The sequence below is a fragment of the Cupriavidus sp. HY129 genome (assembly GCF_059492215.1).
Map to the genome: position 1 here is coordinate 2008820 of NZ_CP083255.1, position 56392 is coordinate 2065211.

Annotated in this window: 55 protein-coding genes (2 of these 55 cut by a window edge); 22 read left to right on the plus strand and 33 right to left on the minus strand. The window is 64.4% G+C overall.

Annotated features, from left to right (window positions below; translation table 11 throughout):
• The 7 genes from K6G35_RS25330 to K6G35_RS25360 form a co-directional block, all read right to left on the minus strand.
• Positions 1 to 487 carry the 5' portion of a helix-turn-helix transcriptional regulator gene (locus tag K6G35_RS25330; protein WP_035883708.1) on the minus strand. Its footprint begins 140 nt before the window's first position, so the window shows 487 of its 627 coding nt (coding positions 1–487); the start codon lies at positions 485 to 487; its stop codon lies off the left edge, out of view.
• Positions 488 to 619: 132 nt separating this feature from the next.
• Positions 620 to 3367, minus strand: coding sequence for a molybdopterin-dependent oxidoreductase (locus K6G35_RS25335; RefSeq protein ID WP_495676526.1), 2748 nt, complete (start codon positions 3365 to 3367; stop codon positions 620 to 622).
• Positions 3368 to 3385: 18 nt separating this feature from the next.
• Positions 3386 to 4627: an NAD(P)/FAD-dependent oxidoreductase gene (locus K6G35_RS25340; RefSeq protein ID WP_008651159.1), complete on the minus strand. Its 1242-nt coding sequence runs from the start codon at positions 4625 to 4627 to the stop codon at positions 3386 to 3388.
• A gap of 54 nt (positions 4628 to 4681) precedes the next feature.
• The gene (gene nirD, locus K6G35_RS25345) at positions 4682 to 5089 is read right to left on the minus strand and encodes a nitrite reductase small subunit NirD (RefSeq protein ID WP_008651162.1); all 408 of its coding nucleotides are present in this window, start codon (positions 5087 to 5089) and stop codon (positions 4682 to 4684) included.
• A 25-nt stretch (positions 5090 to 5114) separates the two neighbouring features.
• On the minus strand, positions 5115 to 7676 hold the full coding sequence (gene nirB / locus K6G35_RS25350; RefSeq protein ID WP_008651166.1) for a nitrite reductase large subunit NirB: 2562 nt from the start codon (positions 7674 to 7676) through the stop codon (positions 5115 to 5117).
• A gap of 37 nt (positions 7677 to 7713) precedes the next feature.
• The gene (locus K6G35_RS25355; RefSeq protein WP_495676527.1) at positions 7714 to 9027 is read right to left on the minus strand and encodes an MFS transporter; all 1314 of its coding nucleotides are present in this window, start codon (positions 9025 to 9027) and stop codon (positions 7714 to 7716) included.
• 312 nt (positions 9028 to 9339) lie between these two features.
• A complete protein-coding gene (locus K6G35_RS25360) occupies positions 9340 to 9816 on the minus strand; it encodes a winged helix-turn-helix transcriptional regulator (protein WP_495676528.1) in 477 nt (158 codons plus the stop codon).
• An 88-nt stretch (positions 9817 to 9904) separates the two neighbouring features.
• Here K6G35_RS25360 and K6G35_RS25365 point away from each other — a divergent pair, with 88 nt between their 5' ends.
• Positions 9905 to 10510, plus strand: a complete 606-nt coding sequence (locus K6G35_RS25365; RefSeq protein ID WP_495676529.1) for a GNAT family N-acetyltransferase — start codon at positions 9905 to 9907, stop codon at positions 10508 to 10510.
• Here K6G35_RS25365 and K6G35_RS25370 read toward each other — a convergent pair.
• Positions 10507 to 11373 carry an EamA family transporter gene (locus K6G35_RS25370; protein ID WP_008651174.1) on the minus strand — a complete coding sequence of 289 codons (867 nt, stop codon included), beginning with the start codon at positions 11371 to 11373 and terminating at the stop codon, positions 10507 to 10509. The two genes, K6G35_RS25365 and K6G35_RS25370, sit on opposite strands and share 4 nt — an antisense overlap.
• Positions 11374 to 11552: 179 nt before the next feature.
• Here K6G35_RS25370 and K6G35_RS25375 point away from each other — a divergent pair, with 179 nt between their 5' ends.
• The gene (locus K6G35_RS25375; RefSeq protein WP_008651175.1) at positions 11553 to 12272 is read left to right on the plus strand and encodes an SDR family NAD(P)-dependent oxidoreductase; all 720 of its coding nucleotides are present in this window, start codon (positions 11553 to 11555) and stop codon (positions 12270 to 12272) included.
• Positions 12273 to 12479: 207 nt separating this feature from the next.
• Here the strand turns inward: K6G35_RS25375 and K6G35_RS25380 are convergent, their stop codons facing one another.
• From K6G35_RS25380 to acpA, 4 genes are all read right to left on the minus strand, one after another.
• Complete coding sequence (locus tag K6G35_RS25380) at positions 12480 to 12881, minus strand: type II toxin-antitoxin system VapC family toxin (protein ID WP_035883700.1); 402 nt, start codon at positions 12879 to 12881, stop codon at positions 12480 to 12482.
• On the minus strand, positions 12878 to 13069 hold the full coding sequence (locus tag K6G35_RS25385; protein ID WP_008651177.1) for a hypothetical protein: 192 nt from the start codon (positions 13067 to 13069) through the stop codon (positions 12878 to 12880). Before K6G35_RS25385 ends, K6G35_RS25380 begins: the two co-directional genes overlap by 4 nt.
• A gap of 121 nt (positions 13070 to 13190) precedes the next feature.
• On the minus strand, positions 13191 to 14651 hold the full coding sequence (locus tag K6G35_RS25390; protein ID WP_411431800.1) for an MFS transporter: 1461 nt from the start codon (positions 14649 to 14651) through the stop codon (positions 13191 to 13193).
• A gap of 158 nt (positions 14652 to 14809) precedes the next feature.
• A complete protein-coding gene (gene acpA, locus K6G35_RS25395; protein WP_008651181.1) occupies positions 14810 to 16951 on the minus strand; it encodes an acid phosphatase in 2142 nt (713 codons plus the stop codon).
• A 240-nt stretch (positions 16952 to 17191) separates the two neighbouring features.
• Between acpA and K6G35_RS25400 the strand changes: the two genes are divergently transcribed.
• Complete coding sequence (locus K6G35_RS25400) at positions 17192 to 18559, plus strand: cytochrome-c peroxidase (protein ID WP_186425157.1); 1368 nt, start codon at positions 17192 to 17194, stop codon at positions 18557 to 18559.
• Between the two features lie 35 nt (positions 18560 to 18594).
• Here K6G35_RS25400 and K6G35_RS25405 read toward each other — a convergent pair whose 3' ends face one another.
• The gene (locus K6G35_RS25405; RefSeq protein WP_035883698.1) at positions 18595 to 18828 is read right to left on the minus strand and encodes a hypothetical protein; all 234 of its coding nucleotides are present in this window, start codon (positions 18826 to 18828) and stop codon (positions 18595 to 18597) included.
• A 336-nt stretch (positions 18829 to 19164) separates the two neighbouring features.
• Positions 19165 to 19770: a helix-turn-helix domain-containing protein gene (locus K6G35_RS25410; RefSeq protein ID WP_029306362.1), complete on the minus strand. Its 606-nt coding sequence runs from the start codon at positions 19768 to 19770 to the stop codon at positions 19165 to 19167.
• A 99-nt stretch (positions 19771 to 19869) separates the two neighbouring features.
• On the opposite strand from K6G35_RS25410, the gene kbl reads away from it, so the two are divergent.
• Together kbl and K6G35_RS25420 are read left to right on the plus strand one after the other, a co-directional pair.
• Complete coding sequence (gene kbl / locus K6G35_RS25415) at positions 19870 to 21072, plus strand: glycine C-acetyltransferase (protein ID WP_008651185.1); 1203 nt, start codon at positions 19870 to 19872, stop codon at positions 21070 to 21072.
• Positions 21069 to 22064 (plus strand): NAD-dependent epimerase/dehydratase family protein, encoded by a 996-nt coding sequence (locus K6G35_RS25420; protein WP_495676530.1) that lies wholly within the window; start codon positions 21069 to 21071, stop codon positions 22062 to 22064. The genes kbl and K6G35_RS25420 overlap by 4 nt, the downstream gene beginning before the upstream one ends.
• Before the next feature lie 17 nt (positions 22065 to 22081).
• Here the strand turns inward: K6G35_RS25420 and K6G35_RS25425 are convergent, their stop codons facing one another.
• Together K6G35_RS25425 and K6G35_RS25430 are read right to left on the minus strand one after the other, a co-directional pair.
• Positions 22082 to 22705, minus strand: a complete 624-nt coding sequence (locus K6G35_RS25425; protein WP_008651187.1) for a hypothetical protein — start codon at positions 22703 to 22705, stop codon at positions 22082 to 22084.
• Positions 22706 to 23201: 496 nt separating this feature from the next.
• On the minus strand, positions 23202 to 23633 hold the full coding sequence (locus K6G35_RS25430) for a type II secretion system protein G (RefSeq protein ID WP_495676531.1): 432 nt from the start codon (positions 23631 to 23633) through the stop codon (positions 23202 to 23204).
• Between the two features lie 271 nt (positions 23634 to 23904).
• Between K6G35_RS25430 and K6G35_RS25435 the strand changes: the two genes are divergently transcribed.
• From K6G35_RS25435 to msuE, 7 genes are all read left to right on the plus strand, one after another.
• Positions 23905 to 24363, plus strand: a complete 459-nt coding sequence (locus K6G35_RS25435; protein ID WP_008651197.1) for a MarR family winged helix-turn-helix transcriptional regulator — start codon at positions 23905 to 23907, stop codon at positions 24361 to 24363.
• A 5-nt stretch (positions 24364 to 24368) separates the two neighbouring features.
• Positions 24369 to 26348 carry an FUSC family protein gene (locus tag K6G35_RS25440; RefSeq protein ID WP_035883694.1) on the plus strand — a complete coding sequence of 660 codons (1980 nt, stop codon included), beginning with the start codon at positions 24369 to 24371 and terminating at the stop codon, positions 26346 to 26348.
• On the plus strand, positions 26348 to 26557 hold the full coding sequence (locus K6G35_RS25445; RefSeq protein ID WP_008651199.1) for a DUF1656 domain-containing protein: 210 nt from the start codon (positions 26348 to 26350) through the stop codon (positions 26555 to 26557). Before K6G35_RS25440 ends, K6G35_RS25445 begins: the two co-directional genes overlap by 1 nt.
• The gene (locus K6G35_RS25450) at positions 26554 to 27540 is read left to right on the plus strand and encodes an efflux RND transporter periplasmic adaptor subunit (RefSeq protein WP_024569413.1); all 987 of its coding nucleotides are present in this window, start codon (positions 26554 to 26556) and stop codon (positions 27538 to 27540) included. Before K6G35_RS25445 ends, K6G35_RS25450 begins: the two co-directional genes overlap by 4 nt.
• Complete coding sequence (locus K6G35_RS25455) at positions 27537 to 29027, plus strand: efflux transporter outer membrane subunit (RefSeq protein WP_008651201.1); 1491 nt, start codon at positions 27537 to 27539, stop codon at positions 29025 to 29027. The genes K6G35_RS25450 and K6G35_RS25455 overlap by 4 nt, the downstream gene beginning before the upstream one ends.
• A 231-nt stretch (positions 29028 to 29258) precedes the next feature.
• On the plus strand, positions 29259 to 30071 hold the full coding sequence (locus K6G35_RS25460) for a MetQ/NlpA family ABC transporter substrate-binding protein (protein ID WP_008651202.1): 813 nt from the start codon (positions 29259 to 29261) through the stop codon (positions 30069 to 30071).
• Between the two features lie 339 nt (positions 30072 to 30410).
• Positions 30411 to 30974: an FMN reductase gene (gene msuE / locus K6G35_RS25465; protein ID WP_008651203.1), complete on the plus strand. Its 564-nt coding sequence runs from the start codon at positions 30411 to 30413 to the stop codon at positions 30972 to 30974.
• Positions 30975 to 31028: 54 nt separating this feature from the next.
• Here the strand turns inward: msuE and K6G35_RS25470 are convergent, their stop codons facing one another.
• The 5 genes from K6G35_RS25470 to K6G35_RS25490 form a co-directional block, all read right to left on the minus strand.
• On the minus strand, positions 31029 to 32504 hold the full coding sequence (locus tag K6G35_RS25470) for an amidase (RefSeq protein WP_495676532.1): 1476 nt from the start codon (positions 32502 to 32504) through the stop codon (positions 31029 to 31031).
• A 16-nt stretch (positions 32505 to 32520) separates the two neighbouring features.
• Entirely contained in the window at positions 32521 to 33369 is an 849-nt protein-coding gene (fghA, locus tag K6G35_RS25475; RefSeq protein WP_495676533.1) for an S-formylglutathione hydrolase, read from the minus strand.
• An 11-nt stretch (positions 33370 to 33380) separates the two neighbouring features.
• Entirely contained in the window at positions 33381 to 34487 is a 1107-nt protein-coding gene (locus K6G35_RS25480; protein WP_495676534.1) for an S-(hydroxymethyl)glutathione dehydrogenase/class III alcohol dehydrogenase, read from the minus strand.
• Between the two features lie 110 nt (positions 34488 to 34597).
• Positions 34598 to 35959: an NTP/NDP exchange transporter gene (locus K6G35_RS25485; protein WP_186425169.1), complete on the minus strand. Its 1362-nt coding sequence runs from the start codon at positions 35957 to 35959 to the stop codon at positions 34598 to 34600.
• 39 nt (positions 35960 to 35998) lie between these two features.
• Positions 35999 to 36922, minus strand: coding sequence for an aldo/keto reductase (locus tag K6G35_RS25490; protein ID WP_495676535.1), 924 nt, complete (start codon positions 36920 to 36922; stop codon positions 35999 to 36001).
• A 171-nt stretch (positions 36923 to 37093) separates the two neighbouring features.
• On the opposite strand from K6G35_RS25490, the gene K6G35_RS25495 reads away from it, so the two are divergent.
• The 6 genes from K6G35_RS25495 (at position 37094) to K6G35_RS25520 (ending at position 41464) form a co-directional block, all read left to right on the plus strand.
• Entirely contained in the window at positions 37094 to 37957 is an 864-nt protein-coding gene (locus K6G35_RS25495) for a branched-chain amino acid ABC transporter permease (RefSeq protein WP_495677133.1), read from the plus strand.
• A complete protein-coding gene (locus K6G35_RS25500) occupies positions 37954 to 38949 on the plus strand; it encodes a branched-chain amino acid ABC transporter permease (RefSeq protein WP_035883687.1) in 996 nt (331 codons plus the stop codon). Before K6G35_RS25495 ends, K6G35_RS25500 begins: the two co-directional genes overlap by 4 nt.
• A complete protein-coding gene (locus K6G35_RS25505; RefSeq protein WP_186425171.1) occupies positions 38946 to 39698 on the plus strand; it encodes an ABC transporter ATP-binding protein in 753 nt (250 codons plus the stop codon). Before K6G35_RS25500 ends, K6G35_RS25505 begins: the two co-directional genes overlap by 4 nt.
• A complete protein-coding gene (locus K6G35_RS25510) occupies positions 39691 to 40392 on the plus strand; it encodes an ABC transporter ATP-binding protein (protein WP_008651221.1) in 702 nt (233 codons plus the stop codon). Before K6G35_RS25505 ends, K6G35_RS25510 begins: the two co-directional genes overlap by 8 nt.
• Positions 40393 to 40626: 234 nt before the next feature.
• Positions 40627 to 40893, plus strand: a complete 267-nt coding sequence (locus K6G35_RS25515; protein ID WP_152564903.1) for a hypothetical protein — start codon at positions 40627 to 40629, stop codon at positions 40891 to 40893.
• 103 nt (positions 40894 to 40996) lie between these two features.
• Positions 40997 to 41464: a GNAT family N-acetyltransferase gene (locus tag K6G35_RS25520; protein WP_495676536.1), complete on the plus strand. Its 468-nt coding sequence runs from the start codon at positions 40997 to 40999 to the stop codon at positions 41462 to 41464.
• A gap of 37 nt (positions 41465 to 41501) precedes the next feature.
• Here K6G35_RS25520 and K6G35_RS25525 read toward each other — a convergent pair whose 3' ends face one another.
• From K6G35_RS25525 to K6G35_RS25545, 5 genes are all read right to left on the minus strand, one after another.
• A complete protein-coding gene (locus K6G35_RS25525; protein ID WP_186425172.1) occupies positions 41502 to 42683 on the minus strand; it encodes an ABC transporter substrate-binding protein in 1182 nt (393 codons plus the stop codon).
• A gap of 135 nt (positions 42684 to 42818) precedes the next feature.
• Positions 42819 to 44180 (minus strand): GntP family permease, encoded by a 1362-nt coding sequence (locus tag K6G35_RS25530; protein WP_035883681.1) that lies wholly within the window; start codon positions 44178 to 44180, stop codon positions 42819 to 42821.
• 188 nt (positions 44181 to 44368) lie between these two features.
• The gene (locus K6G35_RS25535) at positions 44369 to 44761 is read right to left on the minus strand and encodes a RidA family protein (RefSeq protein WP_008651227.1); all 393 of its coding nucleotides are present in this window, start codon (positions 44759 to 44761) and stop codon (positions 44369 to 44371) included.
• Between the two features lie 14 nt (positions 44762 to 44775).
• Positions 44776 to 46239, minus strand: coding sequence for an N-acyl-D-amino-acid deacylase family protein (locus tag K6G35_RS25540; RefSeq protein WP_495676537.1), 1464 nt, complete (start codon positions 46237 to 46239; stop codon positions 44776 to 44778).
• A gap of 2 nt (positions 46240 to 46241) precedes the next feature.
• Positions 46242 to 47147 (minus strand): MurR/RpiR family transcriptional regulator, encoded by a 906-nt coding sequence (locus K6G35_RS25545; RefSeq protein ID WP_008651229.1) that lies wholly within the window; start codon positions 47145 to 47147, stop codon positions 46242 to 46244.
• Between the two features lie 132 nt (positions 47148 to 47279).
• On the opposite strand from K6G35_RS25545, the gene K6G35_RS25550 reads away from it, so the two are divergent.
• From K6G35_RS25550 to K6G35_RS25560, 3 genes are all read left to right on the plus strand, one after another.
• Positions 47280 to 48551 carry an amino acid deaminase gene (locus K6G35_RS25550; protein WP_008651231.1) on the plus strand — a complete coding sequence of 424 codons (1272 nt, stop codon included), beginning with the start codon at positions 47280 to 47282 and terminating at the stop codon, positions 48549 to 48551.
• Between the two features lie 57 nt (positions 48552 to 48608).
• Complete coding sequence (locus K6G35_RS25555; protein ID WP_008651232.1) at positions 48609 to 49544, plus strand: sugar kinase; 936 nt, start codon at positions 48609 to 48611, stop codon at positions 49542 to 49544.
• A gap of 79 nt (positions 49545 to 49623) precedes the next feature.
• A complete protein-coding gene (locus K6G35_RS25560) occupies positions 49624 to 50265 on the plus strand; it encodes a bifunctional 4-hydroxy-2-oxoglutarate aldolase/2-dehydro-3-deoxy-phosphogluconate aldolase (protein ID WP_008651234.1) in 642 nt (213 codons plus the stop codon).
• 118 nt (positions 50266 to 50383) lie between these two features.
• On the opposite strand, the gene K6G35_RS25565 is transcribed toward K6G35_RS25560, so the two are convergent.
• The 7 genes from K6G35_RS25565 to K6G35_RS25595 all read right to left on the minus strand — a co-directional run bounded on the left by K6G35_RS25565 (position 50384) and on the right by K6G35_RS25595 (position 56011).
• Entirely contained in the window at positions 50384 to 50512 is a 129-nt protein-coding gene (locus tag K6G35_RS25565) for an entericidin A/B family lipoprotein (RefSeq protein WP_008651235.1), read from the minus strand.
• Positions 50513 to 50656: 144 nt separating this feature from the next.
• A complete protein-coding gene (locus K6G35_RS25570) occupies positions 50657 to 51994 on the minus strand; it encodes an EAL domain-containing protein (protein ID WP_008651236.1) in 1338 nt (445 codons plus the stop codon).
• A 399-nt stretch (positions 51995 to 52393) separates the two neighbouring features.
• Entirely contained in the window at positions 52394 to 53707 is a 1314-nt protein-coding gene (locus K6G35_RS25575) for a hemolysin family protein (protein WP_008651237.1), read from the minus strand.
• A 114-nt stretch (positions 53708 to 53821) separates the two neighbouring features.
• Positions 53822 to 54169 carry a HigA family addiction module antitoxin gene (locus K6G35_RS25580; RefSeq protein ID WP_035883673.1) on the minus strand — a complete coding sequence of 116 codons (348 nt, stop codon included), beginning with the start codon at positions 54167 to 54169 and terminating at the stop codon, positions 53822 to 53824.
• A 9-nt stretch (positions 54170 to 54178) separates the two neighbouring features.
• The gene (locus tag K6G35_RS25585; RefSeq protein ID WP_008651239.1) at positions 54179 to 54463 is read right to left on the minus strand and encodes a type II toxin-antitoxin system RelE/ParE family toxin; all 285 of its coding nucleotides are present in this window, start codon (positions 54461 to 54463) and stop codon (positions 54179 to 54181) included.
• Between the two features lie 176 nt (positions 54464 to 54639).
• Positions 54640 to 55791, minus strand: coding sequence for a polyphosphate kinase 2 (gene ppk2 / locus K6G35_RS25590; RefSeq protein ID WP_495676538.1), 1152 nt, complete (start codon positions 55789 to 55791; stop codon positions 54640 to 54642).
• A 1-nt stretch (position 55792) separates the two neighbouring features.
• The gene (locus tag K6G35_RS25595) at positions 55793 to 56011 is read right to left on the minus strand and encodes an HP1242/YdcH family protein (protein ID WP_008651241.1); all 219 of its coding nucleotides are present in this window, start codon (positions 56009 to 56011) and stop codon (positions 55793 to 55795) included.
• A 310-nt stretch (positions 56012 to 56321) separates the two neighbouring features.
• Between K6G35_RS25595 and K6G35_RS25600 the strand changes: the two genes are divergently transcribed.
• Positions 56322 to 56392: the beginning of a helix-turn-helix domain-containing protein gene (locus K6G35_RS25600; protein WP_495676539.1), read on the plus strand. 799 nt of this gene lie beyond the right edge of the window; only the first 71 of its 870 coding nucleotides appear in the window; its start codon is at positions 56322 to 56324; the stop codon falls past the right edge of the window.

Here is a 56392-nt window from a genome sequence, read left to right on the forward strand (position 1 = left end):
GCGGCGTGGTGGCCAGCCGCGCGGCGAAGGCGTCGATGCGGTCGCGCAGCGCGTCGGTGCCCGCAGGATCGAGTGTTTCCTTCGGACCGTCCGTGGCGGTCTGGACGAACTGGCCCATGGCCATCTGCAGGCTGCGGAACAGCGTCAGGTCGACATTCATGCACAGCGCGGCGATGTAGTTGCCGCTGGCGTCCTTGATGCCGATCGACGTGCTTTTTGCCTGACGGCCGTCCGCGAACTGGTTCGCGTAATTGGCCAGAACCTGCGGGTAGTCGGGATCGGTGATGCGTGCCTGACCAAGCTCGGTGGTCGGATCGCCAACAGCGCGGCCGGACAGGTTGTTGTGGATGGCCAGGATCGACTGCTCGGGCTCCAGCAGGTCATGAACCACGACCTCGCAGAACGGCGCGAGCGTCTGGCCGAGGCCATCGGCAATCTGCTTGATCTGGTCGAGCAGGACACGCTGCTCGGCGGTGCGTTTGACCATGTCAGGCGGTCTCGATGTGTGAAGCCATGATTCTGGACAGTTTGTATAGAGATGGAATAAATGTCAAGAAGTGGACGAAAAAAAGGCGCGGAGGGCACATGGCCCGCCGCGCCTTTGTCGTCTGCGTATCTGCTAAGCCGCTTCCACCACGCGGATTTCCACCAGCAGCTTGCGCAACTCTGGCACGCAGGACCCGCAATTGCCGCCGGCCTTCACGCAAGCCGTGATTTCTGCTGGTGTCTTGAGGTCGTGCTGGCGTACTGCGTCGCAGATCGTGTTGCGGCCCACGCCGAAGCACGAGCAGACCGTGGGGCCTGCATCGGCTGTCTTTTCGAGTGGCTGGCCCAGTAGCAGGCCGATGCGATCGCTGTCTTCCAGGCGTGCCTGACCGAAAAGCTGAGACAGCCACGCCCGCGACGGTAGGTCGGGCCGGGTCGAGAGATAGAGGCAAGCCTCAAGCCGGTCATCGACGACGTAGCCAGCGTGATAGACGCCCGCGGCGCGATCCTCGAACTCGAGCCAGTCCGCGTCGGGCGCCTGTGCTCCCAGTCGTTCACGTGCCCATGCGGCACGATCCGTGATGACATCGCGGCCCGCGAACTCGTGGCGATGGAAATGCTTGCCCTGGATGCGGGTCCACCAGGTCAGCGCGTCGGCGGGAAGCATCTTGCGGCTCAGCACGAAGCCGTGCCACGACACGCGGAATTCCTCCACTCGCACGGGCGTGTGCTTGAACTCGGGCTCGCCTGACACCGGATCGACGGCCGGATTGACCACCGCGCCAACGCGTGCGTCGGAACTGAACTGGTCGTTCCAGTGGATTGGGACAAAGACGCTCCCGCGCGGAATGCCACCGCCAAATCGGACTCGGCCGATCATCACGCCCCAACGGCTGGTCACGCGTGCGAGCTTGCCTTCGCCCACACCGCAGAGCAGCGCGTCCTGCGGATGCATGTCGACGAATGGCTCGGGCAGGTGATCCGACAGGCGGGCGGCTTTGCCCGTCCGGGTCATCGTGTGCCATTGATCGCGCACGCGGCCGGTGTTCAGGATCAGCGGAAACTCATCGTCGGTGGCATGGACGGGCGCGCGCGCCGCCGTGGCGACGAAGCGTGCCCGGCCATCGGCGAAGGCAAAGCGGGCATTCTCGAACAGGCGTTGCTTGCCTGACGAAGCCATGGCGGGCAGCGGCCATTGCACGGGCAGCATGGCGTCGTATGCGGTCTGGTCCATGCCGGCGAGGCCGCCGATATCGAACATGCGCGGTGCGTGCGCCACATCATCGCCGCTATCGCCACCATTGCGCCAGGCGCTGAGACGCGCGTGCTCGTCGAAGATCTCATGCTGACCGGCGTAGTCGAAGCCGGCGAACCCCATGCGGCGTGCCACGTCGCAGAGGATGTCCCAGTCCGCGCGGGCTTCGCCGGGAGCGGATAGGAACGCACGCTGGCGCGAGATGCGGCGTTCGGAGTTGGTGACCGTGCCGTCTTTTTCGCCCCAGCCCAGCGCGGGCAGCAGGATATGCGCGGCGTCGTTGGTGTCCGTGCGCGTGACGATGTCCGACGTCACCACGAGTTCGCAGCGGGCCAGCGCGCGCCGGGCCTGATCGGCGTCCGGCAGGCTGACCACCGGATTGGTGGCGATCACCCACACGGCCTTGACCTTGCCTTGTTCGATGGCCTGGAACAGGTCCACCGCCTTCAGGCCGGGTTTGTCCGCCATGGCTGGCGAGTGCCAGAAGTCCTGCACGATGTCGCGATGGCGCGGGTCGCCCAGTTCCATGTGAGCCGCGAGCATATTCGCCAGTCCGCCGACTTCGCGTCCGCCCATGGCGTTGGGCTGGCCCGTGAGCGAGAAAGGACCCATGCCGGGACGGCCGATCCGGCCGGTCAGCAGGTGGCAATTGATAATGCTGTTGACCTTGTCCGTGCCGGCTGACGACTGGTTCACGCCCATCGAGAACGCGGTGACGACCTTCTTCGAGGCGGCGAACAGTTCGTAGAACGCCTGCACATCCTGCGGCGCGAGTTTGCACGCGCGTGCCACGGCGGCGATATCGGCACCGTCGGCGTCGGCCACGGCCAACGCATCGTCAAGGCCAGCGGTATGGTCCGCCACAAAGACGTCATCGCCATGACCGTGACGCGCGAGGTAGCTCAACAACCCATTGAACAGCCGCACATCGGTACCGGCGCGCAGCGGCAGGTGCAGGTCGGCCAGTTCGCAGGTGGCGGTTCGACGCGGGTCGATCGCGACGATTTTCATCTCGGGCCGCGCTTCCTTGGCGCGGGTCAGGCGCTGGAACAGGATCGGGTGGCACCACGCGGTATTGGAGCCCACCAGGATGACGAGATCGGCCAGTTCGAGGTCCTCGTAGCTGCACGGAACAAGGTCCTCGCCAAACGCGCGCTTGTGGCCGGCTACCGCCGACGACATGCACAGGCGCGAGTTGGTGTCGATGTTCGCCGTGCCGATGAAGCCCTTCATGAGCTTGTTGGCGACGTAGTAGTCCTCGGTCAGCAGCTGGCCCGACACGTAGAGCGCGACGGCGTCGGGACCGTGCCTGGCGATGATCTCCGTGAAGCCACGGGCGACCTTGTCGAGGGCTTCGTCCCAGTCCACGCGGCGCAGCGAGCCATCGGCATCGCGCACTTGCGGATGCAGCAGCCGCCCGTTCAGGTCGAGCGTTTCGCCCAGCGCGGAGCCCTTGACGCAGAGCCGCCCGGCGTTGGAAGCATGATCGGCATCGCCGGCAATGTCGACCAGGCCATCGGCACGCACGGTGGCGCGCACGCCGCAGCCTACGCCGCAATAGGGGCAGGTCGTGGAGATTGTCTTGGTGGGGGTGGTGGCGACCACCGCGATATCTGACAGGTTCACGTCGATGTCCCGGAAAAGCTATGCCGCAAGGGCCTCGCATTGCGCCTTGCCGAACAGCAGGCGCTGACGCAATGCGGCTACCGGCTGACCGGTCTGGATCAGGTCGAAATACCACGGGCCGTCCTGGACGTCGCCATAGAGCACGGCACCGACAAGCCGCCCACCCTGCAGCACCAGACGCTTGTAGATGCCTCGGCGCGGATCGCGCAGCACGAGGTCTTCGCTGTTGTCGCCGCCGATGAAGTCACCGGCAGAATACAGGTCCACGCCCGTGACCTTGAGCTTGGTAGCAGTGGCTTGCTGGACATAGCGGCGGTGGCCGGCACCTGCCAGGTGGGCGGCGCACACCCGTGCCTGATCCCAGATCGGCGCCACCAGCCCGAACGTGGCCTGTCGGTGCTGCACGCATTCGCCCACGGCGTAGATGCGGGGGTCGAAGGTCTGCAGCGTGTCGTCGACGACGATCGCGCGCTCGCAGCGCAGCCCCGCACTGGCGGCCAGTTCGATGTTGGGGCGCACCCCGGCGGTCATCACTACAAGGTCCGCCGGGATCTGGGTGCCGTCCTTGAACAGCACGCCCGTGACCCGCTCGCTGCCGAGCACGGCGGCGGTCTGCGCGCTGAGCAGGAAGCGCAGACCCTTGCGTTCCAGCGCTGCCTTGAGCAGCTCGGCGGCAGGTTTGTCGAGCTGGCGTTCCATCAGGCTGTCGGCCAGGTGCACCACGGTGACGTCCATGCCCTGACGCATCAGCCCGTTGGCCGCTTCGAGGCCAAGCAGGCCGCCGCCGATCACCACCGCATGGCGATGATTGCGAGCGGCGTGGAGCATTGTTTCCACGTCCTGGATATCGCGGAAAGCGATCACGCCGTCGAGCGTGTGGCCGGGGACGGGGATGATGAACGGCTTGGAGCCGGTGGCCAGCAGCAGGCGGTCATAGCGGACTTCCTTGCCGGACGCGGAACGCACCAGCCGGCGCGGCCGGTCGATTGCAACGACCGGATCGCCGGCCAGCAACTCGATGCCATGCTGGCCATACCAGGCGCGGGTATTCAGCATGATGTCGTCGACGGTCTTCTCGCCGGCGAGCACCGGGGACAGCAGAATGCGGTTGTAGTTGCCGTGCGGCTCGGCGCCGAACACTGTGATGTCATACAGGTCCGGCGCCAGCTTCAGCAGTTCCTCGACCGTGCGCATTCCGGCCATGCCATTGCCGACGACGACCAGTCGCGGCTTGGCGTGGGACGAGACGGGGGGCGTCATGAGCGTCTTCCTGATTCTGGCTGTTGGCGTGGGCGAGGGGGTGTCGATCGAGGGTCAGGCGGCCAGCTCTTCCTCGGCCTCCGCCTCTACCTCTACGTCCACCTCGCGGGCCATGGCCGCGGTGGCCACCCAGACCTTGCCGTCGTAGACCCGCGCGGTGTAAGCATCCACCGAGTGCTCGGGCGCTTCGAGGCATTCGCCGGTGCGCAGATCGAAGTGGTGCTTGTAGATCGGCGATGCCACCACGGTGCGCGGGCCAAGGTTGCCGACCAGACCCCGCGACAGCACGTTCGCCTGTGCGTTCGGGTCGAAGTTGGCCAGCGCGTAGACCTCCTCGCCGCGGCCGATGCGGAAGACGGCGACCTGCTTTCTGTCGACCAGGGCGCAGACACCAGTATTGGGCACGATATCGCGCAAGGTGCAAATCGCGGTCCAGGTCTCGGGGTGGTGGGCTTGGCTCATCACGTTCTCCTTGAAATCGGGGGCTTCACGCTGCTTTTGCGGGCACGGCAACCACGGGGATGTGGCTCAGGCGGGAACGTTGCAAGTTTCGTTCCTCCTGCGTGGCTGGGCGAACCTGGCCGCGCTCCTCCAGGAACATGAGGTTGTCGTCGCGCAGGTCGCTGTTGACGAAGTGGCGGAAGCGCTTGCGCGTCTCGGGGTCGGTGACGGCGCGCTTCCATTCATCTTCGTACGTATCCACCACGTGCTGCATCTCGGTTTCGAGTTCGGCGCCGATGCCGAGCTTGTCGTCGATGATCACGGACTTCAGGTAATCCAGGCCGTCTTCGAGGTTGTCGCGCCACGTGCTGGTGCGTTGCAGGCGGTCCGCCGTGCGCACGTAGAACATCAGGAAGCGGTCGACGTAACGGATCAGCGTTTCGCGGTCCAGATCGCCCGCCAGCAGTTCCGCGTGGCGAGGCTTCATGCCGCCGTTGCCGCACACGTAGAGGTTCCAGCCGCGCTCCGTGGCGATGATGCCGACGTCCTTGCCTTGCGCCTCGGCGCATTCGCGCGTGCAGCCCGAGACGCCGAACTTGATCTTGTGCGGCGCGCGCAGGCCCTTGTAGCGGTTCTCGATGTCGATGGCCAGGCCGACGGAGTCGTCCACGCCATAGCGGCACCACGTGGAGCCCACGCACGATTTCACCGTGCGCAACGATTTGCCGTAGGCATGGCCCGATTCGAAGCCGGCCGCGATCAGTTCTTCCCAGATCAGCGGCAGTTCCTCCAGTCGCGCGCCGAACATGTCGACCCGCGCGCCGCCGGTGATCTTGGTGTAGAGGCCGTACTTCTTCGCGATCTGGCCAACCGCGATCAGGCCATCGGGCGTGACTTCGCCGCCGGGCATGCGCGGGACCACTGAGTAGGTGCCGTCCTTCTGGATGTTGGCAAGGAAGTAGTCGTTCGAATCCTGCAGGCTGGCGTGCTCTTCCTTGAGCACGAATTCGTTCCAGCACGACGCCAGGATGCTGCCAACGGTCGGCTTGCAGATGTCGCAGCCCAGCCCGGAGCCGTGCGCGGCCAGCAGGTCATCGAAGGACTTGAACTTGCCGACGCGCACCAGGTGGTAGAGCTCCTGACGCGAGTACGGAAAGTGCTCGCAGACATGGTTGTTCACGGCCATGCCTTGCTTCTTCATTTCCGCCTTCATGATCTGCGTGACCAGCGGCACGCAGCCACCGCACGCGGTGCCGGCCTTGGTGCACGATTTCAGCGCGCCGATGGTGGTGGCGCCATCGCACACGGCGCCGCAGATCTCGCCCTTGCTGACGTTGTTGCACGAGCAGATCTGGGCGGTATCCGGCAGCGCGTCGGCGCCGAGCGCAGGCCGGGCCTTTCCATCGGAGGCAGGAAGGATCAGGAACTCCGGAGATTCCGGCAGTTCGATCCGGTTCAACATCATCTGCAGCAGCGTGCCGTACTCGGCGGCATCGCCAACCAGCACGCCGCCGAGCAGGAACTTGCCGCACTCGGATACCACCAGCTTCTTGTAGATCTGCTTGCGTTCGTCGGTGAACTGGTAGGAACGGCTACCCGGTTCGTTGCCGTGCGGGTCACCGATGCTGGCCACGTCCACGCCCATCAGCTTGAGCTTGGTGCTCATGTCGGCGCCAGCGAACTCCGAGGCTTCGCCGCGCAGATGCCGGGCGGCTACGCGGGCCATGTCGTAGCCCGGGGCCACCAGGCCATAGATCTTGCCGTCCCACAGCGCGCACTCGCCGATGGCGTAGACGTGCGGATCCGACGTCAGGCAGTTGTTGTCGATCACGATGCCGCCGCGCGCGCCGATCGTCAGGCCGCTGGCGCGTGCCAGCTCGTCGCGCGGGCGGATGCCGGCCGAGAACACGATCATGTCAGTGTCCAGGTGCGTGCCATCGGCGAAGTTCATGCGATGCGTGCCTTCGGTGCCATCGACGATCTCCAGCGTGTTCTTGCCGGTGTGCGCCGTCACGCCCAGTTCCTCGATCTTCTGGCGCAGCATCCGGCCACCGCCATCATCGACCTGCACCGCCATCAGGCGCGGGGCGAACTCCACAACGTGGGTCTGCAGACCCATGTCGCGCAGCGCCTTGGCGCACTCCAGGCCAAGCAGGCCGCCGCCGATCACCACGCCCGACGTCGCGCGCTGGCCGCATTCGAGCATCGCCTCGAGGTCCTCGATCGTGCGGTAGACGAAAGTGTCCTTGCGATCCTTGCCGGGCAGCGGGGGCACAAACGGATAGGAGCCGGTGGCGAGCACGAGCTTGTCGTAGCCGAGCGTCTCGCCGGTGGAGGTGGTGACGGTCTTCGCGGCTGTGTCGATGGCCGTGGCCTTCGCGTTCAGGCGCAGCAGCATGTTGTTGTGCTGGGCGAAGAAGCCTTCAGGCACCAGCGACAGATCCTCGGCGGACTTGCCGGCGAAGAACTCGGACAGGTGGACGCGATCGTAGGCGGGGCGGGGCTCCTCGCAAAGCACCGTCACCTCGAGGTCCTGCGCGCCGGCATCCGCGAGGCATTCCAGGAACTTGTGGCCGACCATGCCATGCCCGACGATGATGATCTTCATGATGCTTTCCTTGTCCGAAGGGAATGTCTTGTGGAATTCAGTTGGCGAGCGCGCTGTCGTAGAGCGCCTGCTCCTGGGCCTTGTGCTCGGCGCTGAAGCGCACCGCGATCGCGCACAGGGCGGCCAGTGTGGCGGCCACGCCGAGCCACGTCAGGGTCTGCTGCAGGTCGCCGAGGCCCTTCATCAGGAAGCCCGCCGCCACTGCGCCCACATTGCCGCCGGCGCCGATGATGCCGGCCACGCCGCCAAGTGCCTTGCGGTCGATGAACGGCACCAGCGCGTACGTCGCACCGCAGGCCATGTGCGTGAACAGTCCGAAAACCAGCATCGCTGCGACCGCAGTGGTGGCCGTGGAGGCGTGAGCGAAACCGAGCAGGCCCAGGCCCTCGCCGAGGATGAAGACGAACAGGATCAGGGAGCGGGCGTCGAGGCCGCGACGCATGGCCAGCTTGTCCGATACGTAGCCGCCCAGCGCGCGGGCAAACAGGGCCAGCAGACCGAAGCTCGCGGCGGCCATGCCGGCGGCCGAAAGCGACAGGCCGAAGCGATCGACGTAGAACGTGGCGGCCACGTTGTGAATGAAGATCTCCACGCCGAAGCAGGCACCGTACGTGATGAACAGCATCCAGACGCGGTAGTTGGCGCTGGCGGCGCGAAAGCTGGCCCAGCCGCCACCGCCCTTGCCGCCGCTGACGGCGATGCCACGGGCACGCAGGTCAGAGAAGTTGCCTTCGGGGCAGTCCTGCGTGAAGCGCCAGTAGACGACGGCCATGACCAGCATCAGGATGCCAGGCACCAGCAGCGCCACGCGCCAGCCCATGGTGTGATCGACGCCGAGAAACAGGATCGCGGCCAGCAGCAGCGGCATCAGGCCTTGCGCGGCGCCGCCACCAGCGTTGCCCCAGCCAGCGGATGCCGCATTGGCGGTGCCCACCACGTTCGGCGCGAACATCACCGACGTGTGGTACTGCGTGATCACGAAGCTGGCGCCGACCGCGCCGATCAGCAGGCGAAAGAACAGGAAGGTCTCGTAGTTCTGGGCGAAGGCCACGCCGAGCACTGGCAGGGCGCCAATCGCCAGCAGGCCGGTGTAGGTCTTGCGCGGGCCAAAGCGGTCGCACAGGGGGCCGATCACCAGTCGCACCAGGATGGTCACGGCGACGGCGGCGATATTGATATTGGCGATCTGATTTGGCGTCAGGCCGAATTCGCCTTTGAGCACCGGCATGAGCGGCGCGCAGGCAAACCACGCAAAGAAACAGACGAAGAAGGCCATCCAGGTCAGGTGGAAGGCGCGCATCTGCGGCGTCCTGAAACTCAGCAGATCGATCCGGGTGGCTTTGCCGTTCATCCTCTTGCTCCAAAAACAAAAGGCGTCCCGAGAGTCCGACCCGATGGGCCAGTTCTGGGGACGCCGTTGTCCTGCCTGCGGCTCTCAAAGGGAGCCGCGGCTGTGTGGGGTGGGCGGATCGCCGTTGACCGGCCCGCGCTTAGTAACGCAAGCGTCGTGCCAGCGTGCGCGAATGCCGCTTTGGAGGTTTATCGGGGCGTGGCCCGATCATCGGGTGGAAGAGCGCGCACATTGACGCGACATGGTGCAGCGCCAGTATTGGGCGTTCGCACGGGAATGGTGCGGTGCAATGTGTGCAAGCGGTGCGTTGGCTCAGACGGCCGCGTCGGTGGGGGTGGTGGGGGGGACGGCCAGCAGTTGCATGTCCGAAGGTGAGACAGTCTCCCCAGCCTCGTCGATCAACGCGGCACGCACCTTGAGTCCGGAGAGCTTGGAGCGGACTTCGGCCGGGCCGCCACCGTCGGCGGCCATATGGGCGTCTCCCCATTGCATCAGTCCGACCAGGACGGGAAGCAGATCGACCGCGGCCCGCGTCGGATGGTAGGCAAAGCGTTCCCGCTCGCCAGGCTCCTTGTAGCTGACCTTGCGCAGCAATCCCGCCTCGGTCAACGTCTTGAGCCGCGCCGACAGTACGGCCGGCGAGCATTGCAGGCGCTCGAGGAAGTCATCGAAGCGGCGTACCCCGGAGAACACATCGCGCAAGATAAGAATCGTCCACTTCTCGCCAATCAACGAGAGCGTGGCGGCTATCGAGCAGTTCGTGAGGTCGACGGGCGGTGGCGTGGTCATGCTTTGAGAATAGCACCCTAACTTCATTTGCAAAAGTTAGGGTTTCGACTATAGTCCTGACTATACAAAACGTAGTCAGGAGCGGACCATGGGCCGTGTCGAAGACGCCAATCAGGTGGCGACACCGATCAGTGAAGAAAACTGGACCGGCCGCAGCGGCGCTCGGTTGACGCTTCGGCCCGCGCGCGGGGCGGATCAGGCCGGGCTGCGGATGTTTGTCGACAGCTTGTCACGCGAAAGCCGCTACTTCCGCTTCCTGACTGGTGGGCGCGTGACCGACGAGATCGTTCAAGGCTTCGTGAGCCATCGGAAAGCCGAGGACGTGGCACTCGTGGTGACGTATCGCGAAGCGGATGGCGCCGAAACCATCGTCGCCAATGCCGAATATGTGGTGAACGAGGAGGATGTTGCCGAACTGGCCGTTGTGGTTGCCGATGCGTGGCAGGGCCAGGGTCTGGGTCGCCGGTTGATACAGCGGCTCCAGCAGCTGGCGAGATCGGGGCAACTGCGTGGAATGCGGGGTGACGTTCTCAGCGAGAACCGCCGGATGTTGGCGATCATGCGGGACTGCGGATTCTCGGCGCGCCGCAACCCCGAGGACAGCTTTCTGCATGAGGTCAGCCTGACCCTTGCAGAGGCGAGGGCGTCAGCGCGCGATCACCGGATGCCGCGCGACTGGTTCGCCGCCCATTAACGTTTGCTTCTCGACGTAGCCGTACAACCAATCGACGCGACGATGATTGCGGCAATCGCTACCCACTGAATCGGCGTCAGTTGTTCGTTCAGGAATGCCAGGCCCGCCAGAGCGCCCATGGCTGGCTCCAGACTCAACAAGATGCCGAATGTGCGCCGGGGGAGCCGCTTGAGGGCTACCATTTCCAGCGAATACGGGATCGCGCTGGAAAGAATGCCGACCGCCAGGCCGGAAAGCAGAAGAGCCGGACTGAACATCTCCAAGCCGGCGTGGCCGAGTCCGAATGGCAGGGCCACCAATGCCGCCATGGTCATTCCCAGGGACGTCGCCTGGCCGCCATGGGCGTTGCCTGCCATCTGTCCGAACACGATGTACAGCGCCCAGCCTACCCCTGCGGCGAGCGCGAAGCCAATGCCTACGGGATCGAGGTGCGCGGCGGCTTCGCCAAGCGGCAGCAGCAGGATCAGTCCGGTGACCGCGCAGCCTATCCACAGAAAGTCGATCGCGCGGCGTGACGAAAGCACGGCAACCGCCAATGGACCGGTGAATTCGATGGCGATCGCCAACCCGAGCGGAATCGTCCGCAGCGACATGTAGAACAGCAGGTTGGTCCCGCCCAGCGCGGCGCCATAAAGGGCGATGGCGCGGGCATTCTTGCCGGAGAGCGGAAAACGCCAGGGACGCCAGACGCAGATCAGGATCACCGCCGCAAAGCTCACCCGCAGCGCGGTGGTGCCCTGTGCGCCGATCGACGCAAACAGGCTTTTGGCAAATGATGTGCCGATGCAGAGCGACGCCATGGAGCCGATCAGGGCCAGCACGGCCAGCAGGCTGTCGCTTTGTTTTATGCGCGAGAGAGGCAATTCTTGTCCGGGGAATCAGTCCCCAATTGGGGCGGTGCGGCATCATGCCTGAGCGCTACGTCGGGTGCCATACACAGATGACGGTTGGATGCGCTGTACAGTTTTCTCTGCGGCGCAGCATTTTTGCGAGACGGCCGGCGGAGGGCTATCGTTGAAGAACCCTTACCTTGGAGCCTTTCATGGACTCAACCGCTGCCCGTCGTCATGTCGTCATCACCGGGGCCGCCGGCGCGCTAGGCCGTGCAGTGGCCAGCCGCTTTGCCGCCGAGGGCGCCAGATTGGCGCTGATCGACCGGGACCTGCAGCACCTGCAAAGCGTATTCGCTCATCCTGAGCCCGATCATGGCGGCACGCTGCTTCACGCGGCCGATGTCACGTCGGACACCGCCATGGCACCGGTTGCGGCGGCAATCCTCGACGCCTTCGGCACGGTGGACGTCCTGGTGCACGTGGCCGGCGGCTTTGAAATGGGCGAGGCCACTCACGCCATGAGCCGGGAATCGTGGATGCGGATGATGGACCTGAATGCGTGGTCCTTCGTTGCGGTCACCAGTCACTTCATTCCGGCCATGCTGTTCCAGAGGCACGGCAAGGTCGTTGCGGTGTCGGCGCGTGGTGCCATGGCCGGGGTGGCGACGATGGCGGCCTATGCGGCATCGAAGAGCGCGCTGCAACGGCTCGTGGAAAGCCTGTCGCATGAGGTAAGGGGGGCAGGCATCAACGTCAACAGCGTGGCCCCGAGTATCCTCGATACCCCGGCCAATCGTCAGGCCATGCCTTCGGCGGACCATACGCGTTGGGTATCGACCGGCGCCGCGGCACGGGCAGTGGCGTTCCTGGCCTCTGACGCGGCAGAAGCGGTTCATGGGCAGCATATGGTGCTGGATGGGTTGAGTTGATCTGGGTCTCGGACGATTTCACTGGGAATAGGGCAGTTAGAAGCCGTTTCAAAAAGATTCTGGCGTCGCTGCGGGGCCTTGCCTTACTACTTGTGCTGTCTGCTGCCCCCGCCTAGCCATAACCGCCTCGCTTCATTCTGAAACTGCTTCTTAGCCAAAGGCATCGCTCTCAATGATCGATCAGGATAGAGCAGTTCGGACTTCCCTTTATCTTGCTGATAGCAACACGAACCCTTGATCTCGGGCGGCCACCTTGTCAAAGGTCAGAGTGACGCTGCAGCCGAATTCGTTGCCCGCACGTTCAATCAGGCAGTCGGCAAAATCGCACGAAGCCTTCGCGAACCGGTGCGCCGCGCGTTGCACGATGTCATGTGCCTCTATCAGCAGAGCTGGCCAACCGAGGAGGGATTCGACCACGCGCTGGATCTCCCGGCGCGTGGCGTGGTAAGAGCGAGCCAGTACCCAGGCGAGTTCCGTAATCGCAACCAGCGAAACAAAGCCCGGGTGTTCTGGCGTCAGTTGACGGAGTAGCGCATGTGCCAGCTGTCCTTCAGCACTAGTTTCCTGAGCGAAGAATCGAACCAGCACATTCGTGTCGAGTCCGATCATCGAGCAGATGTTCCGGCTTCCGCGATGATCTCGTTCATACGCTCAATGGTCAGTGGAACATTGGTGGGATTGATAAACCAACCGGCCATGTCAAAGATGTCCTTGACGTTGTCGAGCAAGCTTTCGTCGCGCTCAATGACCGGTCCTGGGGTTTCAGTTTCAAGTATGTTCTGGCCGGAATATCTCATTGCGTAGCTCCAGTAATCCCCATGCCCAATTGCATGGCGTCTCCAGTCTGGAGCCTGCGAAACCTGCGCGATATGGGACGGTTCTCAAAATGCCCGCCCACGCCATGCTCTGCCGCCGCGCTCACTCGTCATCGGTCCCCAATGGCGGCGCGACTTCCTCCAGCGGCTTTCGCTCGGCATCCACCCCGTACTTCAGGGCCATCGCCCCCGCCACGATGACCAGGGTTGCGCCGATGGCGTAGCCCACCGCCACGGCGCCCCGGCTACCCGTTTCGATCAACGCTCCGAACAGCACGGGCGCGATGAACCCGCCGACGCCCGTGCCCACCGCGTAGAACACGGAGATCGCCAGCGCCCGCATTTCGAGCGGGAACACTTCGCTGGCGGTCAGGTATGCCGAACTGGCCGCGGCCGAGGCCAGGAAGAACACGGCGGACCAGCACAGCGCTTGCGATCTGGCGTCTAGCCAGCCGGACATGAATGCCCATCCTGTGGCGGCCAGCCCGATGCCGGAGAGCACATAGGTCAGCGCAATCATCTTGCGTCGGCCGATGCGGTCGAACAGCGGGCCGAGCAACAGCGGCCCCAGGGCGTTGCCGATCGCGAACGGGAAAATATAGAGCGCGACGCGTTCCTCCGGCACGCCCAGGAAGCGTGTCAGCACCAGGGCGTAGGTAAAGAAGATCGCGTTGTAGAAGAAGGCCTGCGCCACCATCAGGGCGAAGGTGACGGCGCTGCGTGTCCGGTAGCGACGGACCAGCAACCGCACGACGTCGCGCAGGGGAGGCACGGGTTTGCCCCCGTAGTAGACCAGCGCCGCGTCATGGACCGGGGGCAGCGGACCGTGCCGTCGGGTGATCGCTGCCTCGATACCTGCGATCACCTGCTCGGCTTCGGCATGGCGGCCGTGCGTGGCCAGCCAGCGCGGGCTTTCCGGTACATGGCGCCGGATCAACACGATCGCCACTGCCAGCAGCGCGCCCAGCGCGAAGCATGCGCGCCAGCCCCATACGGGGCCCAGCACCCGTGGATCCAGCAGAAGCAGACTCAGGCCGGCACCGAGTGCCGCACCCAGCCAGAAGCTGCCGTTGATCGCCAGATTGACCCTGCCGCGCACGCGGGCAGGAATCAGTTCGTCGATCGCCGAATTAATGGCTGCGTACTCGCCGCCGATGCCAAGCCCGGTCAGGAAGCGGCAGGCCGCGAAGAACGCGAAGTTGGGGGAGAACGCGGTTGCCAGCGTCGCCGCCATGTAGACGAACAGCGTGGCCAGGAACAGCTTCTTGCGGCCGAGCCTGTCAGCCATGCGGCCGAAGGCAAGCGCGCCGACCACGGCGCCGAGCACGTAAAGCGAACCGGACCAGCCGACCTGCGTGGCAGTGAGCGCAAGTGTGTCCGGCCTCTCGAGCACCGCGCCGACCGAGCCGACCAGCGTGACTTCCAGGCCGTCCAGCACCCAGGCGATGCCCAAGGCGATCGCGACGCGCCAGTGCCAGGCGGACCATGGCAGGCGATCGAGGCGTGCGGGAATGTCGGATTGCCGGCCGGGGATGGAGGGCTCCTTTCCGGGGGTGTCTTGCACACTATAGTGCCTTGCGTGCGGATCCTCTTCCTGCCGGGCAGGTTCCTGCGATCGGAAAAAGGGGCGCGACCGGACTTTCGACCATCCAATAGACAAGGGGGCGGCCCCTCGCGGAGCCGCCCCCTTGTCAGCGCGAAGGCAATGCCTTCGGGCCCTGCTTACTGCGCCGGGAAGGTCAGCGCGTTGCTCAGGTCGCCCATCGCCGGCTTGCCGTTGGCGATCAGCGAGTCGTCGCGCAGCTTCAGGCCAGGCAGCGTCGGCAGCGCGAAGCGGTGCGTGATGAAGCGCAGCACCGAAGCGGTGTCGTACTGCGTGTGATCGACGAAGCCGCGCTTGGCGAACGGCGAGATCACGATGGCAGGGATACGGGTACCCGGGCCCCAGCGGTCGGCCTTCGGCACCGGTGCGTGGTCATAGAAGCCACCGTTCTCGTCGTACGTCACCACGATCAGCATGTTGTTCCACTGCGGGCTCTTCTGGAGCTGGGCGATTACGTTGGCGATGTGGGCATCGCCGTCGGTCACGTTGGCATAGCCGGCGTGCTGGTTCAGGTTGCCTTGCGGCTTGTAGAACGAGACGGCCGGCAGCTTGCCCGCTGCCGCATCAGCCAGGAACGACGAGTCGAAGTCCTTCAGGTGAGCGGTGCGGTAGTCGGCGTGATCGACCGGGCTGAAGGCTGAGTAGTAGTTGAACGGCTGGTGGTGCGGCTGAAAGTTCGGCGTGGTGTTGTTGTAGATCAGCGCGCTGTTGGCGGTCACTGCGCTCCATGCGCCCGAGTACCAGGCCCAGCTGATGCCGCGGCGGTCCAGCAGCGAGGCGATCGTGTCCTGGGTCTGGGCAGGCAGCGTGGTGGCCTTGGTCGGGTCGGCCAGCAGCTTGGTCGAGTCCGTCGACGCAGGTGCGTTGCCGCTCGGCTGGTACGGCGGCTGCATCGTGTTGACCGCGTAGTAGACGCCGGTGCCGTCCTTGGCGGTCAGCGTGCTGTCGTTCACGTACTGGGCGGTGCCGGTCTGGATGCTGGCGGGGCTCGTCGGCTTGAGCGACAGGCTCTTGAAGTTGCCATTGGCGTCCGTGTCGACGACCGAGATCGAACCCGATGCGACCGACGTTTCGGCGTTCGGGTAGACCGGTGCGCAGGCGCAGACCAGGTACTGGTGGTTCAGGAACGAGCCGCCGAACGCGCCCATGAAGAAGTTGTCGGCCAGCGTGTACTGCTGGGCGAGCTTCCACATCGACATGGCGCTGCCGTCGTAGTAGCCCATGACCAGGCCGCCGGCGTCGGAGAACGCCGTGAACTTGTCGTTCTTGCCGCCGTTGATCTGCATCTGGTTGTTATAGAAGCGGTGCACCAGGTCACGTGTGATCACGTTCTGGCCTACCACCACGCCCGTGCCGTTCACGCCGGCCGGGTCGTCGATGCGGAACGGCTTGTTGGCCCAGCCCACGGTGCTGGCCTGCGGGAGCGTGACGGTCTGGCCGCTGGCGGTGAAGCCGCCCCAGGTCGGGGGCAGCGAGGCCAGCGCCGAGCCGTCAAAGTCCTTCTGCGGTTCCACGGAACCCACGGCCGTCGGGTTCACGCCCGGGATGCCGTTGGCGCCCGGGAACAGGCCGTAGAGGTTGTCGAAGCCGCGGTTCTCGGCGTAGATCACCACGACGTTCTTGATGTTCTGCAGCGCGATGCGCTTGGTCACGCCATCACGGATCGCGGCGCCGATGTCGCCGCCCGATGCCACGGCCGTGGCGATCAGGTCGATCGCCTGCTCGATCTCGGCCTGCAGAGTGGCCTTGATGTTGCTGTCGGTTTCCTTGTTGTGGTCTTCCAGCAGCTTGTCGGCGGCGACGCCCAGGCGGGTGGCCAGTTGATTGCGTGCGTCGTCGAGCTTGCCGCCGTTGCTGTCCATCAGCGCGGCCAGTTCGGTCGAGATCGCGCTCACCACGGCATTGGCGCCGGCCGGGGCGCGGAACACGAGCTTGCGCGTCACGGCGTTGTGGGCGCCTGTGTCGTCGTTGCGGAAGGCATCCGTGCCGATCTCGGCCACCACGGCGCCCTGGCCCGTCAGCGTGAAAGCGCCCTTGGCATCGGTATAGGTCGATGCTTCGCCGCTATCGCACTGGGCATTGGCGTTGGCGTCGATACAGACTTTCGCGTGCTCGAAGTAGCTGCCAGTCACAACGCCGGAGGTGGTGGCGGCGGGGGTGTTGGCGGTGCTGTCGGCGTTGCCGGAATCGCTGCCACCGCAGGCGGTCAGCGATGCGGCGGCGATTGCGGCCAATGGCCACAGACGAGTGAGACGGCTCATGGTTTTCCTCTTTCTTATGTGTGGGTATTCAATGCTTGGAAAGCAGAGGGGTACTACTGGGTGCGCCGCGAGTGTGTATGCGGCATGTGTCAAGTTGATGATGAGGCGGAAACGGACGGTGGCGGCCGACGTGAGTGGTGTGGCGCGATGTCATTTCGATGACCTGACATGTGTGTGTCACGGATTTGGCGTAGCCTCGCTGCGCCATTCAATCCTCATCCTTGCCGTCATCGTTCCGTCATGACCCTGCCGCCGCTGCTTTGGAATGCCGCGTTTCCCTCGCCGATCACGTGGCTGCGCGCCGCCGGCGGTCTGTTGATCGCGCTTCTGGTCAGCCTGGCCTCGGGCTGTGGCAAGCAGGAGGCGGCCGCGGGCACGCCGGCCGCCGCAGCGCAACCGGTGGCAGTTGTCAGCGCGGCTCGCGCGCCGAAGCCCGCTAGTCCGAAGCCGTTCTACGCGATGATGGCCGAGCGTCGGCCCAACATTCCGGCCCTGACGGCCCTCGGCAAGACGCTCTTCTTCGATCCGGCGCTCTCGGCGTCAGGCAAGCAGTCGTGCGCGAGTTGCCATAGCCCCGATCACGCCTACGGGCCGCCGAATGATCTGTCCGTGCAGCTCGGCGGCGTCGATATGAGCCGCACGGGCGTGCGTGCCGCGCCGTCGCTGCGGTACGTGCAGAACGTGCCGGCCTATACCGACCACTATCACGAGAACGACGGCAACGACGCCGAGGATCAGGGTCCGACCGGTGGGCACAACTGGGATGGTCGCGCGAATTCCGCACACGAGCAGGCGCGCATCCCGTTGCTGTCGCCGCACGAGATGGCCAATGGCGAGCCGCGCGTGGTGGTCGAGAAGATCCGGAAGGGGCCCCATGGGGAAACCTTCCGCAAGGTGCTGGGGCAGGATGTGCTGGATGACGACGATACCGCGTTCAATGCAGTGCTGATGGCCCTGGAGGTATTCCAGGAGACGCCGTCGGAGTTCTATCCCTATACCAGCAAGTACGACGCCGTGCTGCGCGGGCAGGCAAAGCTGACTCCCCAGGAGGCACGCGGCCTGCGCGTCTTCAACGATCCGAACAAGGGCAACTGCGCCGCGTGCCATCCGGGCGATATTCGCGAGGGCGCATTCCCGGCTTTCTCGGATTTCGGATTCATCGCCGTGGGTGCGCCACGCAATCGCAAGCTTGCAGGCAACGCCGATCCAGAATTCCACGATTTGGGGCTCTGCGGCCCGGATCGCACCGATCTCAAGGATCGTGCCGACTACTGCGGCCTGTTCCGGACGCCGTCACTGCGGAACGTTGCACTGCGTCATGCGTTTTTTCACAATGGCGTCTTCCACTCTCTGGACGAAGTGCTGCACTTCTACGCCGAACGCGATGTGAAGCCGCAGAAGTGGTATCCGCGCGGCAAGGACGGCAAGGTGTGGAAGTTCGATGACCTGCCCGAGGCGTATCAGGCCAACGTCAACATGGAAGCCCCGTTCGGCGGCAAGCCTGGCGACAAGCCCTTGATGACCGAAGGGGAAATGCGCGACGTGATCGCGTTTCTGAACACGTTGACGGATGGATACAAGGTGCCGGCAGCAGCGTCGGTGCGATGATGCCGGCCCAGGTACCCGGGGCTGTGGTTGAAGCGTTAATTCAGGCGTCCTACGGCTTTGAGCATCGACATGCCGTGCGCGGTGATTTGCGGGCAGGCCATCTGCCCGCTATCGTCCTGGATGGACTCCAGCACGACGAGCCGTTGGGCGATCAGGGCGTCAAGATCCACGGGATCGATTTCCCGTGCGTGGGTCGCGGCGGTGTCGTCGCGGGTGTGGGGGCCATTGCCGATCAGCATCAGCGTGGCCAACTCATGTGGACTCAGCACAGTCATCTCCTTGGCGAGAGGGGAGCGGTTGCTGGGGACTCGGGGACGCATCTGCAGTGCACGCCCTCGGCGGGATTTTGATCCGTCTTCACGAACCGTTCACGCTGCATCGCATCGTGATGGCTGGTCGACAGTCAAGGGGTTGGACGGGGCCGCCCGCTACGGGTTCCGGCCGATACACGACAGATACATGTCAAAACGTTTCAGCGGGTACTCATGTGATACGCGCTTGTTGAGTGCCCATCAGGCGCGTATCCGTCGCATGCGGATGATCATACGGCCGATCAAAAAACCTCAGCCGGCGCAGGGACATACGCGGCGGGCGCGATGTCCGGATCAGGTCCCCGGATGAACCACGACCAGCAAGGCCGTTGCCACGCTTTTACCCGGATTGCCGATGGCATGCGCCACATCCGCGCCGTAGCGTGCGGTATCGCCGTGCTTCAGCTTCTTCTCGTCGCCACCTGACCGGACGGTCATCGACCCGGTCAGCACCGACAGATGCTCCTGCGTGCCTGCTTCATGTGGCTCCGACGCCAGCACGCCGCCCGGCTGGATCGACAGTTCATACCATTCGAAGCGCCCCGCCATGTCGATCGGACCGAGGATGCGCAGTTCGCAGCGGGTATCGGGGCTCTTGAGCGCCGGTGTGGCATGGGGTGGCACCACGGTGATGGCGGGCGCCTGTGGCGCAGCAGTCCCTTGTGCCAGGAAGTCCGTCAGGCTGACGCCGAGTGCGTTGGCCAGCCGCCACAGCACCGCCACGGTCGGGTTCGCCAGGTTTCGTTCGATCTGCGAAAGCATAGACTTGGAGACACCGGCGCGGCGCGACAGCTCGTCCAGGGACAGTTGCTGGCTCTGCCGAAGCGCCTGCAGCGCGCTGCCTACGGCTGGCGGCCCCTCGGCCGTCATCGGCGTTTTGGCGGGGGAGGGTTGCGACATCGTCATCTGTTCGTTATAGTGCACGACATGTTCGTTATATAGAACACGTTCGATTTATCGAATTGAGCGTTCCGAGACACTACCACCGGGAGTCTGGCCATGTCGAGTGCCGAGGCCTTTTATGCATCCATCCGCGCGGAGCTGGATTCGATCCGCGCCGCGGGCCTGTACAAGCGCGAGCGCGTCATCGCCACGCCGCAGGGCGCCAGGATCCGCACAGCGGACGGTCGCGAGGTGATCAACCTGTGCGCCAACAACTACCTTGGGCTGTCGTCGCACCCCAAGGTTATCGAAGCCGCGCACGAGGCGCTGCGCACGCATGGCTACGGACTGTCGTCTGTACGCTTTATCTGCGGCACGCAGGATCTGCACAAGGAGCTGGAAGGGCGTCTGGCCCGGTTCCTGGGCACCGAGGACACCATCCTCTACGGCTCGGCCTTCGATGCGAACGGCGGGCTGTTCGAGACCATCCTCGGCCCCGAAGACGCCGTGATCAGCGATGAACTGAACCACGCGTCGATCATCGACGGCATCCGCCTGTCCAAGGCACGGCGCCTTCGCTATCGGCACAACGATCTGGACGACCTGCGCGCCCAATTGCGGCAGGCCGATGCGGATGGCGCACGCTTCAAGCTTGTCTTTAGCGATGGCGTGTTCTCGATGGACGGCACCGTTGCGCGGCTGGACGAGATCCGGAAGATTTGCGACGAGCATGGCGCGCTGCTCGGCATTGACGAATGCCACGCCACGGGCTTCATGGGCGCACGCGGGCGAGGCACGCATGAGGCGCGTGGGGTGTTCGGCAAGATCGACATCATCACGGGCACGCTGGGCAAGGCGCTCGGTGGCGCGTCGGGCGGCTTTACTTCCGGGCGCAAGGAAGTCGTCGAGCTCTTGCGCCAGCGTTCCCGACCTTATCTTTTTTCGAACACCGTGGCGCCGGCCATTGTTGGCGGCAGCATTGCCGTGCTCGATATCCTGGAAGGCAGTACCGAGCTGCGGGACCGGCTGGAGCAGAACACGCGGTTCTTCCGCGAGGGCATCGCGAAGCTTGGCTTCGACATCAAGCCCGGCGACCATCCGATCGTGCCGATTATGGTCTATGACGCCGAAAAGGCGCAGAAGCTGGCTGACAGACTGCTGGAACTCGGTGTGTACGTCGTTGGTTTCTTCTATCCCGTGGTCCCGAAGGGGCAGGCGCGTATCCGCGTGCAAATGAGCGCCGTGCACGATGCGGTGACGCTGCAGTCCGCTCTCGATGCCTTCGGCCAGGCGGGCCGTGAATTGGGGCTGATTCCATGACAGCAGCCACCGCAACAGCCGTGCCGAAAATCCTGATCATCGGCGCAAACGGGCAACTCGGATCGGAGCTGGCTCTGGCACTGGCGGAACGCCATGGGCGTGAGCAGGTGGTGACGTCGGACGTGGTACCGACGGGCCGCCACGTCCATATCGCGCACGAGATGCTCAACGTGACGGATCGCGGTGAGCTGACGACCGTGATCGAGCGGCACGGCATCACGCAGATCTATCTGCTGGCGGCCGCGCTGTCGGCGACGGGGGAGAAAGCGCCCCAATGGGCCTGGAACCTGAACATGACAGGCCTGCTGAACGTGCTGGAAGCCGCGCGGCACCATGGCATCGAGCGGGTGTTCTGGCCCAGTTCGATTGCCGCGTTTGGGCCCACCACGCCGAGCATCGACACGCCGCAAAAGACGGTCATGGAGCCGACCACCGTGTACGGCATCTCGAAACAGGCCGGCGAGGGCTGGTGTCGCTGGTACTTCGAGAACCATGGCGTCGACGTTCGCAGCGTGCGCTATCCCGGGCTGATCTCGCACAAGACCCCGCCGGGCGGCGGCACGACCGACTATGCCGTCGACATCTTCCACCATGCGGTGCGCGGCGAGCCCTACACCTGCTTCCTGGAGGAAGACGAGCGGCTACCGATGATGTACATGCCTGATGCCATCCGGGCCACGCTGGAACTGATGGAGGCCCCGCGCGAACAGGTGCGCGAACGTGGCAGCTACAACCTGGACGCCGTGAGTTTCACACCGGCCGAGATTGCGGCGGCGATCCGGCTACGCGTGCCTGAATTTGAAGTCCGCTACGCGCCAGACTACCGTCAGGCGATTGCACAGGGCTGGCCTGATTCGATCGACGACAGCGCGGCGCGTGCGGACTGGGGCTGGCAGCCACGGTTCGGCCTGCAGGAGATGGTCGACGATATGCTCGACAATCTGCGCAAGAGCCTCGCCGTCGAGCCGGCCCCGGTAGCGACGGCGGTCTGAAGCCGCCGTCGCAGGGATCAATGCATACCGGTGGCGTCGGCGAACGATGAGAGTGTCCAGCCCTGACCCAGCAGGATCATGCGAGTGTGCAGATCGGCTTGCACGGTCTCGCTGACGGACTCGCCGAGATAGGTCATCGACTTGTCGCGTAGATCCACGTAGCCGCGGGTGTGACGCCTAGCCAGCGTCCCCCACAAGGCATTGGCGCCGGCAGACTGCCGCGCGCCGCTGATCAGGCAAAGACCGCCGTCCAGCGCCCAGCCGTAGATGGACGTGGCCAGGCCGCAGCGCTGATAGGCCGGACCGAGCTTCGTGTGGGGCGCGCGTACCACTCGGTCCGTGCGTCGGCTGACCTCGATCAGACGATTGAACACCGTATAGCCGGCGATGCGTCCATATCGCGTGTCTTCGACATACACGTAATACTCGCCATCGGCTTCGCGATAACGCAGGCGCAAGCCCGGCAGAGCGGTTGGCACCACAGGCATATCGTGCAGCTTGTCACCGGGCTGGCGGATGCGGTCGTGCAGCGTGTCGAGTTCGCGCTCCACTTCGCCGGGCGACAGACTGACGTCGATGCGCAGCTCGAGTATGCGTGCCAGTACCTGCCCCCAGGAGGGCATTGCAAGCGTGAGTGTCATGAGGCGCCTCTTCCGTCAGCTATTGATCAGGACGTAGAGCGCGGCGACGGCCACGATGGCGCAGATGGTCTTTTGGTAGATGGGGGTCATGGCTTTCTCCAGGATGCACAATGAATTGCAGCGCCAGGGATGGCGTCCAAATGCAAAGTGCCGTGCGGGAAAGCTCAGGTCCGGATGCCGGTGTCCCGAGTTGCCCGCACGGCCAGGAAAAGCACGGCGCGCGGGACCGGGGCGGTCAGGTGTGTGGCGGCAATGCCAGCCTGCATTCCGCGGGCGCACGCAGTCCTGCCATGCGGAGCACGGCGGGAAACTGCGGCGAGGCGCTGGAAGCGGGGCATTGGCTTTCTAATCGGGGGCGCTCGACTGGTAGTCAGCCGGCGTCAGGCGTTATGGGGCAATGGGTCTTATGCCATATTGCCCGGGGAAAGTCCAGCCCGGTTGCCCGGTGCTGCTTGCGATCTCTGGATGGGACGGGTCCTCGCGGAGTTTGAAGAGCCTAAAGCTCGCGATACGGTGTGCCTTCATGCGTTACGCCGAGCGCTCCGCTGCGGACATCGAACACGCCCGCAATCGCGCGGTCTTCCAGCATCGATGGTGATTGTGGGTCGATTGGTGGCGGTACGATTTCCCAGTTGTCCGCAGTATGGGTGATTGGGTCCCGCGGAATCCTGTGCAAATAGGCGCGTTGCACGAGGATGTCGAGGGACTGCGGATAGTGGCCATGGTCTATGTGGAATCGGGCGATCGCCTCTCTCATTGCCTGCAGGTTGTAACGCAGCGCCACTTCCTGGGAGGGCTCTGCCTCTGCGGTGTGGTGGGGTGTCATCAGCGCCATCAGCGCTATCAGCCCAATCCCGAGCAGCGCCGCGAGCAGCGTCGCCAGCGTGACCCCTGCTCGGCGCCGGGCGGTCGCCATGGTGATTGTCATCGTCGGTCCTCGTGGGCAGGCCATGCGGGCCTGATTGAGGGACTGTATTTCCATGAAGTTGAGGCGGATATCGCCGATCTGCGGAAGTGCCCGTAAGGTTGCTGCCGATGGGTGTTTTCAGATATTCCTGAGGCGATTGCAGCGGTGCCGGGGCGACGATTGCGTCCCATCTCTACATTTCCGCGCGGCATGGGATTCCTCATAAAGCACATGAACTAGTTCGCAAAGAAATCATTTGCATCCTAATAGATTCACATCTATCATTCTGCCCATGCCAAAGATCGATGCCCTTCTTTTCGCCTTCACCGGCCAGTTGATGCTGGCCGGGCGCCAGTGGCGGCAGATCAGCCAGGCCGCAGTGACCGCGCACGGGATTTCCGCCGCGGCCGCCGCGCCGCTGCTGTTCATTCGCCGCCTGGGCGGTGGTGTGCGCCAGGTGACCCTGGCCGACTACGTGGGCGTGGAAGGCGCGACGCTGGTGCGTCTGGTCGACCAGCTCAGCGCCGCTGGGCTGGTGCGTCGCGAGGTGGATTCGAGTGATCGCCGGGCCAATGTGCTATCCCTGACGGAAGAGGGCGAGCGCATGGCGGAGTTGATCGAGGTGGCGCTGAAACAATTGCGGACCGAGGTGTTCGCCGATATCAGCGAATCGGACATGGCGGCCACGTTGCGTGTGTTCGACGCTCTGGCGCGCGCGGCCGCATCTACATCGGGCAAGCAGGAGTCCTGAGCAACATGGGTAGTTGGCCGTCCGCGAGAGATTGGGTCTTTTCCATCAAGGCCTTCGTCGCAGCGATGCTGGCATTGTGGATTGCGATGTATCTCGGCCTGCCGCGCCCCTACTGGGCGATGGGCTCCGTCTATATCGTGGCGCATCCGCTGACCGGCGCCACGCGTTCCAAGGCGCTGTATCGCGTGCTGGGCACGCTGTTGGGCGCCGCCGCTGGCATTCTGATGGTCCCGCCACTGGTCAACGCGCCGCCTCTGCTGATGGGCGCTGTGGCGATCTGGACCGCCTGTCTCTTGTACGTGGCGCTGCTGCATCGCACGCCGCGCAGCTATGTCTTCATGTTGGCGGCCTATACGCTGCCGCTCGTCGCGCTGCCTTCGGTCGACAATCCTGCTGGTATCTTCGATCTTGCCGTCGCGCGGTCCGAGGAAATCTGCCTGGGCATCCTGTGCGCCAGCGTGGTTGGCGCGGTCGTGTTTCCGGCTAGCGTAGCCAATGTGCTGCGCGACAAGTCTCGCCAATGGATGGCCGATGCCACGCTGTGGGCGAGCGACATGTTGTCGGCAAGCCCCGGCAAGCAGGTGTCGCGCCACCATAGTCGCCATCGTCTGGCCGCCGATATCCTGGCGCTGGACCAACTCATCAGCCAACTGAGCTACGACGCCGAAAGTGCCCAGCGCGTGCGTGCCGCCCGTGAACTGCGTGGCCGCATGACGATGCTGCTGCCCGTGATGTCGTCGCTGGCGACCGTCGTCGAATCGTTGCAGTCCGCCGGCGGCGTGCCGGAACCCCTGGCCGCGCAGATGCGGGCGGTGAAGGCCTGGATTCAGGCTGGCGCCGCGGAAGGGGAGCGTCCCGAACTGACGTCCACGCCCGTTCAGGCGGGCTGGGACGCCGCCTTGGTCGCAGCGGCCGAAGACCGTCTGCAACAGATGGCGGCCTTGTGGCACGACTGCGTCTCGCTGTGTCGGCGCCTTGGTGAAAAGCACATCGAAGGCGAATGGCTGCCGGAATTCCTGCGCTGGGATGTCGGCCGCGCCCGCCACTACGACCACGGCATGCTGCTGTTCTCGACCGTGACGGTGGCGCTGGCCATCTTCGCGATGGGCATGATCTGGATTCAGACAGGCTGGGCCGATGGCGCCGGTGCTGTGGCGCTTGGTGCAATCTCGTGCTGTTTCTTCGCCGCGCTCGACGAGCCCGCGCCGATGATCCAGTCGTTCTTCAACTGGAACGTGGTCTGCTTGCTGATCTCGATGGTGATGCTGTTCGCGGTTCTGCCGGTTGCGCACGATTTCGAGATGCTGGTGCTGATGTTCGCGGTGCCGTACCTGATCATCGGCCTGCTGGTGGCGCAGCCGCGCCTGGCGATGATCGGGATGCCGCTGGCCGTGGTCACGGCAAACGACATCGGTATCTCGGGCGCCTACAGCGCGAACTTCCAGAGTTTCTTCAACAGCAACCTGGCAGGTATCGCCGGGATTGCGTTCGCCCTGGTCTGGACGCTCGCGGTGCGGCCTTTCGGCACGCGAGCCGCAACACGCCGGCTGGTGCGCTCCGGCTGGAGCGACATCGCCGAGAACGCGGTGAGCACGCGTCCGGAGTCTCATTCGACGCTGCGCGCGCGGATGCTCGATCGTCTGGCGCAACTCGTGCCCCGGCTGGCTGCCAGCGAAAGCGAAGTGTCTGCCGACGGCTTCAGCGAAGTGCGTGTGGAACTCTGCACGCTGGCGCTGCAACGCGAGATGGCCGGGCTGGAAGCTGATGAGCAACATGCCGTGAATCGCGTGCTGCGCAGCGTGTCCGGCTATTACCAGTCACGTTTGAAAGGTGCCATCGATGCGCCGCCGCCGGCATTGCTGACGCGGCTGGGCAAGGCTCAGCAGAAGGTGCGTTCGCGTATCGCGCTGGCGGCTCTCGTGGACCTTCAGGTTGCCCTGTATCCGCCGGTCCTGGTGCCGGCAACCGTTTCCGGAAATGCATGATGCCCGGTGAAATCAGTATCTATGGCGTGTACATCCCCAGCTTGCTGGTGTGGATGCTTGCCGCCTTCGTCATTACGAGCGCCGCGCGGGCGGTGCTGACGCGTGTCGGCTTTTACAAGCTCGTATGGCACCGTTCCCTCTTCAATCTGGCGCTGTATGCGATCGTCCTCGGTGGGGTGGTTGCGTTGGTGCCCTCGCTGCAATCATGAAACTGAGACTTTCCTCGCTCGGGCCAGTCGTGCTGACGCTGGCCGTCACCGCCGTTGGCGCGGTCGTCGTCAAACACCTGTGGGACTACTACACCGTGGCGCCGTGGACGCGCGACGGCCACATCCGCGCCGAGGTGGTGCAGGTGGCGCCTGATGTCTCCGGGCTGGTCACGCGGATCGCGGTCAAGGACAACCAGCATGTGAAGGCCGGCGACGTCCTGTTCGAGATCGACCACGAACGCTATGCGCTGGCGCTGCGTCAGGCGGAAGCCACGGCGGCGGCGGTGCGCGCCAATCTGGCCCAGGCACGCCGCGAGGCGAAGCGCAGCCAGACGCTTTCCGAGGTGGTCTCGAAGGAAATCGTCGAAGAGGGGCTGGCCAAGGTGCAGCAGGGCGAGGCCCAGCTGGCACAGGCCGAGGCCGCGATCGGCGTGGCGAAGCTGAATCTGGAGCGCACCCACGTGGTGAGCCCGGTGGAAGGCTACGTCAACGACCGCCTGCCGCGTCTCGGGGATTACGTCGTGACCGGCAAGCCGGTGCTGTCGATGGTCGATTCGAACTCGTTCCACGTGGAAGGCTACTTCGAGGAAACCAAGCTGAAGGGTATCCATATCGGCAGCCCCGTCGATATCCGCGTCATGGGCGAGAAGCGCGTGCTGCACGGCCATGTGCAGAGCATCGCAGCCGGTATCGAAGACCGTGATCGCACCAATGGCTCGAACCTGCTGCCGAACGTGAACCCGACGTTCAACTGGGTGCGTCTGGCGCAACGCGTGCCGGTGCGCATCCAGTTCGACCAGATGCCCGAGGATGTGCGCCTGGTGGCAGGACGCACGGCCACCGTATCGGTGAAGGCCGATGACGAGAAGAACATCGGGGAAACGGAAGACAAGCCGACCGCGCCGGCGGCCGGCCGTAGTGCCTCGCAGGACAAGGTTGCGCTGGCCGGCAAGCGCGCGCCCTCAACCGGAGCAGTGCAGTGAAACGCTTTGCCCGTGCCTCGCTGGCGGCGATGTTGCCGCTTGCGCTGGCCGCTTGCATGACCGTCGGCCCTGATCACAAGGTGCCCGACGATGCGGTCGTGAAGTCATCGGCCGCCAATGGACCGTTTGCCGGCACCGACAGCGATGCGGTGTCGATCGGCGACGTCCCGAACGACTGGTGGCGTCTGTACGACGATCCCCGTATCGACGAGCTGGTGCAGCAGGCACTGGTGGCCAACACCGACCTGCGCGTAGCCGCCGCCAATCTGAAGCGCTCGATCGCCGTGTATCACGAGGTGGAAGCCGAGAATCTGCCGGAAACGAAGTTCCGGGCCAGTGCGGAGCGCGGCCAGATCGCTGGCGAACCGCTGCTGCACGAAGAGAAGATTCCGGTGATGAACTTTGGCGACATTGGTCTCAATGTTTCGTACCTGATTGACTTCTGGGGCAAGCTCAAGCGTGCCGACGAAGCCGCCTTGGCATCGGCGCAGGCCAGCCATGCGGCGCTGGACCAAGCCCGCGTGGGCGTAGTGGCGGAGACCGTGCGTGCGTATGTGCAAGGCTGCACAGCCACGCACGAACTACATGTGGCCGCGCATCAGCTCGACCTGCAGGAACGCGGCGTGAAGCTGGCGCAGAAACTGGTCGATGCTGGCCGAGGTCAGCCGACCGATCTGCTGCGCGCCGAGGCGCAAGCCGACACCCTGCGTTCGGCACTGCCGAAGTATCGTGCGGAGCAGGAAGGCGCGGCATACCGCCTGGCGGTAATGCTGGGCAAGCCGCCGACTGCGCTCGATGTCAGCAGCGTGGCGTGCGAGCACGTACCGGCGTTGAAGCAGGCGCTGCCCGTTGGCGATGGCATGGCGTTGCTCAAGCGCCGACCGGACGTTCGCCAGGCCGAGCGCGAGCTGGCATCGGCAACGGCCAAGATCGGCGTGGCTACCGCGGACCTGTTCCCGCAGATTCGCATCGGTGCATCGGCCGGTTTCACCGGTATTCTCGACCACCTTGGTCAGGCGCCGACCGCGCACTGGGGCTGGGGCCCCGCGATTTCGTGGACGATCCCGACCAGCGGCACGCGCGCGCGCATCCACAACATGGAGTACGGGGCCGAAGGGGCGCTGGCTCATTTCGACGGTGTGGTGCTGAAGGCGCTGCGCGAGACGCAGACGGCGCTGTCGGCCTATACACACGAACTGGACCGGAACGCGTCGCTGCGCTCGGCGCGCGACAAGGCCAATGAGGCAGCTCGCCAGAACCGGCTGCTGTGGCAGGCAGGCCGATCGCCGTATCTGCAGAGCCTGGATGCCGACCGCACGCTGGCCAATACCGATGCCGCGCTGGCCGCATCCGATGCGCAGGTTGCGATGGATCAGATCAACCTGTTCCTGGCGCTTGGTGGTGGATGGCAGAATGCGCCGGCCATTGCCAGCCATCCGGTGGGCAAGGAGCCCGGACAGGCCACGGAACACACCGAGGAGCACTGAGGAGCGCCGAGGAACAATAAGGTAAGCTTCGGCCTCGGCCACGCCTTGGCTGCACTATCGAACTGATTCCGGCGTCGTTGCGCGGCTTCGCCGCACGATTTGCTCTGGCTGCGGCCAGGCGCCAAGCCAGAGCCGCTTCGCTTCAGTTTGATAGCGCCGCTTACCCGGCGAGGCCCGACCGCCATGACATCTGCTCTTGGCGGCTCCTCGATTCCCAGGAAAACAAGACCTATGAAAATGCTCTCGATTTCAAAGACCCTGGCTGCCGCAACCGTGGCGCTGGGTATCGTAGCCGCCGGCAACGCGGCGGCTCAGGAACAGACGATCCGCGTGGGCACCGTCAGTGGCCCCGACGCCGAAGTCTGGCAAGTGGTGCAGAAGGTGGCCAAGAAGAACGGCCTGAACGTGAAGGTGGTCGAATTCAACGACTACGTGCAGCCGAACGCCGCGCTCGACGCGGGCGACCTCGACGCCAACAGCTTCCAGCACCAGCCGTATCTGGACAGCCAGATCAAGCAGCGTGGCTACAAGATGACCAGCGTCGGCTACACCTATATCTCGCCGCTGGGCATCTATTCGAAGAACCTGAAATCGTCGAAGGATCTGCCGCAGGGCGCCAAGGTGGCCGTGCCGAACGACCCGTCGAACGAGAACCGCGCATTGCTGCTGCTGGCCGCCCAGGGCGCGATCAAGCTCAAGCCGGGTGTGGGCACGAATGGCGTCAACGCCACGCCGCTCGACGTGGCCGAGAACCCGAAGAAACTGAAAATCGTGGAACTCGACGCTGCCCAGCTTGCCCGCGCGCTGCCTGACGTGGCCGCCGCCGTGATCAATACCAACTACGCACTGGCCGCCGGCCTGCAGCCGACGAAGGACGCGATCGCGCTGGAAGACATCCACAGCCCCTACGCCAACATCATCGTCGTGCGCACGCAGGACAAGGACAAGCCGTGGGTGAAGAAGCTCGTGGCCGCCTATCAGTCGGAAGAAGTACGCCAGTTCATGAAGGCCCAGTACAAGGGCGCCATGGTGCCGTCCTTCTAAGAAGCCGCTTCAAAAAGATTCTGGCGTCGTTGCGGGGCCTTGCCGTACTACTTGTACTGTCTGCGGCCCCGCCCTTGCAGGGCGCGCATGTGCTTGCAGGCACATGCCGTTCCGCAGGCGGCTCGCATGCGAGCCGAAATCCCTGCTTCACCCTAGCCAGAACCGCTTCGCTTCATTTTGAAGCAGCTTCCAAGCAGCAAGGTCCCATTACCTTGGCTTGATGCGGAACGGCGGCCAATGGTCGCCGTTTTTGCATCTATCCATAGTCGAATTGCTTCGTTCGCACCGCACGGACGGGGCGCTAAGGTAGGGGACCGATTCCCGCCCCGGAGACTTACCGTGTCAACCCCGCTCAAAGTCGTTGCCGTCAATGGCAGTGCTCATCAACCGTCCCGCACCCTGGTACTGGTGCAGGCACTGCTGGCCGAACTGGATCAACGGCTCGTGCTGGATACGCAGATTGTCGACCTCAGCGAGATCGCCCGACCGCTCGGCGCGTCGCTGACCCGCGACGAACTGCCGCCCGACATCGAGGCACAACTGGCCGCGATCGAATCGGCTGATCTCGTGATTGCCGCGGCGCCGGTGTATCGCGGCTCGTTCCCCGGCCACTTCAAGCATCTGTTTGACCTGGTGGGCATGGATGCGCTGGCAGGCAAGCCGGTACTGCTGGCAGCCACCGGTGGCAGTGACCGTCATGCACTGGTGCTCGAGCACCAACTGCGTCCGCTGTTCAGCTTCCTGCAGGCGCTGACGCTGCCAATCGGTGTGTACGCGTCCACGGCGGATTTCGATGGGTATCAGGTGGGCAGCAAGTCGCTGGCCGACAGGATCACCCTCGCGGTCGAACGTGCCGCGCCGTTGTTTGCCAATGCAGCGAGGCAGTTGCGGCGGGTGGCCTGAAGTACTGTATTGCTTTCTCCCCTCCCTGCACGACGTGAGAGGGGAGCAGGACCCTCAGCCTTCGATAGCCGGCGGCAGGCGATCATTGACCCAGTCGCGCACCTTCTCATAGGCCGCTGCCAGTTGCAGCACACCCAGATCGTCGCGCGGCCTGCCGATCAGTTGCATCCCCATTGGCAATCCGTCCGCGTTGAATCCCACCGGCACGCTGATCACCGGGCATCCCGATAGCGTCCACGCGACCACCACTTCCATCCAGCGATGGTACGTGTCCATCTGCCTGTCGGCGATTTGCTTCGGCCAGTGTTGCGTGACGTCGAACGGAAACACCTGTGCGGTGGGCACGGCAATGTAGTCGAACTGGGTGAACGTCCGTTGCAGCGCCTGGTACCACGCACTGCGATCGGTGCTGGCGGCGTACAGATCGCTGGCCTTGAGGTCCAGCGAGCCTTCGATCTCCCAAATCGCCTCGGACTTGAGCTGCGCACGCGTGGACGGATTGGTGTACAGCCCCAGACGCGAATTCCCGGTCAGGAAGTGGCGATAGACGAGCCAGGTTTGCCAGATTTTCTCGGGCGGGTAGGGTGCTTTGATGGCCTCGACGTCCACGCCGAAATCCGGGAAGAAACGCAGCGCCTGCTCGCAGAGCGACAGGATGCCGTCTTCCATCGGCAGGTAACCACCCCAGTCGCCCAGCCATGCAACACGCTTGCCGGTGAGATCCGTTTTCAGTATGTCCGCGACGTTTGCCGGTGTCAGCGAAGCCAGCATCGGATCGTGTGGCAGCGCCTGCGGCGTGCGCGCGTCGGGGCCGGATTGCGTGGCCAGCAGCAGTACAAGATCCTCGACATTGCGTGCCATCGGCCCTTCGCTGCCCAGTTGGGGCAGAAACAACTCCGGCGTCGGACCGTAAGGGACGCGTCCCGCTGAAGGCCGGAACCCATAGACATTGCAGAACGCAGCGGGATTGCGCAGCGATCCGCCAAAGTCGCTGCCGTCGGCAACCGGTAGCATACGCAGCGCCAGCGCGGCCGCTGCACCACCACTGGAGCCGCCAGCCGACCGCGTGGGATCGTAGGGGTTCAGCGTGGCGCCATAGACGGGGTTGAACGTGTGCGACCCCAGCCCGAACTCAGGCGTGTTGGTCTTGCCGATCAGGATCGAGCCGGCACGTCGCATACGCTCCACGATGACCGAATCACTGGCGGGGATATTGTCGCGAAAGATCGGCGATCCGTACGTCGTGCGAATGCCGCGCGTCATCGCCAGATCCTTCGGCGCCTGCGGGAAGCCATGCATCCAGCCGGAAGACTTGCCCGCCGCCAGCGCTTCGTCGGCCGCCAATGCCTCGCGCATCAGCGCTTCCTCGTCCTGCATGGCGACGATGGCGTTGCTGCCCGGGTTGACTCGGGCGATATGCGCCAGATAGGCCGCCATGACTTCCCGGCTCGACACCTCCTTCTTGTGAATGGCCTCGGAAAGCTGTCGGGCAGACAGCATGACGATGGGGTGGGGGCGGTAGGAAGTCATGGCGGGAGGTGAGTGCTTAAAGCCGCTCTGCGTGATGCCGCACGTGGTCGGCAATGAACGTCGAGATGAAGTAGTACCCGTGGTCGTACCCGTCGTGCCGACGCAGTGTCAGCGGCTGCCCGACCTTTTCGCAGGCGGCCTCGAACGCTTCTGGATGCAGTTGCTCGGCCAGGAATTTGTCGGCGAGCCCCTGATCGATCAGGATGCCGGCCGGGAAGGGTGCCGACGACTGCGTGCGCATCAGGGCGCTGGCATCGTGCTGGGCCCAGCGACTGCGATCCTCGCCGAGGTAGCCGGTGAACGCCTTCACGCCCCACGGGCAGTCCGACGGCGCGGCGATTGGCGCGAACGCCGAAACCGAACGGAACCGCTGTGGGTAGCGCTGGGCCAGCACCAGCGCGCCATGTCCGCCCATGGAATGCCCAAAGATCCCTACCCGTGCCGCATCGGCGGGAAGCTCGCGGGTCACCAGATGGAACAACTCATCCGCAATGTAGCTCTCCATGCGCCAGTGCATGTGCCACGGCGCTTCAACCGCATCCACATAGAATCCGGCGCCCACGCCGAAGTCCCACGCATCGGCCTCGCCGGGCACGCGCGCGCCGCGCGGACTCGTGTCCGGGCCCACCAGGATCAGGCCGTGCTCGGCGGCAAAGCGCTGCGCGTTGGCCTTGATCGCGAAGGTTTCCTCGGTGCAGGTCAGGCCGGCCAGATAGAACAGGGCTGGCAGCGGTTTCGCGCCAGGTTGCAGCGCCTGCGGCGGGAGATAGACTGAGAACCGCATCGGCAGCCCGATGGCCACCGACTGGTGCTGGTAGAAGCGCTGGACGCCGCCGTGGCAGCCGTGTTCTGACAGCAGTTCCATGGATCGCGACCTCAGTACAGGACCACCGAGCGGATCGACTCGCCGCGCTTCATCAGGTCGAAGCCTTCGTTGATGCGGTCGAGCGGCAGCGTATGCGTGATCAGGTCGTCGATGTTGAGCTTGCCGTCCATGTACCAGTCGACGATCTTGGGCACATCGGTGCGCCCGCGCGCGCCGCCGAAGGCCGAGCCCTTCCATTCGCGGCCCGTGACGAGCTGGAACGGACGGGTGGAGATTTCAGCGCCCGCTTCGGCCACGCCGATGATGATCGACTTGCCCCAGCCCTTGTGGCAGCACTCCAGCGCCTGACGCATGACCTGCGTGTTGCCAATGCACTCGAACGAGTAGTCGGCGCCGCCGTCGGTCAGCTGGACGATGTGGTCCACCACGTTGTCGACATCCTTCGGATTCACGAAGTGGGTCATGCCAAACTTGCGCGCCATTGCCTCGCGGGCGGGATTGAGGTCCACGCCGATGATCTTGTCGGCGCCCACCATCTTTGCGCCCTGGATCACGTTCAGGCCGATGCCGCCCAGGCCGAACACCACCACGTTCGCGCCGGCTTCCACCTTGGCCGTGAAGATCACCGCGCCCACGCCCGTGGTCACGCCGCATCCGATGTAGCAGACCTTGTCGAACGGTGCGTCGGGGCGGATCTTGGCAAGCGCGATCTCCGGCGCCACGATATGGTTCGCGAACGTCGACGTGCCCATGTAGTGGAAGATCGGCTTGCCATCGATCGAGAAGCGCGAGGTGCCATCCGGCATCAGGCCCTTGCCCTGCGTGGCGCGGATGGCCTGGCACAGGTTGGTCTTGCGCGACAGGCAGAACTTGCACTGACGGCATTCCGGCGTGTAGAGCGGAATCACGTGATCGCCCGGCTTGAGCGACGTGACGCCCGGACCGACGTCGGTGACGATGCCCGCGCCTTCATGACCCAGGATGGCGGGGAAAATGCCTTCGGGGTCCGCGCCGGACAGCGTGTAGTAGTCCGTATGGCAGATGCCGGTGGCCTTGATCTCCACGAGGACTTCGCCCGCGCGCGGACCGTCGAGGTTCACCTCTTCGATGGTGAGTGGTGCACCGGCTTTCCAGGCGATGGCGGCTTTGGTTTTCATGAAGCAACTCCCGAGCGAATGAATTGAGGCGGCACGTGTCCGCGTGACAGGCCAATACCAAGGCCACGACTATAAGCCGAACCGCGCACACGAGCCAGACCGGCGGGCGATTATCGGCTGCCGGTCTGGCCCCGGGCGAGGACTGCCGGTGAGGATTTCTCGACCGTCAGTTCCGTCAGTTGACCTTCGTGCTGGCGGCCAAGCCACCAGCCCAGCCAGCCCCACACGATGGCAAGTACCGCGCCCGCCAGCGCCACGGCAGCGGGGTGCCCGGACAAGGCGTCGATCGCCGTTTTCACCCAGGCGCTGACGGCATCGCCGGCACGATAGATCGCGGTATCGATGACATTCTTGGCCTTGTACTTCGTTTCCGGGTCGACCACCGTAAAGAGCATCTCCCGGCCGGGGCGCAGCATCGCGTACTCCCCGACGCGCCGCACGATCATGGCGGCCGCCAGCACGCCGAACGTGGGCCACATCGCCAGTAGCAGGAAGCCGCCGGTCACGGCCAGCGGCACGGCGGTCAGCAGGGCGGTCACGCCGTAGCGCCGCGCCACGCGTCCTGAAAAGAAGATCTGCACGAGGATCGTCAGCGCCTGCACGGTGGCGTCGAGCGCGCTGAATACCTGTGTCTGCTGCGCGCGCGAGTGGAAGGTGGCCGCCACCAGTCGTGCCTGTTCGAAGTAGAGGAACGTGCTCGATGTGGCCAGCAGGATCACGAACAGGCTGATACCGATGAGGTACCGGGAACGGAGGACCAGAGACAGGCCCGCCCAAAGTCCGCCGCCTACCGGTTGCGCGGGGTCCGGCGTCGAGGCCGTCTCGCTGCCGGGCTCGCCCGCGCCATACCTGCGTCGCCAGGCGAACAGGTAGCCGACCCCGGGCAGCGTCGCGGCCAGCAACGCGGCCGACAGCAACATCAGGCCAGTCAACCCGATGCGTCCCACGAGCCAGCCGCCGAGCACGGGTCCGGTGAGCCCGCCTGCGCTGGCACCCGCCGCGATGATTGCGAACAGTCGCTTGGCCTGTTCGGGCCGGAATACATCGGCCATCAGGCTCCACGCCACCGATACCACAAACAGGTTGAAGACCGAGATCCAGACATAGAACACGCGGGCCAGCCAGACGCTGTCGGGCAGGGCGCGGGTGACCAGCGCGAACGCCACGAGGTTGGCGATGAAGAATGCGTAGACCCACGGCACGAAGCGCCGGCGCGGCAGCCACTTGCAACATGCGCCGTAGAACGGAATGGCCACGAGCATCACCACGAACGTCGCGGTAAACAGCCACTGCAGATTCTGCACGCCGCCAGCGATGCCCATCGTCTCCCGCACGGGCCGAAGCATGAAGTAGCTCGCGAACAGGCAGAAGAAGAACAGGAAGGCCGCCACCACGGCCGGGGTTTCGCTCCGATCAATGCCAAGCAGTCCGCTGGGGCCGGCGGGATTGGGAGACAGGTCCGGAGTGTCCATGGCGAGGGCCGACGGTCAGGCCAGCAGTCAGGTCAGCAGTCAGGCCAGCGCCGCTGCGATGCGGGCGCGTTCGGGCGTATCGGGCATCCGCCCGAACGCGGCGCCAGCGTTGTCGAGCATATTGCGCGGATTGGAAGTGGCCGGGATGGCGGCGGTGACGGCAGGATGACTGACGATGAACTTCAGGAAGAGTTGCCCCCAGGACTCGCAGTCAACCTCGGCGGCCCAGTCTGGCACGGGCTTGCCCTTGACGGCCGCAAACAGGCGCCCGTCCTGGAATGGGCGGTTGATCAGCACAGCCACGCCGCGCTCCTGGCATAGCGGCAGCAACACGCGCTCGGCACCACGTTCGCCCAGTGAATAGTTGATCTGGACGAAGTCGAGCCTCTCGGCCCGCACGATCTGCGCGACGGCATCCTGCGCGTCTTCGCGATAGTGGGTGATGCCGATATACCGCGTCTTGCGCTGTTCCTTCCACTGCCGAAGCAGCTTCAGGTTGTCGCGCCAGTCGATCAGGTTGTGCACCTGCAGCAAATCGACTGCATCCGTATGCAGATCAGACAGCGAACTGGCGAACTGCGCTGGCGCACTGGCCGCGTTGGCTGAGATCTTGGTGGCCAGGAAGACGCGGCGCCGCGCGTCGGCGGCTTGCAGCAGGTCTCCGGTCACCGCTTCGGCGCTGCCATAGCTCGGCGCCGTATCGACAACGGCGCTTGGCAGGCGTTGCAGCAGCACGGACATGACTTCGGTCAGGGGCGCGCGTTCTTCGGTGCTCTTGCCGGTGTTGAACGTACGGGCCGTGCCCATGCCAATGACGGGCAATTGCACGGTTGAGCCCGGAATCTTGCGCCGCATCGGCGCGTCGACGGTTGCGGCGCTGGCGGTGTTGCCGAGCGTGAGGCCGGCTGGCAGCGCGGCCAGCGAGGCGGAGATTCCCAGAAAGGTGCGGCGGTCAATCGACATGGCGATGTCCCCGGCTGTCAGGTGCAACGACCTTAGCGCTTGTGGGGGGCGAAGTAAACCGGCGCCGGGTGCTGCGCGGGTCGCGCCCGATTGCAAAAATGCGGCGAGGCCTGAACAATCGGCGCCAACCTTCCCGAACCCGCGGTCATCCATAAAAAGGACCGGATTGTGATATCGAGCTTGCCTGGCGTGCTGTTCGATGGCGTGGCATACGGCAGCCTGCTGTTCCTCATCAGCATCGGGCTGTCCGTGACGATGGGGCTGATGAACTTCGTGAACCTGGCGCATGGCGCGTTCGCGATGCTTGGCGGCTACGTGGCGGTGGTGCTGATGAACCGGGCCGGGGTGCCGTTCCTGGCAGCATTGCCGCTGGCGTTCCTGGGCGCGGGCGCAGTTGGCTGGGTGCTTGAGCGGACGCTCTATCGCAGGCTGTACCGTGCCAGCCACCTGGACCAGGTGCTGTTCTCGATCGGCCTGACGTTCATGGCGATGGCGGGCGCGACGTGGCTATTCGGGCCGGGCCAGCAGCCCGTGGTATTGCCGGATTTCCTGATCGGGCAGATTCGCGTGGGCGGGGTCGACCTCGGCGCCTACCGCCTGTTCCTGATCGCGGTGGTGATCGTCATCACGCTGGCGCTTGGGTGGCTTGTTGCGCGTACCCGCTTCGGCGCGCAGGTGCGCGCGGCAGTCGATCATCAGCAGGCGGCGCGCGGGCTTGGCATCGACGTCGAACGCGTGTTCAGCCTGACCTTCGCGCTGGGATCGGGTCTGGCCGGACTTGGCGGTGGGCTGGGCATCGACGTGCTGGGCCTCGATCCGACCTTCCCACTCAAGTACATGGTGTATTTCCTGCTCGTGGTCGCCGTTGGCGGTGCCGGGAGTATTCGTGGCTCGCTGGTCGCCGCGATCGTGTTGGGCGTGGCGGACGTGGCAGGCAAGTACTACGTGCCCGAGATCGGCGCGTTCGTGATCTACGCGATGATGGTGCTGCTGCTGGTAGCGTTTCCGGCAGGTCTCTACGGGAGGCGCGCATGAAGACCCGTGTGCATCGTCTGCCCGATGGCCGCTGGCATCCGGCGGAGATCGTGTTCTGGCTGGTGCCGGTCGTGGCGTTCTTCTTGCTGCCCGACTACCTGATCCTCGGCAGCCAGATCCTGATCGTTGGACTCTTCGCGCTATCGCTCGATCTGATCCTGGGCTATGCGGGCATCGTGTCGCTGGGCCATGCGGCGTTCTTCGGCCTGGGCGCGTACGTGGCCGGTCTGCTTGGTGCGCATGGCTGGGGTGAGCCGCTCACGGGCTTGCTAGCCGCGGCAGCGGTGGCGGCGCTGGCCGGATGGCTGTGCAGTTTCCTCGTGATCCGGGGCGGCGATCTGACCCGGCTGATGGTGACGCTCGGCATCGGCCTGATGCTGTTCGAGGCGGCGAACAAGGCGGCATTTCTGACCGGTGGCGTTGACGGGCTGTCAGGCGTGACGATGAACAAGTTGCTTGGCATGTTCGAGTTCGACCTGTTCGGCAAGACCGCCTATGTCTACAGCCTGGCAGTGCTGTTCGTGATCTTCCTGCTGGTGCGAAGGCTGGTGGCGTCGCCATTCGGTCTGTCGCTGCGCGGCATTCGCGAGGGTGCGCGGCGTATGCCAGCGCTGGGGACCGACGTGCCCGCACGACTTCGGGCGGTCTTCACGGTGGCGGCGGCGATTGCCGGCGTGGCGGGCGGCTTGCTGGCCCAGACCACGCAGTTTGTCGGCATGGATGTGCTCGGCTTTCCGCGCTCGGCCGAATTGCTGGTGATGCTGGTGCTTGGTGGCACTGGGCGGCTTTACGGCGCGTTGGTTGGCGCGGCATTGTTCATGATCGCGCAAGACGTCCTGGCTGGTATCAACCCCGTGTACTGGCAATTCTGGGTCGGGTTGCTGCTGGTAGTGGTCGTGCTGTTCGCGAGAGGTGGCGTGATGGGGGCGCTGTCCGCGCTCGGCCGGCGCAGGCATCCGTCCGAGCCAGCGCGAAAGGAGGTCGACGCATGACCGCGATCCTGCGCACGGAAGGGCTGAGCAAATCGTGGGGCGCGTTCGCGGCGAACAGCGACGTCTCGATGACGTTCGAACCGGGGGCCCGCCATGCGCTGATCGGACCCAATGGGGCGGGCAAGACCACGTTCGTCAACCTGTTGACCGGGGCGCTGGCCCCGTCGGCAGGACGCATCTGGCTCGGCGAGCGCGACATCACCACGCTGCCGCAGCACGCGCGCGTGAAGCTGGGCATGACGCGCACATTCCAGATCAACACGCTGTTCCCCGGGCTGACGGTGCTCGAATCGGTCGTGGTGGCGGTCGCCGAACGCACGGGGGCGGGGCGCGTCTGGATGCGCACGGTGGCGTCGCAGGCCGCGCTCGTCGACGAGGCGATGGCAGTGCTGGCCATGCTCAGGCTCGAGGCCGACGCCGATGTCGAGACCCGGCAATTGCCCTATGGCAAACAGCGCCTGCTGGAGATGGCGCTCGCGCTGGCCACGCGGCCTTCGATCCTGCTGCTCGACGAGCCCGCCGCCGGCATTCCCGCCGGTGAGAGCGCAGAGTTATTCGCGGTGATTGCCGCGCTGCCCCGCGACATCACCATCGTTTTCATCGAGCACGATATGGACCTGGTGTTCCGCTTCGCCGAACGCATCACGGTGCTGGTGGCCGGGCGCGTGTTGATGGAAGGGACGCCGGCTGAAGTCTCCACCGATCCGAGAGTGCGTGAGGTCTATCTTGGGGAGGCCGCCCATGAGTGATCTGCTACGGCTGGAGGCCGTCAGCGCCGGGTATGGCGAGGCGACGGTGCTCGAGCAGATTGATCTGGCGCTGGGCGCCGGCGACAGCCTCGCGCTGCTGGGCCGTAACGGTGTGGGCAAGACGACGTTGCTGTCCACGCTGATGGGCTTCACGCGATTGCGTGGGGGCAAGCTGCTCTGGCAAGGGCGGGATCTGGCCAGGGTGCCGCCGCATCGCCGTGCCCAGAGCGGCATCGGTTGGGTGCCGCAGGAGCGCTGGGTCTTTCCCTCGCTGACCGTGGAGGAGCATCTCGGCGCGGTGGCCCGGCCCGGGCCATGGGATGTCCAGCGTGTGTATCGGACCTTTCCGAGGTTGGGTGAGCGCCGGCGTAATCTCGGCAACCAGTTGTCTGGCGGGGAGCAGCAGATGCTGGCCATTGGCCGGGCACTGATGGTCAACCCCGCCTTGTTGCTGCTGGACGAGCCGATGGAAGGGCTGGCCCCGGTCATCGTGCAGGAGTTGCAGCGCGTGATCGCGGGGCTGATCGCAGATGCGGGGATGGCTGTGATCGTGGTGGAGCAACACGCGCGGTTGGCCTTGGGCATGACCCGGCAGGCGATTGTTCTGGACCGGGGCCGAGTGGTGCACCGGTCGGATAGCGCCACACTGCTGGCCGACAAGGCGTTGCTGGATCGGCTGGTTTCGGTCCGATAGCCGAGGGGCGGGGCGTTCGCAGTAGCGCTCGGACGATTCCGAACGTTTTCGGAATCGTCTTATATCCGCGTGGTCTCCCGGCTTTGACAATGCATGGGTCGCTGCAAGGGTGGCGACGCGGGCCACACGCCCGCCTGAACGCTTTGTCGAAAGAAAGGAGTCACGCCATGCATCGCCACGATGTCTGCATCTTACTTGCCGTTCCGGTCTCCCTCCCCCTGGGGAGGCCGGGGCATGGATAAGCCGGTACCCGGAGCCGCTTCGCGCAAGCCCGCCGGCAAGCGGCAGGCCGGGCCACCAGGGCAACCCCATGCGGGCTTTCCTTCGCCGGATGTGATGGCGTTCCGGCAGTTGCAGCGCGTCGAAGGGGCAATGGGTGTGGTGACGGTTGCAGTCGAGCACGCCGCCGCGCCGGAGTTTTCGAATGAAGGGGCTGCGCTGATCCTGCGCATGTTGAGGCAGGAGGCAGCCAGGGCTCTCGAGGAGCTGTCGCCGTACTGATCGGCGCCGGGGCGGATTCACGGCCTGTGGTATCCGCTCCGCCAATGCCCGTCAGTGCATCCGATCCGATCTTGGGTTGCAGTTGGTAAGAGGATTTCTATCCATGGATGTTCGTACCATCGGTGTCGATGACCTCGACTTGATTTGCCAGCATCGGGAGGCGATGTTTCAGGAGGCAGGCTTTGCCCCTGGAACGCTGCGCACGATGACCGACCACTTTCGCGCCTGGCTGCGGCCACGCCTGGCGGATGGCAGCTACTTCGGCTTTCTGTTGACCGATGCGGGGCGGCCCGTAGCGGGTATCGGCCTGATGCTGGTCGACTGGCCACCGCATCCCGCGCATCCGACGCAGGATTGCCGTGGCTATGTCCTCAACGTCTATGTGGAGCCGACGCGCCGGCGCCGGGGGCTGGCGCAGCAGTTGATGGCGTTGGCCGAGGCGGAGTTCGCGCGACGCGGCGTGGAGTTTGCCGTTCTCCACGCTACCGAGGCAGGTCGACCGCTCTATCAACGGAGCGGCTGGAATCAGACTTCGGAGATGTCCAAGGTGATTACCCCACCCGCACCGTGATGGCACGGGCGCGCCAGCCACGCCGAGCGCCTTGGGGCTACTTTCCCGAGTCCTTCACGCCATCGAACTTGTCGAATTCGACGTTGTAGAGCTCGCCGTTCACCTTCTCTACCTTCCGGATATAGACCGTCTGGACCACGTCGCGGGTGGCGGGGTCAATCGTGATGGCGCCGCGCGGGCTCTGCAGCTTCATGCCCTTCAGCGCGCCAACGAGCTTGTCGCCGTCCGTCGCGCCGTTGGTCTTCTTCAGGGCGTCGTAGATGGCGGCCATGCCGTCGTATGCGGCCACGGCCATGAAGTTCGGGCGGCCGGCCCCTGGGTTGGCATCGGCAAAGGCCTTCAGGAACGCCTTGTTCTCCTTTGAATCATGCGCGGCCGAGTAGTGGAACGAAGTGATCACGCCCAACGTGGCATCGCCCATGGCCGGCAGCACGTGGTCGTCGGTCAGGTCGCCCGTGGCGATGACGCGGATACCGGCATCGGCCAGCCCACGTTCGCGGAAACCCTTCATGAACGCCACGCCCTGTTCGCCTGCAGGCAGGAACAGGAACACGGCCTCGGGTTTGGCATCCTTGATGCGCTGGATGAACGGGGCGAACTCGGGATTTCGCAGCGGCACGCGGATCGATTCGACAATCTGTCCGCCACCGCCCAGGAAGTTGGTCTTGAAGGCCGTTTCGGCGTCGATGCCAGGGGCGTAGTCTGCGACCAGCGTCACGACCTTGCGGATGTTATTGCGAACGGCCCACGTCGCCATCGGTGCCGAGATCTGCGGCAGCGTCATCGACACGCGGGTGATGTAGTTCGACTTGGTGGTGATGACCGACGACGCCGCATTGAAAATCACCATCGGCTTCTTCGCCTGCTCGGCGACCGGCGCAACGGCCAGTGCCTCGGGCGTCAGGCCGAAACCTGCCAGGATATCGACCTTGTCGCGCACCACCAGCTCCTGCGCCAGCCGCTTGGCCACCTCGGGAACCGGACCCGTGGTGTCCTTCATGATGACCTCGATCTTGCGGCCCGCCACGACGTCGCCGTTCAGCTTCTGCCAGGCCTTGATGCCGCCTTCCATCTGCTTGCCGTAGTCGGCAAAGCTGCCAGAAAACGGGGCGATCAGGCCGATCTTGACCGGATCGGCCGCAAGGGTGAGGAGGGGGTACGTGAGGACGGCGAAGGCGCTGCACGCCGTGATGGCACGCCGCATCGGACTGAACGTCATGAGAGTCTCCCGGAAGTGCAGCATCGGACGGCTGCATCGAACAGGGAGTGTAGGAGGGGTGGGGGCTTTGTGCTACCCCGGGTTTTCTCCCCCGCCCGCCGGGCGGAACAGGGGAGAAAACACCGTCGCGAAGCCTCAGGTCACCGTCGCCAGTCCCAGCGTCAGTAGCAACGCCACGACCGAAATGATCGTTTCGGCGACCGACCAGGTCTTGAAGGTCTGGGTCACGGTCATGTTGAAGTACTCCTTGACCAGCCAGAAGCCGCCGTCGTTGACGTGCGACAGGATCAGCGAACCGGCGCCGGTCGTCAGCACCAGCAGTTCGGGGCGCGTGCCCGGCACGCTGGCGGCGATCGGGGCGACGATGCCGGCGGCGGTGGTCATGGCCACGGTGGCCGAGCCGGTGGCGATGCGGATCATCACGGCCACCAGCCAGCCCAATACCAGCACCGAGACGTTTGCGTGGGTGGCCACGTCGACGATGGCGGTGGAGATGCCGGAGTCGCGCAGGATGCGGCCGAAGCCACCGCCGGCACCCACCACGAGGACGATGATGGCGGTCGGTGCCACGCACTCGTTGGTGAACTTCAGGATGGCATCGCGACCGAAGCCGCGGGCCTTGCCGAAGGTATAGAAGCTGACCAGCGCGGCGATCAGCAGTGCCATGACCGAGTTGCCGATCAGCTTGAGGAAGTCGTTGGCGAAGGTCTTCGGCGTGGCAATCAGGTCCGCCCAGCTACCAATCAGCATCAGAATCACCGGCAGCAGGATCGTGAAGATGGTGATGCCGAAGCCCGGCAATTGGCGCGTGCCCTTGATGTTCTCGGCTTCTTCGGTGAACTGCGCGGCCAGCGGGTTGACCTCGGGCAGTTTCACGTGGCGGTCGATCAGCTTGGCGAACAGCGGGCCAGCGATGGCGGCTGTCGGGACACCGACGATCAGCGCGTACATGATCGTCTTGCCCATGTCAGCGCCGTAGGCCTGCACAGCCAGCAGCGCGGCAGGGTGCGGCGGAATCAGCCCGTGCACCACCGAGAGGCCGGCGACCATCGGGATGCCAACCAGCACCATCGAGGTATTGGTGCGCTTGGCCACGTTGAAGGCGATCGGCACGAGAAGCACGAAGCCCACCTCGAAGAACACTGGCAGGCCGACGATGAAGGCGATGACCACCATCGCCCAGTGCACGTTTTTCTCGCCGAAGAAGTCGATCAGCGTCAGCGCGATGCGCTCGGCGCCGCCCGATTCGGCCATCATCTTGCCAAGCATCGTGCCGAGCCCGATCACGAGCGCGATATGCCCGAGCGTGCCGCCCACACCCGCTTCGAACGACTTGATGATGTCGCCCATCGGCATCCCCACGGCGAAGCCCAGCGCCACCGAGACCACCACGAGCGTGATGAATGGGTTCAGTTTGAATTTGGCGATCAGGATCACCAGCGCGATCACGGCGATCAGCGCATAGACCAAGAGCGTGGTTCCGGTAACGGCACCCATGTCGTCTCCTTTTTGCGGGTGCCGTCGGTCCGGACGGTCCGCTTCCGCGTGTGAAAAAGCCGCTATGCCTTGTGTCGCGTAGCGGCGGGTTGAGAAAGCTGAAAAAGCAGAAAAGCTTAGAAGCTAAGAGCTATGAAGCTGTGGCCTTGGCTCGGCTGGCTCGCCGACCACGCCCACGCCGGCCGGGTTCAGGCCGCCGGTTTCTTGTAAGCGATGCAGTCCACTTCGACCTTGCAGTCGACCACCATGCTCGATTGCACGCAGGCCCGGGCCGGCGGATTGGCGCCGAAGTATTCCTTGAAGATCTTGTTGAACGACGTGAAGTCGCGGGCATCGTCCAGCCAGACGCCGCAGCGAACCACATGCTCCGGGCCGTAGCCGGCCTCCGCCAGGATGGCCATGACGTTCTGGATGGCCTGGTGGCTCTGCGCGACGATGCCGCCGTCGATGACTTCGCCGTTGACCATCGGTACCTGGCCTGACACGTAGAGCCAGCCATCCGCTTGCACGGCCCGTGCGAACGGCATGTGCGAGCCGCCCTGGCCGGTGCCACCTTCGACGCCGAATCGTTTGATATCCATGGAAACTCCTGTTTTCAGTGTTGTTGCTGGGGGCCGCGTGGCAGGAAGCGGCCGGCGCGTACGCCGGTGGCGGCGCGTTGCCGCCAGGTCAGTTCGCCGTTGACCCAGACGGCCGCAATGCCTTCGGCCGGTTGCTGTGGATCGGTGAAGCTCGCCGCGTCGCGGATCGTGGCGGCGTCGAACAGAACGAGATCGGCCCAGTAGCCTTCGCGCACGAAGCCGCGACCGGTCAGGCCGAAGCGCTCGGCCGACATGCCCGTCATCTTGTTGACGGCCACCGCGAGCGGGAACAGTTCGCGATCGCGCGCGTAGTGACCCAGCACGCGTGGAAATGCGCCCCATAGGCGCGGATGCGGCTGCGGATCGTTGGGTAGCCCGTCGGACCCAACTACGGTGGCCGGATGGCTCAGGATGCGATCGACGTCCGCATCCTCCATGCAGTGATAGACAGCGCCGGCGGGCTGCAGGCGCCGTGCCGCCTCAAGCAGGTCGACGTTCCACTCGGCGGCGATATCGGCCAGCAGCCGGCCCCCCATCGTGGGATGTGGCTCGGACCAGGTGACCTGGATGTCGAAGTCGCTGGTGACCTGCTTGAGATCGAGTGTCGACGAACTGGCGGTGTACGGATAGCAGTCGCAGCCAACCGGTTGCCAACGTTCCGCGCCTTCGAGCGCGGCGAGCACCTCGCCGCTACGGCCCCAGTTCGACACGCCCGCGCATTTCAGGTGCGAGATCACCACCGGCACGCGCGCGTGGCGGCCGATGCGGAAGGCTTCATCCATCGCGTCCAGAATCTCCGCGAACTCGCTGCGCAAGTGGGTGGCGTAGATCGCGCCTGCCTTGGCCAGCGGTTCGGCCAGCGCCAGCACTTCATCGGTGGGAGCGTGGAATGCGTTGGCATATGCCAGGCCGGTGGAAAGCCCAAGCGCGCCATGATCCAGGGCTTCCTGAAGCTGGTCGCGCATTGCGGCGGTCTCGGCCTCGGTCGCGGGCCTGTCCAGCCGATCCATATGATTGCTGCGCAGCGCGGTATGGCCGACCAGTGCGGCCACGTTCACGGCTGGTTGCGCGGCGTTGACGGCAGCCACGTACGTTTTGAAGTCGGGGTAGCGAAAGGCGTCGGCGCGGCCCAGCAGGTTCATCGGGTCGGGTGGATCACCGGCCAGCGTGACAGGCGCGGCGCTGATGCCGCAGTTGCCGACGACCACGGTGGTCACGCCTTGCGAGATCTTCGGTGTCATCGCCGGCTCACGCACGACATTGGTGTCGTCGTGCGTATGGACATCGATAAACCCGGGGGAAAGCACCAGACCGTGACCTTCCACGACGTTCGACGCGGAATCGGGGTCGATCGCGCCAGGCTCGTCGATGCGGGCGATGCGGCCATCGCGGATCGCCACGTCGGCCAGGCGCGCCGCGGCGCCCGAGCCATCGAGCAGCAGCACGCAGCGGATCAGGGTATCGAACAGGTGTGGCATCGTCAGTCTCCGAGCGGCTGGCGGCTGTCTGGCCCGTCACTATCCTGGCTGACGCCACGGTGGGCATCCAGCACGTATTTCAGCCGGCGCAGCTTTTCCTTGCTTTGCTCCTGTTGCAGCAGCGCAAAGCGGGTGGCCAGTACGTCCAGCACCATCAGCATCGCGTAGCGCGAGGCCGACGGCTTGAAGATGAAATCCGTTTCCAGCGTCCGCACGGGCAGGAGCACGTCGGCGCGCGCGGCCAGCGGCGAGCCAAGCGCGGTCACGGCAATCAGCCGCGCGCCATACTCGCGCGCGATGTCGCAACTGGCGAGTATCTCCGGCACGCTGCCGCTGGCCGAGAACGCCAGTACCACGTCATCGCGTGTCAGCGTTGCGGCGACCATCTTCTGCAGCAGTGCGTCGTGATACGTGGCCACCGGGTGCCCCAATCGCGCCAGCCGATACCGCGCCTCGTCGGCCATGAAGGTCGAGCCTCCACCCATGCCAAAAGCGTAGACCATGCGTGCGTTGAGTAACAGGCGCGCGGCAATGTCGATCCGCTCGGGATCGATCAACTTTCGGTTGACTTCGAGCGTGGTGAGAACGTCGCCGTGGATGCGCTCGGCCAGGGCGGCCGGCGCGTCGGTATCGACCGGGCCCGGCGCCGGTTGCAGGAAACGCGATCCCACTGCCGTGGCTTGTGCCAGGCGCAGCTTCAGGTCGCGGACGTCACGGCAACCGATGGCTTTTGCAAAGCGCGTGACACTTGCCTCGCTGACCGCCGCCTTGCGCGCCAGTTCGTTGATGCTGGCCGCCGCGGCCCCGGCAAGATCCTCAAGAATCACCTGCGCCACTTTCTGCTCGGCCAGTCGCAATGACGGGCCACGCTCGGCGATGCGGGTCAGGATATCGAAGGGCGCAGTCATGGCGTACGGTGGGTGGGCGGGCCCCGTCGGTTACCTCTGCCGACGAAGCATGTTACTTTCTAACAAGGATGAAATATCGTAGTTTCAAGGCTATCATTACGTCAATTGAATTTTGACGGGGTGATGTCAGTCATGCGTGAAACAAAGTACCAGACCGGTATGATCGATCCGCTGAACAAGGCGATGGGGCGTCTGGACGCGCCACTCACGCCGTCCGAGGCGGGGCAGCCGGGCTGGCGTCTGCTGGCTGAAGAGCTCAGTCTCCCGGCCGCAGTGCTCTATGAAGACCGTCTGACGCACAACCTGCAGTGGATGCGCAATTTCATGGGCGCGTACGGCGTGCAACTGGCACCGCATGGCAAGACGACGATGGCGCCGAAACTGTTCGCGCGTCAGCTTGCCGAGGGCGCGTGGGGCATCACGTTGGCCACTGCGCACCAGACCGCGGCGGCAGCCGCGCACGGCGTCAAGCGCGTGCTGATGGCCAATCAGCTAGTGGGGCGGCGCAATATGGAGATCGTTGCCGATCTGCTGGCTGCCGACCCGTCATTCGAGTTCTTCTCGCTGGTCGATTCGGCCGCGCTCGTCGACCAGCTTGGCGCATTCTTCCACGCGCGTGGTCAGACGCTGCAGGTGCTGCTGGAACTGGGCGTGGAGGGCGGCCGGACCGGTGTGCGTGATGCCGCGCAGCAGTCGGACGTGCTCGATGCGCTGGCACGCTGGCCGAACGCCCTGAAGCTGGCCGGCGTCGAGATCTATGAAGGCGTGTTGCAACAGGAAGCCGATATCCGCAAGCTTCTGCAGCGCACGGTGGCCGTAACGCGCGAACTGGCCAAGGCGGGGCGGTTCGGACGCAGCCCGGTGGTGATGTCCGGCGCGGGCTCGGCATGGTACGACGTGGTGGCCGAAGAGTTCGCTCGCACCGATATCGGGATGCCGATCGATATTGTGCTGCGTCCCGGGTGCTACCTGACGCACGACGTCGGCGTCTATCGAGCGGCGCAGGAACGCATCCTGGCGAGCAATCCGGTGGCGCAGAAGATGCGGGAGGGCCTGCTGCCCGCGCTGCAGCTCTGGGCCTATGTGCAGTCGATTCCCGAGCCAAACCGCGCCATCATCGGCATGGGCAAGCGGGATGCCGCGTTCGATGCGGGCATGCCGATACCGGCGCAGATGTTTCGTCCGGGTGCGGCCGGCCCTGTTGCCACGCCCGCGCGCTGGAAAGTGACGGGCATGATGGATCAGCACGCCTATCTGGAAATCGAGGCTGGCGATGACATCCGCGTCGGCGATATGATTGCCTTCGATATCTCGCATCCTTGCCTGACCTTCGACAAGTGGCGCCATATTCCTGTGCTGGACAGCCAGTTCCAGGTCATCGACATTGTTCAGACGTTCTTCTGACCCCGGTGTCAGTCCCCGTGGCCAGACCGAATGGAATGAAGAGGAGATGAAGCCGAGATGAGTATCGATATCCTTGCCTATGGCGAACCGCTGATCGAGTTCAACCAGCAGCCCGACGATCCGTCGCGTTACCTGCAGGGCTTTGGCGGCGATACCTCCAATTTCTGCATTGCCGCCGCGCGCCAGGGCGCGACCACGGGCTACATCACCGCCGTAGGCGCCGACAGCTTCGGCGAGCGGTTGCTGGCGTTGTGGACGCGGGAACGTGTCGATACCCGACATGTGGTGGTCAATGCCTCTGCGCCCACCGGGGTCTATTTCGTCTCCCACGACAACCACGGCCATCGCTTCGACTATCTGCGCGAGCGTTCCGCGGCCAGCCGCTATCACCATGAGCAGTTGCCGCTGGCGACCATTGCGCAGGCGCGCTTTCTGCATCTCTCCGGTATCAGCCTGGCAATCAGCACCAGCGCCTGTGATGCAGGACTGGCGGCGATGGAACATGCGCGCAAGGCCGGGGCGAAAGTATCGCTCGACACGAATCTGCGATTGCGGCTCTGGTCGCTGGCCCGTGCGCGAGGCATCATGCGCGAGGCATTTTCCCTGACCGACATCTGCCTGCCGAGCTGGGACGACATCACGATCCTGACCGGGCTCGATGACCGCGATGCGATCGTCGACTATCTGCTGGATTGCGGTGTGGAACTGGTTGCGCTGAAGCTCGGAGAGGAAGGCAGTTACATTGCCACGCAGGAATCTCGCGCGCTGGTGGCGCCGTTCCCCGTGCGTCCGGTCGATGCCACTGGCGCGGGCGACTGCTTCGGCGGCAGCTTCATCGCGCGGCTGGCTGCGGACGCTGATCCGTTCGATGCGGCACGCTATGCCAACATCGCCGCTGCGTTGTCGACCACGGGCTACGGGGCCGTGGCGCCCATCCCCCATGCCGAAACCGTGCGGGCCCGGCTGGAGCAGGGCGTCACCGTGATTGCCTGACGCATTCGGCAACAGCCTTGTCCCGTTTCACGACAATTCGGCCCCTCGCACCAACGCACCAATTTATCGAAGGACCGTCATGCCCATCCAAGCTTCCCCTCTGCTCGAACGCCTGACCAACGTGCCGGTGATTCCGGTGCTCGAATACCACTCTGTCGACGATGCGCTGCATATCAGCGAGGCCTTGGTGGCCGGAGGCCTGCCGCTGCTTGAGATCACGTTGCGCACACCTGTGGCATTACAAGCGATGGAAGCCGTCGCCAAGGCCCTGCCGCAAGCAGTCGTTGGCGCTGGAACTGTCCTGACGACTGACCAACTCCAGGCCGTGCGTGATGCTGGCGCGCAGTTCGCGGTGTCGCCCGGGCTGACGCAGAAGCTGGCCGATGGCGCTCAAGGTGCAGGTATTTCGCTGCTGCCGGGCGTGGCGACGGCGAGCGAGGCGATGTTCGCGCTCGAAGCGGGCTTTTCGTTCCTGAAGTTCTTCCCGGCGGAGGCAGCCGGGGGCGTGCAGATGCTGAAATCGCTGCACGGACCGTTCTCTCAGCTCAAGTTCTGCCCGACTGGAGGTATCGATCTGGCGAAAGCGCCCAATTATCTGGCCTTGCCCAACGTTGTGTGCGTAGGCGGTTCGTGGGTGGTGCCGAAGGATGCGATTGCGGCGAAGGATTGGGGGCGAATCCGCAAGCTGGCCGAAGAGGCGGCTCAGTTGCGGAAGGTCTGAGCCTGAGGGCAGTCGTCGATAGGATGCGGCACTGGCAAGCCGCAACAGGAAAAAGAAAAGGGGCGCACGAGCGCCCCTTTTTCATGCATCAGTTGGACTACCTGAGCGCTCAGCCGTCTTACTTGCGCTCGGCCGAATTCTCAAGCTTTTGACCGCCCTTCTGAATGTCCTGGCCAAGTCCCGCCATGGTATTGCAGCCTGCCAGCAATGTGGCGACCAGTACGCACCAGATCCATCCTTTCTTCACGAGGGGCTCCTTTCAGGGATAGTAATCAACGGGCACATTTTATCGCCGCGCCGATACTTGTCGATGCAGGATATGTGCCAAAGTGTAAGTCCATCAATACTGCAAATGATGTGATCCGCGCGTTGCGCCGTACCATCGTGCCGGTTAGACCAAATTGGTTGGACGAAGGAGTTGGCGAGCGCGTTCAGCCACGGCAGCGTGGGTCTGCACCAGCCATTGCGCGGGAAAGGGCTGCGCCAACAGATAGCCTTGCACGCCATCGCAACCCCAATCGCGTACGGCCTCGAGTTGAGCGCGAGTTTCCACACCCCGGGCATGGACTGCCACGCCCCGCGACCTGGCGAACACACATGCCGCGCGCAACAACGAGGCAGCATCGCGCGCCTGCGCCGAACTACCCAGATGCCGTGCATCGAGCATCACCATGTCGGGTGCGACCAATGCCAGCGCGTGCCGGCTGACCTGGTCATCCGTGAAATCGGAGAGGGAAATCTGGATGCCGCAGTCATGCAGTCGTGCGGCTTTCTGCGTGGCATCGGCAACTGCCCCGATGCACTGGACCGGCACCTCCACGCAGAGACGGTCCGGGGAGATACCGGATGTTTCCACAGCGCGCTGCAGCATGGTGATCGCATCGTCGGCCAGGAGCTGCGGGCTGGACGCCAGCAGCGTGAACTGGACCTTTGCCACATGTTTGGATTCCTGGATCAATTGCAGCAGTTGCTGCACCAGCCAGTGGCCGACCTCGCGCATCATGCCGAGCGCTTCGACGGCTGGCAGGAAGTCCTGCGGCGAAATACGCCCAAGCACTGGGTGATGCCAGCGTAAACGCACTGTATAGGCGGCAATCTCCGCTGTGTCGAATAGCGCACGAGGCTGCAACTGCAGGCTGAACTCGCCGCGTGAAACGGCCTCGGGCAGGGCCGCCAGCAGAGTCACCATGCGCGGGGTAACGGGCTGACTGGCATTGGCAATGCCACCACCGCCACGTCGGTTGATCTGTAGCATCGCATCGAACGCCTGCTGCAGATTGCGTTCGGTGGCGCTTTCCGGGCTATCGATGGCAGTGCCGATGCTGCACGAGAGGAATAATTCGAATCCGTCGACCGAGTAGGGGAGCCGCAGCGCCGTCGCAATGCTTTGGCTCAGTTCGGCCATCTCTTCAGTGGTTGCCGGCAGCAGGCAGGCGATGCCAAGGTCGGCCGGACTTAGCCAGTGCATCACGGCGGGCATGACGCCGACACCGGCTATGCGGGATTTGACCTCAGCCCGCAGCAGGCGGGTGCGCCGGCTGCCGATCGTTTCGCAGGCAAACTGAAAACGGTCCAGGCGGACGATCACGATCGCCAGCGGGTGTGCGGTTCCAATCTCGGCGCGATGCCCGGCAAGCGCTGCCAGAAAGGCGGCGGGTTGGGACTCGGACAGCGCAGGCTCGCGGTCGTGGTCGTCCCCCCAAGGCGCGTCTTTGGCTTCAGAGTCCATCGAATACGTTTGCTGGCAGCAAGTTCATGTTAGGCAATAGCCGCCGGCGATACCGCGACTGCGTTCCGTCCTGATGTTCTCTTGCCCGGCGCGCTCCGGTGGTGCGGCAGGGTCTATTGGGTGTGCGCGGCCGCACTACCTATGCACGGCTGGTCAGATAATACGGCAGGAACCTGCGAGATCGTAATTCGACGATGCTGGCACAGGCATATCGTCGCAGCGAAAGTTGATCTTGAGCAATATCGGGATTGCCCGGCTGTCGCGTATCTTGAACACGGCAGTGGCGAGCGATTAACACACTTGGTTTGGATCAAAAGAAAACGGACACCGAAGTGTCCGTTTTGATCGATCTATCGAAATGATCGGATCGGGTCAGGTATCGCCGATCAGTATTGCCGATCAGCCGGTGGTGTCGGGCTCGGGGCCGTCCTCCGCCGGTACGCGAGAGGCCAGCACCTTGTCGATGCGCTTGCCGTCCATATCGACAATCTCGAACTTCCAGTCCTCCCACTGCACGGCGTCGGTGGTTTGCGGCAGTCGACCCAGAAGCAGCAGGAGCATGCCTGACAGCGTGTGATAGCGCTCCTTGGCCTCTTCCGGCACCGCCCGCAGGCCGATGCGGTCCTTGAGCTCGGGAATCGGGATCAGTCCGTCCAGCAGCCATGATCCGTCGTCGCGCTGAACAGCCCATTCGTCGCCGGCCGCATCCGGCTTGAACTCGCCGGTGATCGCTTCCACGAGGTCCTGGAGCGTAACGAGGCCCAGCACTTCGCCGTACTCGTCGATCACGAAGGCAACCTGCCCGCCGGACGAGCGGAAGTTCTCGAGCAGTTCCATGCCGGTCACGCTTTCGGGCACAAACACCGCCGGCTGCAGCACGGCCGTCAGTTCGGCCTTTTCGCCGCGCAGACGCTTGGCCAGCATTTGGCGGGCGCTGACCACGCCGAGAATGTCGTGCATCCCGCCGCGTACCACCGGAAAGCGGGCGTGGTCCGATTCCTCGATGCGGCGCAGGTTCTCGTCCTCGCTCTCCTCGACGTCCAGATAGACCACATCGCCACGAGGCACCATCAGCGAAGCGAGTTGGCGGTCGTCGAGGCGGAACACGTTGCGCACCATCGTGTGCTCCTGCTGCTCGATGATGCCGGCCTCCGAGCCTTCTACCAGTAGCGCGTGGATTTCCTCCTCGGTAACTGCCGGACCGCGATTGGCTTTCACACCAAGCAGGCGCAGCACAAGGCGGGTGGAGCTCGACAGCAGCTTGACGAAAGGCGTGGAGGCAACGGCCAGGAACGAAATCGGGCGGGCGGCCATCCGGGCAATGGCTTCCGGCGCAAGCTGACCCAGCCGCTTGGGCACCAGTTCGCCCAGCACGATGGAGAAATAGGTCAGGCCCGCCACGACGATCGCCGTGGCAACGTATCCAGCCGTAGTGGCTGAAATACCAAATCCCTGAAGCCATACGCCAAGTGGCGCCGCCAGCGTGGATTCACCAACCACGCCGTTCAGCACGCCGATCGACGTAATGCCGATCTGGACCGTCGAGAGGAAGCGGGTAGGGTCCTCGCCCAGTTTCACGGCCGCCATGGCGCCCCGGTCGCCCTCGTCGATATGGCGCTGAAGGCGGGCCTTGCGAGCCGTCACAAGCGCGATTTCGGACATGGCGAACAGCCCGTTCACCAGAATGAGCGCCAAAAGTATGGCAATTTCCATCAGGGTGCGCGCCCTGTGCGCGCGGGAATTGAAAAGTCAGAGCATACCATCGGCATGTGACGGGATACTGCCTCGGTGGCGTAAGCATCACTGTCGTGGCGGCACAAGGGCAGATCATGCCGTCAGCGGCTGGATGTCACGCTCGATGATCGACCCGGCAGCCGCGCGCGCCAGCCGCAGTGCATACGCGGTCTGGAGGCCCGCCCAGAATTCCGCACTAGTGCCGAAATAGCGGGCCAGCCGCAGAGCGGTGTCTGGCGAAATGGCGCGCTCACGCCGCACGATATCGTGAATTCGTTGCGGCGCCATATGCAAGGCCACCGCCAATGCTTCCGCCGACAGTTCATTTGGCGCCATGAACTCGGTTTCCAGGACCTCGCCGGGGTGTGCTGGCGGAATCGGCTGGCCGGTGGCAATGCTGCGAAAATCCGAGCGCCGCAAGTCTTCGCGCTTGATTGTCATGCGCGCTCCTCATTCCTCGTATTCGGCGATGCCGACGTCCCACGCTTCGCCGTTGATGAAGCGAAAGCAGAGATGCCACGGACCTTGAATGCGCACGCGCCAGTGTCCACGGCGCTTGCCGAGAACGGGTTCCAGCCGGTTTGCGGGTGGAGCGACCATATCGGGAAGAGACGACGCAGCGTCAAGGATCGCGAGCTTGCGCAGCGCGTCGGCCTGAATGTGAGCGGGCAGTGTGTGAACGGACTGGCCGCAATAGATGGCGGCCGTTGTCTTGTCGGAGAGCGAGCGGATCATGATGGTTGGCGGTACGGTCAGTCATTGGTTCCGGGATGGAGCCATCGTACGAATCGCGCACCATTACCAATATGGGATGAATCTGAAACCCCGGATTCCCGAGGTTCTGAATCGTGGATGCGAAAACGCCCACCGGTACCGGTGGGCGTTCCGAGGCCGCCGCTATCCCGTTTCGCTCAACCTGCCAGCGCACGGCCTACGACGAGCGGGTCGACCAGGCCGACATGCTCCGGGCTGCGATTCGTATAGGCAAAGCGGTGGAGCACGACGCGCATCGCGTTCAGTCGCGCCCGCTTCTTGCAGTCCGAACGGATCACGGTCCAGGGGGCGTCAGCGGTGTCCGTACGGGCGAACATCGCTTCCTTGGCCTGGGTGTAGTCTTCCCATTTGTCGAGCGAAGCAAGGTCGACCGGACTCAGTTTCCACTGCTTGAGCGGATGGACCTGACGCTCCTTGAAACGGCGCCGTTGTTCCTTCTGGCTCACGGAGAACCAGAATTTGAACAGATGGATGCCGCTGCGGACGATGTGCCGCTCGAACTCGGGTGCCTGATACAGGAAGTCGTGATACTCGGCATTGCTGCAGAAGCCCATCACGTGCTCGACGCCTGCGCGGTTGTACCAGGAGCGATCGAACAGCACGATCTCGCCGGCTGCCGGCAAGTGCTGGATATAGCGCTGGAAATACCACTGCGAACGCTCGGTGTCAGTGGGCTTTTCGAGCGCCACTACGCGCGCACCGCGTGGGTTCAGATGCTCCATGAACCGTTTGATCGCGCCGCCTTTGCCGGCCGCGTCGCGTCCCTCGAACACGATCACCACGCGCTGCCCCGTTTCGCGCACCCACGCCTGAAGCTTCAGCAACTCCACCTGCAGGAGGTACTTCTGCTTTTCGTAGTTGCGGCGCGACATCAGGTTCTGATACGGATACGTGCCTTGGCGCCAGGTGGCTGACAGTTCGTCGTCAGGATGGCGTTTCTTGCCGGCAGGCCACGTCGAGGGCTCGCCCTCGAGGATCAGGCGGCGCAGTTCGGCGGCCTCGTCGGGCGACAGCCCGTCCATGACCGTGCGGACGGTGGCAAGGACAGTATCCGGGTCCTTGCCGGCGACATCGGCCAGCATGTCACGCAAGCCACTGGCCACGAGCACCCTGGCGGCTTCTGCGCCATCGCGCACAGCGTGGAGTTCGGCCGAACGCGCCGAGTTGGTGGGAAGAACGTCCCCCTTGCTGACCGGACGCTCGTCGGCAACGGAGCCTGCAAGCGGTTGTGCGGCGTCGACGGCCTGAAGCCCGTCGTTGGCCGCCGCGTTTTTCTTGCCGATGGCCATGTTAGTTTCCGGCGGTCTTGCGAAGAATCACGTACAACTGATCCTTCAAGCGCAGCTTCTCTTTCTTCAGGTTTTCAATGGCTTCATGGGTTCCGACGACGATGCCGCTTTCCATGTTCTTGATCTGATGATCGAGATCGTTGTGGAGGTTGAACAGACGGGAAAAGTGGGCGTCTTCAGTCTTGAGGCGGGAGATTTCTTCGCGGTATTCCGGGAACATGTTGTGTCCTGTTAAGCGGGGGTGAGGGCGAGAGACTGTGCCGATTGATTACATTTTGTGTAGTTGGCGGCAGCTTGGAATTGACGTGGGTCATGCTTATTGCGGCGCTCACGAAGAATCAGACATTTCCTTGTGAGGACAACGAAGCCCGCGGTGGGCTGACCTCGGAACGCCTCGCTATCACTGTCGATCGTCAATAGTCTGCGCGCTCATGGCAGCAATAGCGGCGTTTGCATGGCGGATGACTGAATTACAACGATTACCTTTGAGGTAGTCGCCCGGGTATGGCCGGCGTGCTGTAATGCCTCCCATGGATACGCTCACTCCCGGCTCTGAAGCCGCCCTCGATTTCCCCGGCCTGCTGCGCTACTGGCGCGGAAA

Bases quoted from the DNA above. Each gene is read 5' to 3' on its own strand.
- K6G35_RS25490 (WP_495676535.1), bottom strand. From the start codon at position 36,922: ATGTCGATTGACCGCCGCACCTTTCTGGGAATCTCCGCCTCGCTGGCC.
- K6G35_RS25575 (WP_008651237.1), bottom strand. From the start codon at position 53,707: ATGGAAATTGCCATACTTTTGGCGCTCATTCTGGTGAACGGGCTGTTC.
- K6G35_RS25460 (WP_008651202.1), top strand. From the start codon at position 29,259: ATGAAAATGCTCTCGATTTCAAAGACCCTGGCTGCCGCAACCGTGGCG.
- K6G35_RS25515 (WP_152564903.1), top strand. From the start codon at position 40,627: ATGGATAAGCCGGTACCCGGAGCCGCTTCGCGCAAGCCCGCCGGCAAG.
- K6G35_RS25375 (WP_008651175.1), top strand. From the start codon at position 11,553: ATGGACTCAACCGCTGCCCGTCGTCATGTCGTCATCACCGGGGCCGCC.
- K6G35_RS25470 (WP_495676532.1), bottom strand. From the start codon at position 32,504: ATGACTTCCTACCGCCCCCACCCCATCGTCATGCTGTCTGCCCGACAG.
- nirD (WP_008651162.1), bottom strand. From the start codon at position 5,089: ATGAGCCAAGCCCACCACCCCGAGACCTGGACCGCGATTTGCACCTTG.
- K6G35_RS25400 (WP_186425157.1), top strand. From the start codon at position 17,192: ATGACCCTGCCGCCGCTGCTTTGGAATGCCGCGTTTCCCTCGCCGATC.
- K6G35_RS25420 (WP_495676530.1), top strand. From the start codon at position 21,069: ATGACAGCAGCCACCGCAACAGCCGTGCCGAAAATCCTGATCATCGGC.
- K6G35_RS25355 (WP_495676527.1), bottom strand. From the start codon at position 9,027: ATGAACGGCAAAGCCACCCGGATCGATCTGCTGAGTTTCAGGACGCCG.
- K6G35_RS25430 (WP_495676531.1), bottom strand. From the start codon at position 23,633: ATGACAATCACCATGGCGACCGCCCGGCGCCGAGCAGGGGTCACGCTG.
- K6G35_RS25385 (WP_008651177.1), bottom strand. From the start codon at position 13,069: ATGAGATATTCCGGCCAGAACATACTTGAAACTGAAACCCCAGGACCG.
- K6G35_RS25440 (WP_035883694.1), top strand. From the start codon at position 24,369: ATGGGTAGTTGGCCGTCCGCGAGAGATTGGGTCTTTTCCATCAAGGCC.
- K6G35_RS25445 (WP_008651199.1), top strand. From the start codon at position 26,348: ATGCCCGGTGAAATCAGTATCTATGGCGTGTACATCCCCAGCTTGCTG.
- K6G35_RS25525 (WP_186425172.1), bottom strand. From the start codon at position 42,683: ATGACGTTCAGTCCGATGCGGCGTGCCATCACGGCGTGCAGCGCCTTC.
- K6G35_RS25500 (WP_035883687.1), top strand. From the start codon at position 37,954: ATGAAGACCCGTGTGCATCGTCTGCCCGATGGCCGCTGGCATCCGGCG.
- K6G35_RS25550 (WP_008651231.1), top strand. From the start codon at position 47,280: ATGCGTGAAACAAAGTACCAGACCGGTATGATCGATCCGCTGAACAAG.
- K6G35_RS25425 (WP_008651187.1), bottom strand. From the start codon at position 22,705: ATGACACTCACGCTTGCAATGCCCTCCTGGGGGCAGGTACTGGCACGC.
- K6G35_RS25485 (WP_186425169.1), bottom strand. From the start codon at position 35,959: ATGGACACTCCGGACCTGTCTCCCAATCCCGCCGGCCCCAGCGGACTG.
- K6G35_RS25555 (WP_008651232.1), top strand. From the start codon at position 48,609: ATGAGTATCGATATCCTTGCCTATGGCGAACCGCTGATCGAGTTCAAC.
- K6G35_RS25365 (WP_495676529.1), top strand. From the start codon at position 9,905: ATGGGCCGTGTCGAAGACGCCAATCAGGTGGCGACACCGATCAGTGAA.
- fghA (WP_495676533.1), bottom strand. From the start codon at position 33,369: ATGGAACTGCTGTCAGAACACGGCTGCCACGGCGGCGTCCAGCGCTTC.
- K6G35_RS25530 (WP_035883681.1), bottom strand. From the start codon at position 44,180: ATGGGTGCCGTTACCGGAACCACGCTCTTGGTCTATGCGCTGATCGCC.
- K6G35_RS25540 (WP_495676537.1), bottom strand. From the start codon at position 46,239: ATGCCACACCTGTTCGATACCCTGATCCGCTGCGTGCTGCTGCTCGAT.
- K6G35_RS25435 (WP_008651197.1), top strand. From the start codon at position 23,905: ATGCCAAAGATCGATGCCCTTCTTTTCGCCTTCACCGGCCAGTTGATG.
- nirB (WP_008651166.1), bottom strand. From the start codon at position 7,676: ATGAAGATCATCATCGTCGGGCATGGCATGGTCGGCCACAAGTTCCTG.
- acpA (WP_008651181.1), bottom strand. From the start codon at position 16,951: ATGAGCCGTCTCACTCGTCTGTGGCCATTGGCCGCAATCGCCGCCGCA.
- K6G35_RS25570 (WP_008651236.1), bottom strand. From the start codon at position 51,994: ATGGACTCTGAAGCCAAAGACGCGCCTTGGGGGGACGACCACGACCGC.
- K6G35_RS25520 (WP_495676536.1), top strand. From the start codon at position 40,997: ATGGATGTTCGTACCATCGGTGTCGATGACCTCGACTTGATTTGCCAG.
- K6G35_RS25480 (WP_495676534.1), bottom strand. From the start codon at position 34,487: ATGAAAACCAAAGCCGCCATCGCCTGGAAAGCCGGTGCACCACTCACC.
- K6G35_RS25545 (WP_008651229.1), bottom strand. From the start codon at position 47,147: ATGACTGCGCCCTTCGATATCCTGACCCGCATCGCCGAGCGTGGCCCG.
- K6G35_RS25450 (WP_024569413.1), top strand. From the start codon at position 26,554: ATGAAACTGAGACTTTCCTCGCTCGGGCCAGTCGTGCTGACGCTGGCC.
- K6G35_RS25535 (WP_008651227.1), bottom strand. From the start codon at position 44,761: ATGGATATCAAACGATTCGGCGTCGAAGGTGGCACCGGCCAGGGCGGC.
- K6G35_RS25340 (WP_008651159.1), bottom strand. From the start codon at position 4,627: ATGACGCCCCCCGTCTCGTCCCACGCCAAGCCGCGACTGGTCGTCGTC.
- K6G35_RS25380 (WP_035883700.1), bottom strand. From the start codon at position 12,881: ATGATCGGACTCGACACGAATGTGCTGGTTCGATTCTTCGCTCAGGAA.
- K6G35_RS25595 (WP_008651241.1), bottom strand. From the start codon at position 56,011: ATGTTCCCGGAATACCGCGAAGAAATCTCCCGCCTCAAGACTGAAGAC.
- K6G35_RS25585 (WP_008651239.1), bottom strand. From the start codon at position 54,463: ATGATCCGCTCGCTCTCCGACAAGACAACGGCCGCCATCTATTGCGGC.
- K6G35_RS25510 (WP_008651221.1), top strand. From the start codon at position 39,691: ATGAGTGATCTGCTACGGCTGGAGGCCGTCAGCGCCGGGTATGGCGAG.
- K6G35_RS25560 (WP_008651234.1), top strand. From the start codon at position 49,624: ATGCCCATCCAAGCTTCCCCTCTGCTCGAACGCCTGACCAACGTGCCG.
- kbl (WP_008651185.1), top strand. From the start codon at position 19,870: ATGTCGAGTGCCGAGGCCTTTTATGCATCCATCCGCGCGGAGCTGGAT.
- K6G35_RS25360 (WP_495676528.1), bottom strand. From the start codon at position 9,816: ATGACCACGCCACCGCCCGTCGACCTCACGAACTGCTCGATAGCCGCC.
- K6G35_RS25505 (WP_186425171.1), top strand. From the start codon at position 38,946: ATGACCGCGATCCTGCGCACGGAAGGGCTGAGCAAATCGTGGGGCGCG.
- ppk2 (WP_495676538.1), bottom strand. From the start codon at position 55,791: ATGGCCATCGGCAAGAAAAACGCGGCGGCCAACGACGGGCTTCAGGCC.
- K6G35_RS25580 (WP_035883673.1), bottom strand. From the start codon at position 54,169: ATGACAATCAAGCGCGAAGACTTGCGGCGCTCGGATTTTCGCAGCATT.
- K6G35_RS25410 (WP_029306362.1), bottom strand. From the start codon at position 19,770: ATGTCGCAACCCTCCCCCGCCAAAACGCCGATGACGGCCGAGGGGCCG.